This window comes from Maribacter thermophilus (assembly GCF_001020565.1).
Taxonomy (GTDB): Bacteria; Bacteroidota; Bacteroidia; order Flavobacteriales; family Flavobacteriaceae; genus Maribacter; species Maribacter thermophilus.
In genome coordinates this window covers 2,531,892-2,589,562 of sequence record NZ_LDAS01000001.1, presented here as the reverse complement: position 1 = coordinate 2,589,562, position 57,671 = coordinate 2,531,892, and the positions used below count along the sequence as shown (strand labels likewise).

Annotated in this window: 45 protein-coding genes and 1 tRNA gene (2 of these 46 cut by a window edge); 13 read left to right on the top strand and 33 right to left on the bottom strand. The window is 40.6% G+C overall.

What is annotated here, in order from left to right:
* Positions 1 to 1,371, bottom strand: the start of a protein-coding gene (mfd, locus tag AB657_RS11180; RefSeq protein ID WP_047246559.1) for a transcription-repair coupling factor. The gene continues 1,998 nt to the left of window position 1, outside the view; only the first 1,371 of its 3,369 coding nucleotides appear in the window; it begins with the start codon at positions 1,369 to 1,371; its stop codon lies off the left edge, out of view.
* Positions 1,372 to 1,742: 371 nt separating this feature from the next.
* Between mfd and AB657_RS11175 the strand changes: the two genes are divergently transcribed.
* The gene (locus tag AB657_RS11175) at positions 1,743 to 2,165 is read left to right on the top strand and encodes a tellurite resistance TerB family protein (protein WP_047246558.1); all 423 of its coding nucleotides are present in this window, start codon (positions 1,743 to 1,745) and stop codon (positions 2,163 to 2,165) included.
* Between the two features lie 50 nt (positions 2,166 to 2,215).
* On the opposite strand, the gene fbp is transcribed toward AB657_RS11175, so the two are convergent.
* Positions 2,216 to 3,226: a class 1 fructose-bisphosphatase gene (fbp, locus tag AB657_RS11170; protein WP_047246557.1), complete on the bottom strand. Its 1,011-nt coding sequence runs from the start codon at positions 3,224 to 3,226 to the stop codon at positions 2,216 to 2,218.
* A gap of 109 nt (positions 3,227 to 3,335) precedes the next feature.
* On the opposite strand from fbp, the gene AB657_RS11165 reads away from it, so the two are divergent.
* From AB657_RS11165 to AB657_RS11155, 3 genes are all read left to right on the top strand, one after another.
* A complete protein-coding gene (locus AB657_RS11165) occupies positions 3,336 to 3,815 on the top strand; it encodes a GNAT family N-acetyltransferase (RefSeq protein WP_047246556.1) in 480 nt (159 codons plus the stop codon).
* 29 nt (positions 3,816 to 3,844) lie between these two features.
* Positions 3,845 to 5,092 carry an aspartate kinase gene (locus AB657_RS11160; RefSeq protein WP_047246555.1) on the top strand — a complete coding sequence of 416 codons (1,248 nt, stop codon included), beginning with the start codon at positions 3,845 to 3,847 and terminating at the stop codon, positions 5,090 to 5,092.
* 86 nt (positions 5,093 to 5,178) lie between these two features.
* On the top strand, positions 5,179 to 6,996 hold the full coding sequence (locus AB657_RS11155) for a GNAT family N-acyltransferase (RefSeq protein ID WP_047246554.1): 1,818 nt from the start codon (positions 5,179 to 5,181) through the stop codon (positions 6,994 to 6,996).
* Position 6,997: 1 nt separating this feature from the next.
* On the opposite strand, the gene AB657_RS11150 is transcribed toward AB657_RS11155, so the two are convergent.
* The 10 genes from AB657_RS11150 to AB657_RS11105 form a co-directional block, all read right to left on the bottom strand.
* On the bottom strand, positions 6,998 to 7,492 hold the full coding sequence (locus AB657_RS11150; RefSeq protein WP_047246553.1) for a GNAT family N-acetyltransferase: 495 nt from the start codon (positions 7,490 to 7,492) through the stop codon (positions 6,998 to 7,000).
* Between the two features lie 122 nt (positions 7,493 to 7,614).
* On the bottom strand, positions 7,615 to 8,055 hold the full coding sequence (locus AB657_RS17705) for a CvpA family protein (protein WP_052958687.1): 441 nt from the start codon (positions 8,053 to 8,055) through the stop codon (positions 7,615 to 7,617).
* A 54-nt stretch (positions 8,056 to 8,109) separates the two neighbouring features.
* Entirely contained in the window at positions 8,110 to 8,496 is a 387-nt protein-coding gene (locus tag AB657_RS11140; protein ID WP_047247949.1) for a VOC family protein, read from the bottom strand.
* On the bottom strand, positions 8,493 to 8,951 hold the full coding sequence (locus AB657_RS11135; RefSeq protein WP_047246552.1) for a DUF1801 domain-containing protein: 459 nt from the start codon (positions 8,949 to 8,951) through the stop codon (positions 8,493 to 8,495). Before AB657_RS11135 ends, AB657_RS11140 begins: the two co-directional genes overlap by 4 nt.
* Positions 8,952 to 9,042: 91 nt before the next feature.
* Positions 9,043 to 9,987 (bottom strand): 2-hydroxyacid dehydrogenase, encoded by a 945-nt coding sequence (locus AB657_RS11130; protein ID WP_047247948.1) that lies wholly within the window; start codon positions 9,985 to 9,987, stop codon positions 9,043 to 9,045.
* On the bottom strand, positions 9,984 to 10,730 hold the full coding sequence (locus AB657_RS11125; RefSeq protein WP_157491689.1) for a prolyl oligopeptidase family serine peptidase: 747 nt from the start codon (positions 10,728 to 10,730) through the stop codon (positions 9,984 to 9,986). The genes AB657_RS11130 and AB657_RS11125 overlap by 4 nt, the downstream gene beginning before the upstream one ends.
* Positions 10,731 to 10,928: 198 nt before the next feature.
* Entirely contained in the window at positions 10,929 to 12,281 is a 1,353-nt protein-coding gene (mgtE, locus tag AB657_RS11120) for a magnesium transporter (RefSeq protein WP_047246550.1), read from the bottom strand.
* Positions 12,268 to 13,137 (bottom strand): 16S rRNA (adenine(1518)-N(6)/adenine(1519)-N(6))-dimethyltransferase RsmA, encoded by an 870-nt coding sequence (rsmA, locus tag AB657_RS11115; RefSeq protein ID WP_047247947.1) that lies wholly within the window; start codon positions 13,135 to 13,137, stop codon positions 12,268 to 12,270. Before rsmA ends, mgtE begins: the two co-directional genes overlap by 14 nt.
* A gap of 17 nt (positions 13,138 to 13,154) precedes the next feature.
* The gene (locus tag AB657_RS18240; protein ID WP_198146902.1) at positions 13,155 to 13,787 is read right to left on the bottom strand and encodes a DUF4286 family protein; all 633 of its coding nucleotides are present in this window, start codon (positions 13,785 to 13,787) and stop codon (positions 13,155 to 13,157) included.
* 70 nt (positions 13,788 to 13,857) lie between these two features.
* On the bottom strand, positions 13,858 to 15,642 hold the full coding sequence (locus AB657_RS11105) for a tetratricopeptide repeat protein (RefSeq protein WP_047246549.1): 1,785 nt from the start codon (positions 15,640 to 15,642) through the stop codon (positions 13,858 to 13,860).
* A 215-nt stretch (positions 15,643 to 15,857) separates the two neighbouring features.
* On the opposite strand from AB657_RS11105, the gene AB657_RS11100 reads away from it, so the two are divergent.
* The gene (locus tag AB657_RS11100; RefSeq protein WP_047246548.1) at positions 15,858 to 17,165 is read left to right on the top strand and encodes a ComEC/Rec2 family competence protein; all 1,308 of its coding nucleotides are present in this window, start codon (positions 15,858 to 15,860) and stop codon (positions 17,163 to 17,165) included.
* 6 nt (positions 17,166 to 17,171) lie between these two features.
* Here the strand turns inward: AB657_RS11100 and serS are convergent, their stop codons facing one another.
* The 3 genes from serS to AB657_RS11085 form a co-directional block, all read right to left on the bottom strand.
* The gene (gene serS, locus AB657_RS11095) at positions 17,172 to 18,443 is read right to left on the bottom strand and encodes a serine--tRNA ligase (protein WP_047246547.1); all 1,272 of its coding nucleotides are present in this window, start codon (positions 18,441 to 18,443) and stop codon (positions 17,172 to 17,174) included.
* Between the two features lie 150 nt (positions 18,444 to 18,593).
* Positions 18,594 to 19,913, bottom strand: a complete 1,320-nt coding sequence (locus tag AB657_RS11090; RefSeq protein ID WP_047246546.1) for an HTTM domain-containing protein — start codon at positions 19,911 to 19,913, stop codon at positions 18,594 to 18,596.
* Positions 19,907 to 20,842, bottom strand: coding sequence for a bifunctional riboflavin kinase/FAD synthetase (locus AB657_RS11085; protein ID WP_047246545.1), 936 nt, complete (start codon positions 20,840 to 20,842; stop codon positions 19,907 to 19,909). Before AB657_RS11085 ends, AB657_RS11090 begins: the two co-directional genes overlap by 7 nt.
* Positions 20,843 to 20,896: 54 nt before the next feature.
* Here AB657_RS11085 and AB657_RS11080 point away from each other — a divergent pair, with 54 nt between their 5' ends.
* On the top strand, positions 20,897 to 24,679 hold the full coding sequence (locus AB657_RS11080; protein ID WP_047246544.1) for a reprolysin-like metallopeptidase: 3,783 nt from the start codon (positions 20,897 to 20,899) through the stop codon (positions 24,677 to 24,679).
* Entirely contained in the window at positions 24,676 to 25,359 is a 684-nt protein-coding gene (locus AB657_RS11075; protein ID WP_047246543.1) for a hypothetical protein, read from the top strand. The genes AB657_RS11080 and AB657_RS11075 overlap by 4 nt, the downstream gene beginning before the upstream one ends.
* Before the next feature lie 7 nt (positions 25,360 to 25,366).
* Here AB657_RS11075 and pth read toward each other — a convergent pair whose 3' ends face one another.
* The 3 genes from pth to AB657_RS11060 form a co-directional block, all read right to left on the bottom strand.
* Positions 25,367 to 25,996 carry an aminoacyl-tRNA hydrolase gene (gene pth, locus AB657_RS11070; protein ID WP_047246542.1) on the bottom strand — a complete coding sequence of 210 codons (630 nt, stop codon included), beginning with the start codon at positions 25,994 to 25,996 and terminating at the stop codon, positions 25,367 to 25,369.
* An 85-nt stretch (positions 25,997 to 26,081) separates the two neighbouring features.
* Complete coding sequence (locus tag AB657_RS11065; RefSeq protein ID WP_047246541.1) at positions 26,082 to 26,708, bottom strand: 50S ribosomal protein L25/general stress protein Ctc; 627 nt, start codon at positions 26,706 to 26,708, stop codon at positions 26,082 to 26,084.
* Between the two features lie 45 nt (positions 26,709 to 26,753).
* On the bottom strand, positions 26,754 to 27,695 hold the full coding sequence (locus AB657_RS11060) for a ribose-phosphate pyrophosphokinase (protein ID WP_047246540.1): 942 nt from the start codon (positions 27,693 to 27,695) through the stop codon (positions 26,754 to 26,756).
* Positions 27,696 to 27,860: 165 nt separating this feature from the next.
* Here AB657_RS11060 and AB657_RS11055 point away from each other — a divergent pair.
* A tRNA-Leu gene (locus AB657_RS11055) sits at positions 27,861 to 27,941 on the top strand.
* Between the two features lie 122 nt (positions 27,942 to 28,063).
* On the opposite strand, the gene AB657_RS11050 is transcribed toward AB657_RS11055, so the two are convergent.
* The 10 genes from AB657_RS11050 to AB657_RS11000 all read right to left on the bottom strand — a co-directional run bounded on the left by AB657_RS11050 (position 28,064) and on the right by AB657_RS11000 (position 37,972).
* Entirely contained in the window at positions 28,064 to 29,143 is a 1,080-nt protein-coding gene (locus tag AB657_RS11050; RefSeq protein WP_084696420.1) for an ABC transporter permease, read from the bottom strand.
* Positions 29,140 to 30,102: an ABC transporter ATP-binding protein gene (locus AB657_RS11045; RefSeq protein WP_047246539.1), complete on the bottom strand. Its 963-nt coding sequence runs from the start codon at positions 30,100 to 30,102 to the stop codon at positions 29,140 to 29,142. Before AB657_RS11045 ends, AB657_RS11050 begins: the two co-directional genes overlap by 4 nt.
* The gene (locus tag AB657_RS11040) at positions 30,102 to 31,250 is read right to left on the bottom strand and encodes a COG1470 family protein (protein ID WP_047246538.1); all 1,149 of its coding nucleotides are present in this window, start codon (positions 31,248 to 31,250) and stop codon (positions 30,102 to 30,104) included. Before AB657_RS11040 ends, AB657_RS11045 begins: the two co-directional genes overlap by 1 nt.
* Positions 31,251 to 31,326: 76 nt before the next feature.
* The gene (locus tag AB657_RS11035) at positions 31,327 to 32,289 is read right to left on the bottom strand and encodes a DUF4340 domain-containing protein (RefSeq protein ID WP_047246537.1); all 963 of its coding nucleotides are present in this window, start codon (positions 32,287 to 32,289) and stop codon (positions 31,327 to 31,329) included.
* A 23-nt stretch (positions 32,290 to 32,312) separates the two neighbouring features.
* Positions 32,313 to 33,815: a GldG family protein gene (locus AB657_RS11030; RefSeq protein WP_047246536.1), complete on the bottom strand. Its 1,503-nt coding sequence runs from the start codon at positions 33,813 to 33,815 to the stop codon at positions 32,313 to 32,315.
* Between the two features lie 15 nt (positions 33,816 to 33,830).
* Positions 33,831 to 34,553, bottom strand: a complete 723-nt coding sequence (locus AB657_RS11025) for an ABC transporter permease subunit (RefSeq protein WP_047246535.1) — start codon at positions 34,551 to 34,553, stop codon at positions 33,831 to 33,833.
* A gap of 2 nt (positions 34,554 to 34,555) precedes the next feature.
* Positions 34,556 to 35,485, bottom strand: coding sequence for an ATP-binding cassette domain-containing protein (locus AB657_RS11020; RefSeq protein ID WP_047246534.1), 930 nt, complete (start codon positions 35,483 to 35,485; stop codon positions 34,556 to 34,558).
* Between the two features lie 56 nt (positions 35,486 to 35,541).
* A complete protein-coding gene (locus AB657_RS11015; protein ID WP_047246533.1) occupies positions 35,542 to 35,958 on the bottom strand; it encodes a hypothetical protein in 417 nt (138 codons plus the stop codon).
* A gap of 488 nt (positions 35,959 to 36,446) precedes the next feature.
* Entirely contained in the window at positions 36,447 to 37,037 is a 591-nt protein-coding gene (locus AB657_RS11005) for a porin family protein (protein ID WP_084696419.1), read from the bottom strand.
* 47 nt (positions 37,038 to 37,084) lie between these two features.
* The gene (locus AB657_RS11000; protein WP_047246531.1) at positions 37,085 to 37,972 is read right to left on the bottom strand and encodes a hypothetical protein; all 888 of its coding nucleotides are present in this window, start codon (positions 37,970 to 37,972) and stop codon (positions 37,085 to 37,087) included.
* Between the two features lie 190 nt (positions 37,973 to 38,162).
* Here AB657_RS11000 and dinB point away from each other — a divergent pair, with 190 nt between their 5' ends.
* Both dinB and AB657_RS10990 read left to right on the top strand, forming a co-directional pair.
* A complete protein-coding gene (dinB, locus tag AB657_RS10995; protein ID WP_047246530.1) occupies positions 38,163 to 39,377 on the top strand; it encodes a DNA polymerase IV in 1,215 nt (404 codons plus the stop codon).
* Positions 39,378 to 39,448: 71 nt separating this feature from the next.
* Positions 39,449 to 42,505 carry a DNA polymerase III subunit alpha gene (locus tag AB657_RS10990; RefSeq protein ID WP_047246529.1) on the top strand — a complete coding sequence of 1,019 codons (3,057 nt, stop codon included), beginning with the start codon at positions 39,449 to 39,451 and terminating at the stop codon, positions 42,503 to 42,505.
* A gap of 380 nt (positions 42,506 to 42,885) precedes the next feature.
* On the opposite strand, the gene AB657_RS10985 is transcribed toward AB657_RS10990, so the two are convergent.
* The 4 genes from AB657_RS10985 to AB657_RS10970 all read right to left on the bottom strand — a co-directional run bounded on the left by AB657_RS10985 (position 42,886) and on the right by AB657_RS10970 (position 49,234).
* Entirely contained in the window at positions 42,886 to 44,337 is a 1,452-nt protein-coding gene (locus AB657_RS10985; RefSeq protein ID WP_047246528.1) for a TolC family protein, read from the bottom strand.
* Entirely contained in the window at positions 44,330 to 47,572 is a 3,243-nt protein-coding gene (locus AB657_RS10980) for an efflux RND transporter permease subunit (RefSeq protein WP_047246527.1), read from the bottom strand. Before AB657_RS10980 ends, AB657_RS10985 begins: the two co-directional genes overlap by 8 nt.
* Before the next feature lie 22 nt (positions 47,573 to 47,594).
* Positions 47,595 to 48,677 (bottom strand): efflux RND transporter periplasmic adaptor subunit, encoded by a 1,083-nt coding sequence (locus AB657_RS10975; protein ID WP_047246526.1) that lies wholly within the window; start codon positions 48,675 to 48,677, stop codon positions 47,595 to 47,597.
* Positions 48,678 to 48,817: 140 nt separating this feature from the next.
* On the bottom strand, positions 48,818 to 49,234 hold the full coding sequence (locus AB657_RS10970; RefSeq protein ID WP_047246525.1) for a hypothetical protein: 417 nt from the start codon (positions 49,232 to 49,234) through the stop codon (positions 48,818 to 48,820).
* 487 nt (positions 49,235 to 49,721) lie between these two features.
* Here AB657_RS10970 and AB657_RS10965 point away from each other — a divergent pair, with 487 nt between their 5' ends.
* On the top strand, positions 49,722 to 52,718 hold the full coding sequence (locus tag AB657_RS10965; RefSeq protein ID WP_052958685.1) for a SusC/RagA family TonB-linked outer membrane protein: 2,997 nt from the start codon (positions 49,722 to 49,724) through the stop codon (positions 52,716 to 52,718).
* Positions 52,719 to 52,729: 11 nt separating this feature from the next.
* Entirely contained in the window at positions 52,730 to 54,328 is a 1,599-nt protein-coding gene (locus AB657_RS10960; RefSeq protein WP_047246524.1) for a RagB/SusD family nutrient uptake outer membrane protein, read from the top strand.
* Between the two features lie 176 nt (positions 54,329 to 54,504).
* Here the strand turns inward: AB657_RS10960 and AB657_RS10955 are convergent, their stop codons facing one another.
* On the bottom strand, positions 54,505 to 55,347 hold the full coding sequence (locus AB657_RS10955) for an AraC family transcriptional regulator (RefSeq protein WP_047246523.1): 843 nt from the start codon (positions 55,345 to 55,347) through the stop codon (positions 54,505 to 54,507).
* A gap of 235 nt (positions 55,348 to 55,582) precedes the next feature.
* On the opposite strand from AB657_RS10955, the gene AB657_RS10950 reads away from it, so the two are divergent.
* Positions 55,583 to 57,671 carry the 5' portion of a S9 family peptidase gene (locus tag AB657_RS10950; RefSeq protein WP_047246522.1) on the top strand. 164 nt of this gene lie beyond the right edge of the window, so the window shows 2,089 of its 2,253 coding nt (coding positions 1-2,089); the start codon lies at positions 55,583 to 55,585; its stop codon lies off the right edge, out of view.

Below are 57,671 nucleotides of genomic sequence, written 5' to 3'. Positions count from 1 at the left end.
TACATCTATTTTCTTTAATCCGCCAAACTTGCCGATACCATGGTCTATATGGGTAACATAATCCCCAATTTCAAGTTTATTGAGCTCTTTTAGGGTAATGGCCTGTTTTTTTGCATAGCCATTTTTAAGGTGGAATTTGTGGTAACGTTCAAATATTTGATGATCGGTATAGCACACCAGCTTGTTGTCGTCGTCCACAAAGCCCTGAAACAAGGGAAAAACTATAATCTGATAATGAACCTGTTTGTTTACCTCTTCGAAAATTGCGTGAAAACGATTTGCTTGTTGCTCGCTGGCGCAAAAAATATAATTGGTATAACCTTGTTCTCTGTGACCGTTTAGGTTATCGATCAATAGATCAAACTTTTTGTTGAAAGAGGGTTGGGGTTTGGTATGGAATTCCACTACTTCCGATGCCTCACGCTGCGAATCCATGGTGAGCAACGTAAAATCGGATAAATGGTTTTTGAATGCAGTACCGCCCATAAACAGTTCCTCGGGTTCGGCGTGCTTTATATCTTTTGATAACTTTAAAAAAGCTTCTTTTGCCTTTTCGAAAAAATCGTCCAAACGACCATATAAAAGGTCTGTGTTTTTGGCAAAAACCAAGGTTTTAGATGCTACATAGCTTAAAAAACTCTGTCTTTTTTCTATTAAGAACTTATCGGCCATATTGGGCACAATAGTGATCGATTTTACCTTTTCTTTAGAAAGCTGTGTTTCTACGTCAAAGGTTCTGATACTATCTATCTCATCTCCAAAAAACTCTATACGGTAGGGCTCGTCATGTGAAAAGGAGTATACGTCCACAATACCCCCGCGAACAGAAAATTCGCCCGGTTCCGTAACAAAATCGACTCTTTTAAACTGGTATTCGAAAAGTACTTCGTTTAAAAAATCTAAAGAGAGGGTGTCTCCCAACTTTATTTTTAAAGTGTTCTTGTCCAGTTCTTTTCTGGTAATTACCTTTTCGAAAAGCGCATCCGGATAGGTAACTATGAGCGCCGGTTTTTTTCTGGAGTTTATCCGGTTTAAAACTTCGGCCCGCAATAGCACATTGGCATTATCGGTTTCCTCTATCTGGTAGGGTCTTCTGTAACTGCCTGGGTAAAAGAGAACATCATCTTCGTTTATTAACCGCTCTAAGTCGTTCAGGTAATAGGCGGCCTCTTCCTTATCGTTAAAAATGGCAAGAAGGGGGCGTTCGGCATTTGTAAAAACATTGGACAGTGTAAAAGATACCGATGACCCTGTAAGGCCTTTTATTTGAATGTTCTTATTTGAAGTATTTTCAGAATGGGCAATAGCATCCAATAGTTTCCCTGTTTGGGGAGACTGTAGGTACTGTTGTTGGATAGAAAAATGGCTCAACAATTAAAAATTTGTGCAAATATAAGCATCCATGATCTATAGATGATATCTCTTTTGTAGAATATGAAATACAGTTTAAACAAAAAAATGGGTTCGATTTTTATGTGGGATGGAGTAATTATTGTGTCGGTATTTTAATTGAAAATTTTCGAGGCACTGTTTTTTAAAGGAATAAAGACTTTCTATATCTGTCGTCTTACTACTAAAATAGGATCGATTCTTATTTGATAGATTCTGTTGTCTATAAACTTTTGAAATAGAGAGTTACGGGAGTTTTTGGGTCTTGAATTTTGCATTTCAACAAAGTTTGAAACAAAATAAATAATGAACTTTAAAAAATTTATATTTGCCGAATAACTAAAAATTAAGATATGTCTTTTGCAGATTTATATACTAGTGGAGAACACAGAAAGAATCTAGCTCATTTTGCGGCCTTGGCTACTTTGGCATCCGTAGATGGGGAGATTAGTGCCGAGGAAAAAGAATTGTTGGATCGTTTTGCTGTAAAGCTGGATATCACAAAGTCAGAATACGAAGAGGTGTTAAAAAAGGAAAACAAATATCCTATCGATGCGACCAACGATTCTGAAAAGCGTTTAGAGCGGTTGTTCGATCTGTTGCGAATTGTGTATTCCGATCACAAAATAGATGACGAAGAAATGGTCATGTTAAAGAGATATGCCATTGGCATGGGCTTTACCAACGAAACAGCCGATAAGGTAATTAAAAGGTCTGTTGCTATTTTTGGTGGTAAAATAGACTTTGAAGATTATTTATACTTGGTTAAAAAGTAATAAGTACAGTCAACCATAAAATAAAAAAAGGGAGCTAAATGCTCCCTTTTTTATTGATATTTTTCTAGAAATTCTTTCAGTTTTTCTACCATTTTTCTGCTTCCACAGAAAAAGGGTACACGTTGGTGCAGCTCGGTCGGTTGAATGTCCAGAATACGTGTTTTGCCTCCTATCGCCATACCGTTCGCTTGTTCCGCAATAAAGGCCATAGGGTTGCATTCGTACAAGAGCCTTAGTTTTCCACTTTGTGTTACACTGCTTTTAGGATACATGTAAATGCCTCCCTTGATCATGTTTCTATGAAAATCTGAAACCAACGAGCCAATATATCTGGAGGTGTAAGGCCTGTCGCCTTCTTCCATTTGGCAATATTTGATATAATCTTTAACCCCTTGATGAAAGTGAACGTAATTGCCTTCGTTTACAGAGTAAATTTTCCCAGTTTCCGGAAATTGCATGTTAGGGTGCGATAAATAAAAAGTACCTAGGGCAGGGTTAAGGGTAAACCCGTTAACTCCGTGTCCGGTGGTATAAACGATCATGGTAGATGTGCCGTATACAACATAGCCGGCGGCTACTTGTTGGTTTCCGGGTTGAAGAAAATCCTCCAGGGTAACGGGTGTCCCTACAGGTGTGATTCTTCTGTAGATAGAAAAGATAGTACCTACCGATACGTTCACGTCTATATTGGAAGAACCATCCAAAGGATCGATCAAAACCACATATTTATTCTGGTGGTTTTCGTCACTACTGTTTATAGATATAAAGCTGTCTTCTTCTTCAGAGGCAATACCACAGACTATTTCGCGGTTTGTTAATGTCTGAATAAACTTTTCGTTGGCAAAGACATCGAGTTTTTGTTGATTTTCACCTTGAATGTTCGTTTCGCCCGCAGCACCTATGATATCTACAAGTCCTGCTTTGTTTACTTCGTGGTTCACTACTTTTGCCGCAAGCCTTATTGCATTTATAAGTTTTGATAATTCGCCCGAAGAATATTGAAACGAGTTTTGGTTCTCGATAATAAACTCCCCTAAGGTCTGTTTTCTTGTTGCTGCCATATTTTATTGGTTATTCTATATACAAATATCGGGTATTTTGTGAAACTCTCTTATTTTGGGTGTATATGTTTTTTTAAATTTATAACTTTGTGTTTTATTTGTAACAAATATGGACTATATAATAAGAGAGGCTAAAAGAAAGGATATGGCTCAGGTCCTGAAGCTTATAACCGAGCTCGCCGTTTTTGAAAAAGAGGATGATGCGGTGGAGGTAACCGTTGCCGATTTAGAGGAAAGTGGGTTTGGTGACCAAAAGCTATTTCATTGTTTTGTAGCCGATAAAGAAGGCCAAATTGTGGGCATGGCATTGGTATATCCCAGGTATTCTACATGGAAGGGCCCTGTTATTCATTTGGAAGATCTTATTGTTACAGAACGCATGAGGGGTAGTGGATTAGGTACCGCTCTATTGAACGAGGTGGTCAAATATGGAAATAGTCTAGGAGTAAAAAGGATAAGCTGGGAGGTTTTGGACTGGAACAAACCTGCTATTGACTTTTATGAAAGTAAGGGTGCGGATGTAAAAAGAGATTGGGATGTTGTACACCTAGATGAAAAAGGTATTTCGAACTACCTGTCAAAAATATAAATAGAAAAATAGATTGTAGTAGTATAGATATGAGAGTATTTAAATTCGGGGGAGCATCCGTTAAAGATGCAGATGCGGTAAGGAATGTGGTAAATGTATTGCAGCAAGTAGGCTACGATAATACTTTATTGGTGGTTTCCGCAATGGGGAAGACCACTAATGCCATGGAAGAAATAGTAAACGCTTACTTTAAGAACAAAGAAGAGATACCTTCCAAAATTTCTGATATCGTAGAGTATCATAATGATATATTGTCTGATCTTTTTGAGAATAAACAACATAGCATATATAAAGATTTTAAAATATTGATTGATGAGATCAATGGTTTTTTGGTATGGAACAAATCGCCGAACTATAATTTCGTCTATGACCAAGTTGTGGGTTATGGAGAGTTGATATCCACGACCATAATCAGTGCCTATCTGAAAGAGGTCGGTATTCCTAATAATTGGTTGGATGTTCGCCATTATATAAAAACCAATAATGCTTACCGCGACACAACCGTTAATTGGGATGCCACCCAGAAAAATATGGCGAACATCAATACAGAGGTGCTGAATATAACACAAGGGTTTTTAGGGAGCGACGATAATAACTTTACCACGACATTGGGTAGGGAAGGGTCTGATTATACGGCGGCCATTTTCGCATATTGCCTCAATGCCGAGTCTGTAACTATCTGGAAAGATGTACCAGGGGTATTGAACGCCGATCCTAGATATTTCAAAGAAACACAGTTATTGAACAATATCTCGTACCGAGAAGCTATTGAGCTGGCTTTTTATGGAGCTTCGGTAATACACCCGAAAACATTGCAGCCATTACAGCGCAAAGAAATACCGCTACATGTAAAATCGTTCTTAAACCCAAAAGGAAAAGGAACTACAGTGGGCAAAGGAATGGGGATAGAACCAAAAGTGCCATGTTTTATCGTTAAAAAGGACCAAGTGTTGATGAAACTTTCTTCGTTGGATTTTTCCTTTATGCTAGAAGATAATATTAGCGAGATCTTTAAGCTTTTTCATGAGTTTAAAATAAAGGTAGACCTTATCCAGAATTCGGCGATCAGTTTTTCGGTATGTGTAGATAACAAATTTGGAGGATTGGACGATTTGTTAAAACAATTAAAAAGCAAGTTTAAGGTGGTGCATCAAGAAAATGTATCGCTGTACACCGTAAGGCATTTTAACAGTAAAGCCTTGGAAACCTTACAGAACGGTTATGAAATACTATTGGAGCAACGAGGTAAGGAAACGGTGCAGTTAGTAGTAAAATAGAAAAGGTATTTCTTCAGAAATGTTAAAAAAATGCGCTTCAAAAGCGCATTTTCCTATATTTATGAATTCTTTAAGAGATATTGAATATGGGTTTAGTGACCGCAAAGGAAGTAGCCAAGGCTATCAATTTATCTAGATATGGCTTCGTAGGTACTTTTATTGGTTGGGTGTTGATGAAGGTCACCAGAATTTCGGATATCAATAAATATTACGATAGTATTTCCCATTTAGAAGGAGAAAACTTTACGAAAGCTATTTTAGAACATTTTGAAATTGACTTTGAAATTCCAGAGGAAGATTTTAAAAGATTACCTAAAGAAGGGGCGTTTATAACCGTAAGCAATCATCCATTGGGGGCAATAGATGGTGTGTTGTTGATGGATCTGATGTTGAAGAAGAAAAGCGACTATAAAATTATGGCCAATTTTCTTTTACAGCGAATGCTGCCCTTAAAACCATATATTCTTCCCGTAAACCCTTTTGAAGAACATAAAGATGCTAAAAGTAGTATTGCGGGCTTTAAAATGGCATTACAACATTTAAAGGATGGTCATCCCCTTGGTATTTTTCCGGCGGGGGAAGTATCTACTTCCAAGGAAGGAAAATTAATCGTGGACAAACCATGGGAAGAGGCTGCCTTAAAATTGATACAAAAGGCACAGGTGCCAGTGGTACCCATATATTTTCATGCTAGAAACAGCAAACTTTTTTATAGACTCTCTAGGCTTAACGATATTTTTAGAACAGCCATGATACCCTCTCAGGTCTTTTCGCAAAGAAATAGACCTATAAAGGTTCGTATTGGGCAGCCTATTTCTGTTCAGGCCCAAAAAGAACAAGAGAACTTGGAAGATTTTGCTGAGCTGTTAAGGAAAAAGACCTACATACTTTCAAACGCTTATGAGAAAGAACGCTTAATAGATCAGATCCCGACCTCTTTGAAAATACCCAAGGCGCCAAAAAAAATAGCCTCGGCCATGCGCAAAGAGGTAATGTTGGGAGAAATAGAAAAACTAAGGGAAAAAGACTGTCGTCTTTTACAAAGTAAGAATTATGAGGTATTCTTGGCCAAGGAAAAAGACATGCCTTTTATTCTTAAAGAGATAGGTAGACAGCGCGAAGTAACTTTTAGAGCTATTGGAGAAGGTACCAATAACGCTATAGATCTTGATAAGTTCGACTCATATTATTACCATCTTTTTCTTTGGGACGATGCCGAACAATGCGTTGTAGGTGCGTATAGAATGGGAATGGGATCCGAAATTTTCCCCAAGTATGGTATTGATGGCTTTTACTTGCAAGACCTGTTCAGGGTAGAACCTGAGTTGTATGGGATGATGAGAAACTCCATAGAAATGGGGCGCGCCTATATCACCAAAGAATATCAACAAAAACCAATGCCTCTCTTTTTATTGTGGAAAGGAATTGTACATACCACTTTAAGACATCCAGAGCATAAATACCTTATTGGCGGTGTTAGTATCAGTAACCAGTTTTCTAACTTCTCTAAATCGCTGATGATAGAGTTTATGAAATCACATTATTGGGATCCTTACGTAGCACAGTATATAAGGCCTAAAAAAGAGTTTAAGGTAAAACTAAAAGATGCCGATAAAGAGTTCGTCTTTGATGAGACACAGGCGGATCTAAACAAGTTCGACCGTATGATAGACGAGGTGGAACCCGGCAGTTTGCGCCTGCCTGTTCTTATCAAAAAGTATATTAAGCAAAATGCGAAGGTCGTGGCATTTAACGTTGATCCCCTGTTCAATAACTCAGTAGACGGATTAATGTATATTAAGATTGCAGATTTGCCGGAAAGCACGGTAAAGCCCGTTATGGAAGAGTTTCAGGCAGAACTGGAGCGTAAAATGAACGAAGCGGCCCATCAACACCAAGAATAGATCAATCTGTTCCTACTATTTTGCTTCTTCTTTCGTACAATAGGTTGTCTACCCATACCCCGTGTAGTTTACCTACCTTTTCTCGTTTACCGATATACCTGAATCCAGAGACCTCATGGAGTTTTATACTACCTGTATTGGTCGGGAAGATTCCCGATTGTAATGTCCATATATTTTCTTTTTCGCTTTCCAATATCAGATGGTTCATTAAGGTCTTTCCAATACCCAGCCCTCGGTATTTTTCTCCTATATAAACACTTACTTCTGCCACACCACCGTACACACATCTGCTAGAGACGGGCGATAGGGCGGCCCATCCGGCGATGTCACCTTTGTACAACGCTGTAAACCGACAGTTTTTTAGATGGGCTTTGTCCCAATCTTCATAATGCGGAACATTGGTTTCAAAAGTGGCAAATCCGGTTGCTATTCCTTCTTTATATATTTTTGCGATTTGTTCCCAGTCTTCTGGTAGCATCTTTCTTATTATGATCATTGGGTATCGTTTTTATTTTGGTGTTATTTTGATTCTTTCGTTTGTTGCATACCGTATTATCGTAATATTGCGATAATGAAAGGTGTAAAAAAAAGGTTGAATCGAAGATTCAACCTTTTTTATTATAAGCTTTTAAACCAATCTTGGAATTGTTGACCGAGACCTACTATCGGTACCATTTTACCGTTAGCAGCATTTACCAAGCTTATGATGATAAGTACCACACAGATGATAAACGCAAAACAACCAATAATGGGTATGATCCCCAATAAGAACCCAAGTATCCAAATACCCAATGTTTGCCTTATGTAATAACTGCCGAACTCGGTTTTGTTTTGGCTGTTCATTATTAAAGCAATAATCCAACCGATGACGGTAATATGGGCTATAATGGCCACTGTTTTCCCGCTCCCGGGATTGTTGGGGTCAAAGGTGCTTTTTACATCCTCTTTAAAGTCTTTGGCGGCTTCTTCTGCTTTTTTTCCAAATTCTTTTGCTTCTTCTTTGACTTTGTCAAAGGCGTCTTCGGCTTTATCTTCGAAATCTTTTTTTTCGTCCGACATTTCTATTGTTTTTTGGTGGTTAAATATGGATTAAAATTAAAGAATTAAACATCATTACAGAAATGCTTTATCAATAGGTTCCCATAATTCTATTTTGTTGCCGTCGGCGTCTAGGATCCACCCAAATTTACCGTAATCATATTCTTCTATTTCCCCTACGACTGTAACTCCTTCTTTTTTTAATGTTTGGAGCAATTCAACTAAATTCTCTACCCTAAAGTTCATCATAAAAGATGATTTGCTCGGGTTAAAATAAGGGGTGTCCTCTTTCATGGGGCTCCATTGTGTAGAACAATCATTGCCCTCTTTGTCTTTCCACCAAAAAGTACATCCATACTGGTCCGTGTCCAGACCTAAATGCTTTTGGTACCACTCTTTTGTTTTGTCCGGGTCTTTTGTTTTAAAAAAGAATCCTCCTAGTCCAGTTACCCTTTTTTTCATATTTTGTTTATTTGTTTTTGATATATATGGATCCATTCCTCTACCGATATTTTTTTACATAGTTCGCCGATCAGTTCGTAAGGTATGTCGTTCAGCTTCTTAAATCGCACGCAGCTCTTGCCCATATCCAACTTGTATTTGCAGTTTTTAGGGTATTCGGCAACAAACCAATCCATTAGTTTCTTATCGGCATAAAGACCGGAATGGTATAGGGCTATATAGTTTTTTTGCGATGCTAGATTAATGAAGGGTAAAGGTAGTTCGGGGTTTACGTGATAACCGGACGGGTATATGGTATGGGGTACAACATATCCTATCATACCATAGCTAATTTGTTCTTCAAAACCTTGTGGTAGATTGTTTAGTATGGTGGTCCTTAATCTTGAAATGGCTTTTTGCCTTTCTAACGGAAGTTGTTCAATATACTGTTTTGGTGAATCGGCTTTGTATTGCATATTGAATGTTTTGTTTCCCTTAAAGGCAGCGCCTATATGAGCTGTTATGATGTTTTTTTAGGCTATTGGCCCATTTTTTAAAGAGTTTGTTTTAAGCTACAAAATTATTTTTGATTTTGTCCACTACGGTCTGTGCCAATTTTATTTTGCTCTCCACTGTCCAACCGGCAACATGCGGGGAAAGAATTACGTTATCGGCATTGATCAAGTATTTAAAGGCATCCGGAAGCTCATTTCCAGTGAACATGTTTTCAAAAGATGATTTTTCATATTCCAATACGTCCAATGCGGCACCCAGTACCTTTTGCTCTTGCAGCGCCTTTACGAGGTCGGCGGTTTTAATACACTTGCCACGAGCGGTATTTACGATCCAGATCGGTTTTTGGAACTTGTTGAGAAAATCGGAATCTATCATACCTATCGTTGTCTCTGTCTGAGGTACGTGCAAGCTTAATATATCTGTTTTCTGCTGTAGCTCCATAATGCCCACTTGGCGAGCATTTTCGTCTTCGACACCTCCTAGTATGTCATAACAGATAACTTCGTTTACATCGAACCCTTTTAGTTTTTTTGCAAACGCTTTGCCCATATTTCCGTAGCCGATGATGCCTACCGTTTTTCCTTCGAGTTCAATGCCCCTGTTGCCTTCTCGGTCCCAAATTCCGGACCTAACTTCGCGATCTGCTTTGTTCAGGTTGTTAAATAAGGAGAGAAGCATGCCCAATGCATGTTCTCCTACGGCATTTCTGTTGCCTTCTGGGGCAGATGCCAAGAAGATACCTAATGACTTCGCATGTTCGGTGTCTATATTTTCTAGTCCGGCACCCAATCGGCCAATGAACTTTAGGTTTTTTGCCTTGTTCAAAAAAGAGGCATCTATAGTGAATCTACTTCTTATGATAAGGCCGTCGTATTGCCCAATTTTATTTTCGATTTCTTGTTTGGACGAGGTGTAGTCCTCATCGTTCTGAAACCCCAGTTCGTTAAATTGTTCTATGATTAAAGGGTGGTTTTTATCTACGTGAAGTACTTTCATTTTATATTCCATATATTTTGGAGCCACTTTGTTGATTTTTTTAATTCTTTCGAATAGGCACAAGCCTCGAAATGTGAAAGTCGCTCGTTTTTTATAAAAGTAATATTACTACCTTTTTTTATACTATTGTTGATGTGTTTTTCTGTTTTGGAAACCAAAAATAATTCATCTTTAGCTCCATGTATGGCATAAACTGGAATTATAATTTTTGATTTAAGCGGGTATGAGCTTGCCATAGGTATGGCCGCGGAAAATAGTTCGGGGTAATGTTCCGCGAAAAACCAACTTCCATTTCCACCATTGCTATACCCCATAATAACTACTTTGTTCTGGTCTATGTTCCAGTATTTGGAGGCCATGTGAACAATTGATCGTACCTTTTCTATATTGTTTTCGGTAGTCCATAACTGTTCTTCTCCTTCGGGAGATATAATAATGGCATTGAGCGTCTTAAACCCGGGAGCCACAAGGCAATCATGAAAATCCTTATAAGTGCCATAGTTTCCAGCATAGTGAAGTGCTACGATCAATGGGGGTTTATCGTGTAAGTTTTCGGGGAAACTTACCCTTGCCTTGTACCTTTTTCCATAATCGTTCGTAAGGGTAATGTCCTGCACTTTGTTCGGCCTGTACTTTATTTTGGAAAAAACCTTTTCGGCCTTATTTCCGATTTCTTGGCATTGTATATTGTGTATGCCCATTGATCCGATCATAAATAATAAGATGATACTGGCCGATCGCATGTTTTATAATGGTTTGTTCAATAGAAGACAGACTTTTTTGTGGTGCCGTGGATTATTCTTAAAAGAATGGTTTCCTTTTTCGAGAATGGTCTTAGCATCCTAAAAATAAGGTTTCTTTTATAAAAATACCTGCCGGGTACCAACAATGATGAGATGATGATGGGCGTAGCTTAAGGGTGGGGCGGAATTTTATATGGCCTATATGCCCAGTATAACCTTAGCTATCCAAAAATAAATAAGAATTCCAAAGATGTCATTACTGGTGGTTATAAACGGACCGGTAGCAATAGCTGGATCTATACCTCTTTTGTGTAAGAAAAGAGGGGTAAACGTTCCTATAAAACCGGCAACGAGTATAACAGTGACCAACGATATGGATATGGCCAAAGAAGTTAAAAACTCTCCTTTCCAAGACCATGTGAACATTAATAGGATGACCGCCAATATAAAACCGTTTAGCAAGGCCAAAAGCATTTCTTTAATAAGGCGATTGCTTACACTGCCCTTTAGGTCGTCATTGGCAAGACCTTGAACAATAATGGCGCTGGATTGTACCCCTACGTTACCGGCCATGGCCGCAATAAGGGGAGTAAAGAAAAAAAGTACGGCATGTTTACTTATCAACTCTTCGAACCCACCCATGATAGCAGCGGCGCTGACACCACCAATGAGTCCTAAAAATAGCCAAGGCAGACGCGCCCGGGTTAGTACCCAAATACTGTCATCGGCCTCAACATCTTGCGATATACCTGCCGCCATTTGATAATCTTTATCGGCTTCTTCCCTGATTACATCAACAATGTCGTCAATAGTAATACGACCTACCAGGCGACCTATTTCATCTACTACGGGTATGGCCTCCAAATCGTATTTGGACATGATCTTGGCAACTTCTTCGGGCTTTTCATTCACGTTTACCGAATCTACTTTCGGAATGTAAACATCGCTGATCTGTGTTCTGGTAGATGTGGTCAGCAAATCTTTTAATGAGAGACGGCCCTTTAGCTTGTCTTCATCGTCCACTACGTATATAGAATGTACCCTGGTAACATTTTCTGCCTGTGCACGCATCTCCTTGACACATTTGAGTACATCCCAATTCTCCCGCACCTTGACCAATTCTTTCGCCATAAGACCCCCGGCGGAGTTCTCGTCATAGCGTAAAAGGTCTACAATGTCCTTGGCATGCTCACGGTCCTCTATTTCAGAAATAACTTCCTGGACAATTTCTTGAGGAAGTTCTGCAATAATATCGGCGGCATCATCGGTATCGAGCTCTCCTAGCTCATCCGCAATTTCTTTGGAGGAAAGATTTCTAAGAATGGCTTCACGAACATCTTCGTCCAGTTCGGTCAGAACATCCGAGGTTTTGTCGGTATCCAGTAACTTGATCAGATAGGTGGCGTCCTCCTTGCTTAGTTCGTTGATTATTTCTGCAACATCGGCATAGTGCACCTCTTCCAATAAGGAGGTAAGCTTTGAGTCCCTTTGGTTTTCTATTAGCTCTTCTATCTGAGCAATTAGTTCGTCTGTTAATTTAAACGGTGTCATCTGCAATTTTCTTCGTCAACGCGATAAATTCTTGAACGGAAAGTTGTTCTGGGCGCTGGTCAAATATAGTATCTTCTTTGAGAATATCTGATAGGGCGAATGTTTTTAAACTGTTACGAATGGTCTTTCGTCTTTGGTTAAAAGCTGTTTTTACCACATTGAAAAGCAATTTTTCGTCGCAATCCAATTTAAAGTTCTTTTTTCTCGTAAGGCGAAGTACGCCCGATTGTACTTTTGGGGGAGGGTTAAATACCTGCGGACTCACCGTAAACAGATATTCGGCGTCATAAAATGCCTGTGTTAAGACCGATAGAATGCCGTAAGTTTTGTTGCCTTCCTGGGCACAGATTCGTTGGGCGACCTCTTTTTGGAACATTCCGGAAAACTCTGGTACCTGATCGCGCATTTCCAACATCTTAAAAACAATTTGTGTTGAAATGTTGTAGGGGAAATTGCCTGTGATGGCGAACTGCTCATTGCCGAACAAAGAAGACAGATCGTAATTAAGAAAATCTGCCTCTACGACCTTGAACGAACCTTTGCCGCCCATTACCTCTGGGTGTTCTAAAGAAAAACTGTGGTTTAGGTATACGATAGAATCCTCGTCAAGGTCCATCGCAACCAAATCGATATCTTGAAGCAAGAGATATTTGGTCAAAACACCCGTTCCCGGACCGATCTCCAATACGTTTCTATAATTTTTTAGAGACAGTGTTTCCCCTATTTTTTGGGCAATGCCTTCATCTTTTAAAAAATGTTGGCCAAGATGTTTTTTGGCCTTTACGGGGCTTTCGTTATTATTTTCGGCTTTTTGCGAGTAGCGCTCTTTTTTTTGTTTCTTTCTCTTCTGTCCCATGTCATTATATATTGCGATTATCTGGCCAGATATACCCACGCCTTTTTTCCGGAGCTTAAAACTACCACCTCACGTTTATAAGCTTCTCCTTCATAAAAATCCGCCTTTTTTAATTCTTCTTCGGTTATTGTGTATACCTTCCCTTTGATGTGGTCTTTAGAATCGCCCGTTGGCTCAATGGTGGGGTATAAACCTGCTACTTTGTCGTTAGATATTCTATGATGGTGCAAAGTGTCGTCACTTCCTCCTAAAACCCGTGAAAAAACACCCATTTGTACTTCTTTTTCTTGTAGAGTGCCATAGGTGAACAATTGATGGGTAGCAGTATTTCGATGCACAAAAAACTCGTCCACTACCTCTAATTCCGTTCTAAAGGAAACTAGTTTTCCTGCAAAAAGTTTCATGGCATCTTCTCTAAGCCTAGAGGCATCTTCTTCGTAATAGCGATCCAAAGTTTCTTTATCCGGCACGGTATATTGCACAGAATAGGTATGGCCCCCGCTTTCTTCCTCTACCAGGACTTTGGTCATTTTTGCACTCAAAAATTTACCTGTTGATAGTACTTGTGGAATATGAACGGTCTTCATCCAATGTAACCACTCGCCGTGTGCAGTATCTTCAATGTTGGTCGTAACGTTATAAATATACATGTTGTAATAATCTGTTTAGTGTATTTGTGTGAGAATCGGATATTGGTGTGCTGTTTAAATGGAAACAGGGTTAATTAATGGCGTCTCCCCGTAATATTCTAAAATTCTTTCTGGCCTGGGGGAAATAATAGCTATCTTGATAATTATAAATTATTTTCTCGTAATGTTGTTTTGCGTTTTCCGGTTCGTTAAAAATAGTTCTGTATAGTTCTGCCAATGCAAAATGGGCGTCGTCGGCAAGAATGCCATTGCCATAGAACTCTATTATTTTTTGGTAGTTGTATTGGGCCTTTTCATATTTTTTTTGCAATTCATATAGTTGTGCTTGTTTTAAAAGTGCCTCGTCTTCTATTTTTTCACCTTTGTGGTTTTCCAATATGTCGTCTAAAGCATTAATGGCCTCATCGGTTTTGTTCTGGTATGCCAAAAAATCTGCACGTGCATATTTTTTTAATGCCGTTTGTGTGGAGTCTTCTAGGGAGTTGTCAGATATTAAAAGGCTCAATTGCATGGCGTCGTTGGCAATTAGTTGTGAGGTAGAGCCCCTTAAAACCTTTAATTGCGTTAAGGCCCAATCAAAATCACCTTTGTAAAAACTCGTCTCTGCAACTTTGTACCTGGCATTTTGCCCCAATACGTCGTTCTTAAGTTTTTCTTGTATCTGAGAGAAATAAATCAAGGCTTCGTTAAATCTTTTGTCATATACCAAGATATCGCCAAGAGCTAATTTTATATAGGCTTTTCCTCTTTGGTTCAAAGGCAGTTCCAGGCTGTTTTTTAATAACTCTATGGCAGGGGCTGGGTTATCTTGTTTAAATGTCAGAAAATTGGAGTACGCTATTTGTAATTGTAGTGTTTGAGGTCGATACCCATATTCGTCGATGAGGTTTTGATATCTTTTTTTTATGGCTTCCAGTCGGTTCTTGTCGGCATCCAATAAGTCTATTTTTATCAGGTTCAGCTCTGCATCCAATATGGTGATATCGTCGGTTGTTTGGTCCTTTATATATTCAAAAATATCTTTGGCGATAGCTGTTTCTCCCTCTTCAAAAGCCATGGCTCCCAAATTTTCCAATCTTTGAACAGAACTGTTTTCCATTCTTTTGTAGATAGCCTTTTCTTGTCTAAAGGCACTGTTGTATTGCTTCTGCTTTACAAATAACCAACTAAGAAATTCGTTCCAGATGACATCGGGCGTTTTTTGGGCACGTTCCAATAAAATCTTTTTAAGAATAAGATTGTTGGTGTTTTCGGGGTCCGCGCTCACAAAGTCATCAATACTTCTTAGAATGTTAGACTTTGAGGTTTTGCCATTTTGAAGCAAATCTAGGTAAGAACCATACATTTTTTCTATATCTCCCTGTTCGCCATAAATGCGTGCCAATTGGTAATTATAGTCCAGTTCTGGGTTTAGTTCCATGGCCTTTTTATATGCTGTTAAGGCCCGGTCCAATAAGGTGTATTTCTGAAATTGATAGCCCAATGCGTAACCGTAATTCGGGTTTTTGTCAATTACGGCCAAAGCTTTGTCATAGTAAATATTGGCTTTTTCCGTTAAATTCTGAAGGGTGTAATTGTAACCCATTTCAATAAGTAGGGTGGGGTGGGGGTTTCGTGCCTTTAATTGTTTGGATAAATAGTTCTCTGCATCTTTGTAACGTTCCAATTGCTGGTAACAAGAAATCAACCCTTGTAGGTAATCTGTTCTTCTTGGGCTCTTCTCCGTCAGTTTTTCGTAAAAAACGACCGCTTTCTCAAAATCACCATCAGCATAGTATTGCTTGGCCAAAAAATCTTCTTGGGCAATTACCGTACATGTGAATAGTAAGAATGTTAAAAAGTGGAAAAACTTCATATAGGAAATTTATCAAATTTACGTAAGCTATAGAAAAGAATTTGTTAAGTGTGCGCAAATTACATCAGATGTTTTGTTTGACCCGCAAAAATTGGGCCGCTTACTGTAAGATATACAGTTTTTTCTTCCGATTACAAACCTTATGGTTCAACTACCAGATTTATGGTATAGTTTTAATACTAGTCTGTTTACTTGTAATCGATAATAAGGTTTAAATGGAAAAGAGATTTTTAGGTGTTAAGACCAAGCGTTTTTATTTTAATAATGGTATAGAAGACGTGAGCTATGTTGCCATATATGGGGACGAATTGGAAGTAGACCCGGCCGAGGACGGTACCGCACAAGATTATAGGGTGGCCGTTTATAGGGGCAGAACAGGTAAGATTGCATCTAATACTTTGTTGCTGAACAAAAGAAGTTTAGAACTGTACTTTTTAGATATTGGTCAGGGCGATGCCTCTTTCGTTGTTACCCCCGACAATGTAAAAATATTGGTCGATGGAGGTTTAAAGGACAGAGCCCTGGGTTTTTTGATATGGAAGTATAGATTGGACCAGCCTAATAATAAAGTGGTGATCGATCATCTTTTCCTGAGTCATGCCGACAAAGATCACGTAGTTGGGTTGATTCCTCTTCTGAACCACCCTAAGATTCAGGTAAAGAATATCTATCACAATGGGATCGGTTTGTACGAAGAAGGTCATAATACCGCATTGGGAACTATGGAAAACAATCGGTTAAAGACATTGCACGATACCCTTCAAGACCTTTCCGGTGAGGTTTTAAAAGATGATTTTAAAGAATGGACAGAAGCGGTATCGGCCTCTGGTGCCAATTATAAAAGGGTAGATGCGTCCCATGGTTTTTTACCTCTTGGCGATGCTAGTGTAAAATTGGAAATTTTGGGGCCTATTTTAGAAACGGACCATACGTTGAAATGGTTTGGGGGAAAATCGCATACCATTAACGGACATTCTTTGATCTTTAGGCTCGATTACGACCACGTTAGAACATTTTTCTCGGGCGACCTAAATGTTGAGGGCAGTGAGCAATTGTTGTCGGTTCCGGGAAACACATTAAAGGTGAATGCCCAGATATTTAAGGCTCCTCACCATGGTAGTCATGAATTTTCGCAAGAGCTGTTAAATTATGTAAATCCTATGGTCTCTGTGGTTTCGTCCGGAGAGACTCCCGATCATGGTCATCCGAGAGCTGTATTTCTCGGAGGTCTTGGCTTGGCAGGTAGGGGCCGCATGCCCCTGATATTTTCTACAGAACTTTCGGCATTGTTCATAGATGCAGGCGATGTGGAGGCCCAAATACATGCCGGGTCCAATGTTACCACCTTGAGCGATCTAGATTTTTCTAGCTCGTTGTCTAACTCAGAGGCACGTCAACGATTCAAAAAAGTGTTGCCGGGAATCATAAATGTTCGTACCGACGGGGAAAAAATATTTGCTTTCAGACGGGTCCAAATGGGATACCAATGGGAGTCATATGAATTTAAATACAACGATGTTTAAAATCCATTAGTCGATCACCTCAAACCCGCAATAAGGTACCAAAACCTTTGGTATCCTGATACCGTTTTCTGTTTGATAGTTCTCTAAGATACCTGCCAAAACACGTGGTAGGGCCAAAGAACTACCGTTTAGGGTGTGCGCAAGCTGATTTTTGCCGTTTTCGTCTTTGTAACGAAGTTTTAATCTGTTTGCCTGGTAGGTTTCAAAATTGGATACAGAACTTATTTCCAACCAACGGTCCTGTGCCGTAGAGAACACTTCAAAATCGTATGTAAGGGCAGATGTAAAGCCCAGGTCACCGCCACACAATCGCAAAACTCGGTAGGGGAGTTCCAGTTCACGTAATATTGTTTTTACGTGTTCTACCATATCGTCCAGGGCCTTATAGGAATTAGAAGGGTGTTCTACACGTACAATTTCAACTTTATCAAATTGGTGTAACCTGTTCAATCCTCGAACATGGGCACCGTAACTACCGGCTTCACGTCTAAAACAAGGAGTGTATCCCGTATATTTTATGGGAAAATCATTTTCTTGCAAGATGACATCCCTAAAAATATTGGTAACAGGAACTTCTGCCGTAGGAATCAGATAGAGATCGTCTGCGGTTACATGATACATTTGACCTTCTTTGTCGGGTAACTGGCCCGTACCATAGCCCGAAGCCTCATTGACCAAGTGTGGTACTTGCATTTCTGTGTAACCCGCTGCCGTATTCTTATCCAAGAAATAAGAAATCAAAGCTCGTTGCAAGCGTGCGCCTTTACCCTTGTAAACAGGAAATCCGGCGCCTGCGATCTTAACGCCCAGCTCAAAATCAATAATGTCATATTTTTTGGCAAGTTCCCAATGCGGTAATGCTCCATCTACCAATTTTGGTATATCACCTTCTTTATAAACCTCTTCATTGTCATCTTCCGAGTTTCCTGCCACAACTAGGTCGTTAGGAACGTTTGGTATTTGGTACAACAAAGATTGAAGCTCTTCGGCCGCCTTGTTCAACTCTTCTCCAAGTTGTTTCGACTCTTCTTTTAGTGTAGCTGTTTTTTCTTTCAATAGGTTGGCTTCTTGGGCTTTGCCAGACTTGTATAGCATACCTATTTCTTTGGACAGTTTGTTGGATTCCGCTAAAACGGCATCCAATCGTGTTTGGGAAGCACGGCGTTTTTCATCCAATAGCAACACGTTGTTTAACATGCCTTCCGCATCGATATTACGCTTTTTAAGTGCTTCTACTAAACGATCCTTAGATTCTCTTATTACCTGTAACTGCAGCATTACTACTTGTTTGATTTGGCTGCAAATTTAAGCTAAACTTATGACTTAAATAAGATACTTTGGCTGTCTAAAACACTGAAATAGGTTTTTTTTAGAATTGTGTGAAAAAGGTTTGTGTTCTTATGCACGATAATTTGCTCTTTGAAGGTTCTAGTCTTCCAATTTCGAGGGTAGGATCCATTCACTATGTTCCAAAGGTTTCCAAGGGGTATCGGCCAAATTTACTTTTGGGTCTATAAAAGGGGCGTATGGACGGCCGTTGATACTTACTTTTGAGTTGATCAAGTATACGGCTACCGTATCATTGGCGGTAGAAAACTCCTTTTTTAGATATTGGGCAAATTGCCAAGCAAAATCTGGATGTGAGAATACTTTTCTTTTTTGGCTTTTGGTTAGATAATGGTCGATACTTACATAAATCTCTTTGCCATTATTTTGAATAACTTTAAACTGACCCGAACCTTTTCTGCTGCGTAGCATCATACGCCAGCTCATTCTATGGCCTTCCTCTGTCCAAAGTACATCGTCTTTTATAAAATGATGCCTGATGGGCAACAATAGCTGGACAATAAAATAGCAGCAAAAACCGATTAAAAAAACGTTTTTGTGCCTGGGAAAAACTGTTTCTGCGTTCGTAAAAGGTTTTTTGTGTTTGAAAAATATTTTTCTGATAGTTTCCGGTTCAAAGAAAAAGACCGAAAATGCCAATGATAGATAGGGAAATATTCCTATTTGAAAAATAACCGAATTGAAAAGGTGAAAGAATATAGAGGCAAAAAAAGCAATTTTCCTTGTGGGTTTCCATAATAGGGCGGGCACGACCAATAAATCAAAAAGTATGCCGACGGAACCTATAATTTTGTGTATCCAGGGTTGTTGTAGCAATCCTCCCACTAAAAAGTAATCGCTCTTCGATTTCATTAAGATTTTTATCATGCCAAAATCGAGCCAATCACCATACATCTTTGCAACGGAGGCATACACGTAAACAATGAACAGTTGTAAAACAATGGCCCATTTTACATAGCCGTACATAGAATTTTCCTTAGGTCTGTTGCCATATTTGACATCCATTGAATAATCTGCATTGGCAGGAAAGAAGCACATAAGAAAAGAAATCAGTATTAAAAGATAATAGTGATTGTTATAGGCTCCTTTTTGCATTAAATAACTGCCTGCCCAGAGAAGGGTGAAGGCGATGCAGCTGGCCCTGTATCTATAACCTAGGGCAATACAAATGCCTAAGGATCCCATGGCAAAAAAGTAAAAGTACATACCTGGCCCGGCAAGTGTTTCGAGCCATTCAAAGTCTATGAACGGAAACGTATATTGGGGTTCCACAAGGTTTCTTCGTACCCATCCGGTGGCAATGGCCCCAAAACATTCCAACGAAACGAGTGTTCCGAAAAATATACGAAAGATGATCAGTGGACTGTTGTCAACTTTTTTAAATAACAACCTGTTCAACATTGCATTTTTGCTATGAGCCTAAGTGAATTTTCTTTGTCTTTTTCCAACTGTTCTTTAAGGGCCTCTACGGATTCGAATTTATGCTCGTCTCTGAGTCGGACCAAAATATCTACCCTAAGCGTGGTGTCGTATAAGTTGCCGTCAAAATCAAAAAAATGTATCTCAATGGTTTTAGAAGTACCGTTGACCGTGGGGTTGTAGCCTATGTTCATCATCCCAAAAACGACTTTTTCCGCAATATTGCTTTTTACAACATAGGATCCGTTTTTTGGAATCATTTTATAAGATTCGGCAATAACCAAATTGGCTGTCGGAAAACCTAATTTTCTACCTAAACCCTTTCCTTTTTTAATAGTACCTGTAAGCATGTATTCATAGCCCAGATAAGAATTGGCGGTTTCGATATCACCTTCTTTTAAGGCTTTTCTTATTTTGGTGGAACTGACCGAAACTTCATCTATTTCTTGTGCCGGTATCTCTTCTACGGTAAAGTCCAATGCGTTGCCAAAAGCGATGAGGTCGGTAATGTTCGCATTTCGGTTTCTTCCGAACCTATGGTCGTATCCAATGATTATTTTTTTTGATTTTAGTTTATTGACCAAAAGATCTCTCACGAATTCAGTGGCCGATAATCTTGAGAATTCTCTTGTGAAAGGGTGTATTACCAAAATATCCAAGCCCATTTTTTCCAAAATGGCCTTCTTTTCCTCTATGGTATTTAGCAATTTTATGTCCGCATCTTTTTGAAGGACCATTCTTGGGTGGGGAAAAAACGTCAGTACGGCCGACTTAAGATTGGAGTTTTTGGCATGGTTTATGATTTTTTCAAGTATTTTACGATGACCAATATGAACACCGTCAAAGGTGCCAATGGTTATGACTATCGGATGTTTTTCATCGTATTTGGAAATGCTTTCGACTGTAATCACCTATGCTTGAAAATAAAAAAGACCTATATTTGATTCTGAGATAAAAGCCCCTCAATGACTGCTAAATTACGCCTTGTTTTCTCAATTACCATAGCATTTCTTTCCTTTTATGGGGTAGCACAGACCAAATACTGGAAAAGTACCGAGTTGGGTAATACCGATAAACATGTCACTCTTAAGAAATTAGATGTTGCCAAAGCCAAGGCTTTTGTACTAAACGAAGCTGATTTTAAGCAAAGGTTAAATACTGTTTCTACATCAAAATATAGTTCTAATGTTGTTTATTTTCCTGATGAAAATGGAGATCAAAAGGCTTATAACGTTATAGAGGCCAATGTTTTTTCTCCAGAATTGGCCAAAAAATATCCAAATATAAAATCATACAAAGGGTCGGGGGTTGATGACATATCTAGAAGTATAGTTTTTAGTGTTTCTCCCAAAGGGATACAAAGTATGGTCATAGACCCTAAGAAAGAGGGGACCGTATATATGGAAAAAGGGGAAAGTGGAGCCTATATTGTTTATAATGCAAAGGATCGTTTGTCCGGTAAAATAGATTTTATATGTAAGACCAACCCACAGGTTTTGGAGGTGGGGCATACTTCTACGGCAAAATTGGTCGATGATCAGAGTTTAAGAAAGTTCAGGGTTGCAATCGCTGCCTCAGGAGAGTATACCGAATTTCATGGTGGTACCAAAGCTGATGCCTTGGCTGCCATAAATGCAACCTTGACCAGGGTAAATGCCGTTTTTGAAAGAGATCTCGGGGTTACTTTGGAGTTGATAGGTAGTACTGATCAAGTTATTTATACAGACCCCGATACCGATCCGTTTACGGGAGGGTTAAGTTCTCAGACACAAAGCACCTTGACCAGTGTTATTGGGGAAGAAAATTATGATATAGGGCATTTGTTCAATCAGCAAGACAATGCGTTGGATGGCAATTCGGGCTTTATAGGGTCGGTATGTGTAGACAATAGAAAGGGAAGTGCCTACACAACTTTTTCCACACCCGAGGGAGATGAGTTCGATATAGATTTGGTAGCCCATGAAATGGGGCATCAATTTGGCGCTAACCATACATTTTCCCATATAAGTGAAAGTACGACCGTTCAGGTAGAGCCCGGTAGTGGTACAACTATCATGGGCTATGCGGGCATCACTGGAGCGAATAACGTGGCCTATCATTCCGATGATTATTTTCACTATGTAAGTATTGTTCAAATACGTGATTATTTAGAGACTATTTCTTGTGGAGAGGTAATTCCCCTAACGAACAATCCTCCTAGCTTAGATCCAGTCGAAGATTATGTGATTCCGGTCGGTACACCCTTCGTGCTTACTGGAACTGCTACCGACCCCGATGTAGGTGACGTACTCAGTTATACATGGGAACAAATAGACAATGGAATCGTTACACAGGCTACTTTTGGACCTAATAGTCCTACCGGAGCTCTTTTTAGGTCTTTACCCCCAAAGGACGTACCCGAACGTTATTTTCCAGATATTAGTAGGGTTGTAGAGGGGAGTCTTACACAGACCAGTCCTAGTGTTGGTGATGCCTGGGAAACACTTTCAAATGTTGAGCGTAATCTTAATTTTTCTTTGACCGTACGTGATAATGCCCTCGGGGGAGGGCAGTTGGTGTCTGAGGAACTGGAGATTTTTGTGACCGATGATGCCGGTCCGTTCGTTGTTACTAGTCAAGATGTTGCAAGTTCATTTGTGGCGGGAGAGGTAGCAACAATTAATTGGGATGTGGCCAATACCGATATGGCACCGATATCGGCTGAAACGGTCGACATCTATCTCTCTACCGATGGTGGCCTCACCTATCCAACGCTGATCGTAGAGAATGTTGTGAACGATGGTAGTTATGATATTGTAGTGCCTGGGGGAATAGAAACAACTACAGGTAGGTTCATGGTGAAGGCCTCCGGTAATATTTTCTTTGCGATCAATGCGGCCGATTTTTCAATTACGGAATCTGAAGTGGTATTGGACTTCGATGATTTAAGCTATGATGTTTGTAAACCCGACGATCTGGTAGTAGATTTTGATTATAAGACCTATCTCGGATTTTCAGAAGAAAGTACACTAAGCGTAACTTCTTTGCCCACGGGGCTAACGGCGGTCTTTTCGCAAGATACGGTTTCCGACTCCGATACCAATATAACTATCACTTTTTCCGGCACCACTAATTTGGCAATAGGTAATTACCCGATCAATGTAGTTGCTACCTCCGCTAGTTTAACAAAAACGGTGCCTTTGCAGCTTAATATCTATGATACTAGTTTTTCGGAGGTTGTTCTAACGGCTCCTGCAGATGGTATGATAGATGTTTCTAAAGATGTCTTGTTGGAGTGGGATCCCGATATTTCCAGTACGGAATATGAGGTAGAAATAGCAACGGATGTCTCCTTTGCCTCGATTATTGAAACCGCTACGGTTTCGGTCAATACATATGCGCCATCGTCTTTACTGAACGATACCCAATATTTTTGGAGGGTGAAACCTAAAAACGATTGTGGGGAAGGGGTGTTTGGTTCGCCTTTTACCTTTACCACCATTCAGTTTAACTGTAAAACTAAGAGTGCCGATAATCTACCTATAGAAATATCCTCTATAGGCACACCTACTATTACATCGAAGGTAGTTTTTTATCAAGATTTGGCATTGGCGGATATAAACGTCAACCTTGAGGTAGATCATACTTATTTGGCAGATATAGTAATTAGTCTTACTTCTCCGGAAGGTACAACGGTTGTATTGGTCTCCAGTTCATGTGGAGATAGTAGAAACATTAATGCGGTTTTTGATGATGATGCCTCTGCGGATTTTGAATGTTCGGGTACCCCTGCAATAAGTGGAACCGTACGGCCGCTCGGGTTATTGAGTTCTTTTAACGGAGAATCTATATTGGGAGAATGGACCCTTGAAATTCAGGATAATGCTGCTTCTGATGGTGGAAGCTTAAAATCTTTTTCATTAGAGGTTTGTGTAGAGGGGGATTTTAGGCCCGATGAAGATGAAGATGGAGTTTTTGACGACGGGGAAGACTTGTGTTTGGGGACGCCATTAGGGCAAGAGGTGGATGCATCCGGTTGTCCGGTATATAGGTTTTCGCAAGAAAATTTTACAGTAACCTTAGAGAGTGAAACCTGTAGTTCCAACGATGATGGTATTATCAAGATTTCTCCAAAGGTATTTCTGGATTATGAGGTTACCGTTAGTGGTAATGGGGTGGATTTGGTAGATAATTTTACAAACGATTTTGTCTTAACAGGATTAAGTGCCGGTACCTATGATGTTTGTATTACAGGTTCTGATGGTACCATTGTTTATGAACCTTTTTGTTTGGAAGCTGTAATTACCGAGCCAGAACCACTAAGTGTCAGTTCAAAGGTTTCATTGCAGGGGACTCAGTTAATTGTTGATATGGCAGGGTCCGATTATTATTATGTGGAATTGAATAATGACATAATTTATACACAATCTTCAAAAGTGACCTTAGAGTTAAAGAAAGGATTGAATTTTTTAAAGGTATATACCGATATTCCCTGCCAAGGCGTATATAATGAAGAATTTGTTGTGTCAGATAGCCCGGTAGTGTTTCCAAACCCGTTCACAGATATTGTTGATGTATATTTTGGAGAACAAAAAGACCAAGTCACCATTGCAATTTATAGTTCTGACGGTAGATTGGTAAAAACGGAGTTATTGCAGGTAGATGGGACCAATATAACCATAGATTTGAGCCAATTGGCAACCGGTCTTTATTATGTTAGGTTCAATAGTAATGGAGTAATAGAAACAACTAAGATTATAAAAAGATGACCCGTACCATTATAATTTTTATTTGTGTTTTAGGGCTATTTGGTTGTAAAAAGAAAGACGACGCTCAGCCACCAGGCCAGGCATTATTGGTATTCCCTGAAAAAAATTCTGAATGTACTACAGGTGTAGACCAAGGAGAAAATACCAGTCGGGTGGAATTTAGGTGGCAACTTGCCGACAACACAAAAACATATGAACTTAGGGTAACGAATATTAATACAGGTGTTGTACAAACGGTCAGTACCTCGAGTACCAGTGCCAGTCTGCCTTTGGTCAAAGGGCAACCGTATTCATGGTTGGTCAGGTCTAGAAATAACCAAACATCCGAAACCGTTTCAAGTGAGACATGGAGTTTTTATAATTCGGGTTCGCAAACGACATTTGCCCCTTTTCCTGCTGAAATTTTATCTCCTAAAATGTCGGAAAAGGTATTTAAGGACATTAACAATGATGTAACCTTATCATGGTCCGGTTCGGATTTGGATGATGATATCGCAGCCTTTGAGATATATTTTTCTAAGGTAAATCCCCCAACAAATTTGATCAATACCCTATCTAGTGAAACCTATACATTAAAGGTCGGTGTGGATTCTGGCGAGGTTTATTACTGGAGTGTGGTCACCGAAGACGCAGAGGGGAACGCCACGAGTTCCGGGGTATATAGTTTCGTGGTGTTATAGCATTATTTTAATTCCCGTTGAATTGGTTCATGGTTCGGGCAATACCGGCCAATACAAAAGAATCTAAAGCCTCTATGCTCTTTTGTAGGCGTTCTTCCATTTGAGAGTTCTCCTCATCGTTCCATTGTCCTAAAACATATTCTATTTGTCTTCCCTTTCCGAAATTGGCGCCTACTCCAAACCTAAACCTATTGTATTTGGTGGTTTGTAGGGTATTTTGAATATCTTTTAGTCCGTTATGGCCACCATCGCTTCCTTTGGTTTTTATTCTGATCGTTCCAAAAGGAAGGTTAATGTCGTCCGTTATAACGAGAAGGTTTTCTAAAGGAATCTTTTCTTTTTCCAACCAGTATCTCACCGCTTTGCCGCTTAGGTTCATGTATGTGGATGGTTTTAGGCAAAGAATACTTCTTCCCTTTAATTTATAAGTGGTAATGTCTCCCAGTTTTGCCGTTTCGAATGTTAATTCTTTTTGTGTCGCTAAAAAATCTAAAATCTTAAAACCGATGTTGTGTCTGGTCTCTGTGTATTCATTGCCTATGTTGCCCAAACCGACCACTAAAAATTTCTTCATAGAATCTCTCTCTTTTAAAACGCTTTTTTGGAAACCGAACAATGATTTAAGTAGTGTCGCCATACATCAAATCTTTTGTTGGTCAAAAATACAAAAGCACCCCGATACTTGGTACTGGGATGCTTTTGGTTTTGTGTAAAATCTTGGATTATTCTTGAGCAGCTTCTTCAGCTGGAGCTTCTGCTCCTCCTTCTGCTTCTTCGTCTTCATCGTCATCCGTAATAATTGCCGTACGGGCTGTCTTAACTTGTACCACGGTAGTGGTGTCTGGATGCATGATAGTGAAATCGTCGCTCAATAGACTTGAAACCGCTATATTCTGACCTATTTTTAGTTTGGATATATCCACGTCAAAGAAATCAGGTAATTTGTCCGGTAAGGCTTTGATGGTCAATTTTCTTTTTCTGAACAATAATCTACCACCGTTTCTTACACCTGGCGAGTTACCTTGCAATCTCACAGGAATGTTCATGGTTACAGGTTTATCGTCGAATAATTGATAAAAATCAATGTGTAGAATTTTATCTGTAACAGGGTGAAACTGAATGTCTTGCATAACAGCTTTAACTTTGACCCCGTTCTCCAACTCAATTGCAACTGTGTGTGCATTTGGAGTGTAAACCAAGTCTCTGAACGCTAGTTCATCTGCTGAAAAGTGTAATGGTTTATCCCCTCCGTATACCACGCAAGGAACCTTTCCAGCATTACGTAGGGCTTTTGTTGACTTTTTGCCCACGCTTTCTCTTTCTGATCCTTTAATTGTAATTGACTTCATTATTTATATTAAAAATTAATAATTCTAAATTGTATTTCCTTTTATCTACATTAAAAATTTTGAGGAAATAGAGTTGTTGTTATGTACTTTGTGCATCACGTCGGCAAATAGGTCTGCGCAACTTAATACCCTTACTTTATCACTTTTTATCTCTATCGGAATGGAATCGGTAATGATCAACTCCGTCAGTTTTGATTTTTCGATCTTTTCATAGGCATTGCCCGATAATAACCCATGAGTGGTAATGGCCCTTACACTTGCGGCACCTCTTTCCATCATTAGATCGGCAGCTTTGGTAAGTGTTCCGGCGGTGTCTACCATGTCATCTACCAATACTACGTTCTTCCCCTGTACATCGCCAATAAGTTCCATATGTGAAATAACATTGGCTTTGGCCCTTTGTTTATAACACACCACTACATCACAATCCAACGCCTTGGAATAGGCATAAGCCCTTTTTGATCCGCCCATATCGGGTGAGGCAATGGTCAGGTTCGGTAATTCAAGACTTTTAAGGTAGGGTAAAAACAACGTGGACGCGAACAAATGGTCTACCGGTTTTTCAAAGAATCCTTGAATTTGATCTGCATGCAGATCCATGGTTATAATTCTTGTGGCACCTGCCGTTTCCAGCATCTTGGCCACTAGTTTTGCTGCAATGGGTACTCTGGGTTTATCTTTTCTATCTTGCCTGGCCCATCCAAAGTAGGGCATTACCGCTGTAATATGTCTGGCAGATGCTCTTTTGGCAGCATCGATCATCAACAACATCTCCATTAAATTCTCTGGACCAGGGTGGGTAGAACCAATAATAAATATCCTGGTTCCTCGAATAGATTCTTCAAAAGAAGGTTGAAACTCGCCATCGCTGTAGCGAGAAAAGATTACATTTCCCAGTTCCGTGCCATATGCCTTTGCTATTTTTTCTCCTAAAGATGTACTCTGTGTACAGGTGAAAATTTTAGGTTCTGGGACTTGATATGACATGGCTCTTTCTATATTATAATTTAGGCCGCCAAGCTTAGGCTTGAAAGGCGCTGTTTTCTAGAGAGGTGCAAATTTAGAAATTAATTTGGCTCCTTGAAGATAATTATTAAATTTTTTGGTGTGGTAAACAAAATATTTTATAATTTTGCATTCCGAATTTGAAATGCTCGAGTGGCGGAACTGGTAGACGCGCTGGATTCAAAATCCAGTTCCTTTGGAGTGTGGGTTCGATTCCCACCTCGAGTACAAGAAAAAACCAAGACGAAAGTCTTGGTTTTTTTGTTTGGCGCTGTTGGGTCGAATGTCTTTATTCGTCCCTTATGTGAATAGGCTATTAAAGTGTATTGAAGGTTTGATTTAAATTATGTCTACCCCCTCGAACGTATTTCGCGTTTCATAAACAATATATACGATAACAAGAAACACAACAAGGTCAAAGCGATGAGGCCTGTAAACTGTGGCCAAACCAATAGAATACTCTGTCCTAAGGGAAGACTTCCAGGAATGGCCCCTTGCATCTGCTCCATGGTCAAGGGTCCCAGGCTACGTACCGATGGCACTAAAATAGCCGAGGTAATCTCATCGAACAGCTCGTTGGGCATTATTTGTACCAAATAGAACTTTAGTTTTTGATAGAAATAAATGGCCCTGGGCGTGGCGTATTGAGAGGGTTCGTATCCTTTAATGATCAGATTGGCGATCATAGGGTAGAATATGGTAAAGAACAACCATACCGCAATACCTAATAATGCCGAGGTGGCGGGTTGCCGAAACCGCACCGAAAAGAGGATGGATAGGTTCAACCAAAAAGATACATATACAATGCTCAGTATCGTATACACGATAATACGCATAAATTCTTCTGCCGTTGGGGGAATGCCTATGGCTATTAATCCGGCACCCATGACCAAGAAACTGAGGGTGAACAACATGAGGCTGATTACTATGATGCCTGCCAAAAACTTGGCATTCAGAATACTGTCTCTTGGAACTGGTTGTGCCAGTACACGGCTTAAGGTTCCCCTGTTCTGCTCAGAACTTATGGCATCGAAGCCGAGGCTTATCCCGAACAGCGGGCCCAGAAACCCTACGAACACAAAATAAGGAGGCAGGGTGCCGTCAGATTTTGTGAACAGGTTCAAGAAAAAGAAATTGTTTTCCGAATTATCGTTTATAAGAACCTTCATTCCATCGGACAAGGTAGAAAAAAGGGTCCCCAAACAGGCCAAGGCTATAATGGCGAAAAGAATGATAAAACGCCAGTTGGTAATATGGTCGGTTATTTCTTTCTGAACCATGGCCTTAAAGGGACTTAAAACCAACGAACGATCGTTTTCAACGGTTCCTTTCCTAAGGGAACGAAAGCGATTCGTTGGAAAATTGAACGAAGGAATCTTTATGATAGTGGTGAGCCTATCTATTCCCGATTTTAACAATGTACTTTTCATATCTGTTTTTCTTCCTGAAAATATTGATGATAAATGTCGTCCAGACCATATTCCTTTTTACTAAGGGAATGAAGGCCATAACCAGAATTAACGACTAAACGGGATATGGGTACCGAAATATCCTTTTTAGACGTTATTACAAATCGTTTATCGCGCATCTCTACTTGGGCAACCCCTTCCATCTGTTCCATTTTCTGCGTCAGTTCTTTCAGTGATAGGGAAGGTTTTTCCGTTTCGGCGACAATTCCCTCAAGGGTGTGGGCGTTTTTAGAGAACAATTGCTCGGCCAAGGAACTGATTTTTCCTTCGGCCAATAATTTTCCTTTTACAAAAATGCCGACCCGGTCACAGAGCTGTTGTACCTGGTGCAGGTGGTGCGATGAGAACAGAACGGTAATCCCCTTTTTTCTGCTAAGATCTACGATTAGTTGAAGAAATTTCTTTACGCCCTCGGGGTCCAGTCCCAAAGTGGGTTCATCCAGTATAATTACTTCCGGCTTTTTTATGAGTACGTCCGCAAGGCCCAAACGTTGGCGCATTCCTCGAGAATAACTGGCTACCTTCTTGTCCTTCGCCTTTTCTAGGCCTACTTCGGCCAAAGTTTCCAAGGCGGTCTTTCGGGCTTCTTCTATTGGAATATTGTTAAGGCGTGCCACGTACATCAGATTTTGCAAACCGGTGTAATCGGTATAAAAACCTACATCCTCGGGTAGGTAGCCGACCTTTCTTTTTACCTCTAGGGGATACCTGCTACTGTCTATACCACATACTTTTACACTGCCCGAGTCTATTTCGGTAAGTCCTAAAACCATAAGGATGGTGGTCGATTTACCGGCGCCGTTCGGCCCCAATAGGCCAAAAATTTCGCCTTTTTCCACAGAGAGCGTTAAATTGTCTACCGCCACATGCTCCCCGTATTTTTTGGTCAATCCAACAATGTCTATACTCTTGTCCGCCATTATCGTCTTCCGTATTTTTTAAACAGGTAATAAATGGCTCCTAATGTTCCTAGTATAATTAAGATGCCTACCCAGCCCCATAATAAAGGGGTCTTTACTAAAAATCGGATAGATGCGGTAGAGGATACTTCAGGAGTCTTGGCCGTAATTTTTGGTAGGTAGTCTCCAGGAACGGCCTTGTCTGCAGCTTTTATGGTAGCCGTTATTTTTTCTTGTGAACCAGCTTTTATAAAGGGTATGGTGTCGGGTTTAATGGAAACTTCCCAGTCTTTAGGTTTGTTAGAGCTAAACGTAACATTTTTTAATTCGCTGGATCCGGTATTCCGTACCAAAAGTTCCATTTTCTTTTCTCTTCCAGAAGTAATGCTGGAACTTAAAAGTCCTGTAGGGGTGGTCAGCTCCATATCATAAGAGCCTTTGATCACTACTTCTAATTCCAGTTCGGCAGTGGTATACTTGTTGGTCGCCTTTATGGGTATTTTATAGGAGCCTGCTTTTACTATTGCAGAAGGGGTTACTTCGACTTTAATATTAGTTGTTTTCCCCGGTGCTATCTCTACTGCGGTTGCTTGTCTGGCATTGGGTTTAAAAGCTACGTTCCAGCCTCGTGGTGGTGCTGCCAATAGCGAGTATACCTGCTTTTCGCCTGTGTGGTTCTTTAATTTTGTAGAGAAATTGAAGTTAGATTTTGAATGCCCTTCCATATTGATCTGATCGGAAGTAAACTCGGTCTTAAAGGTTCCTTCTTCCGATACATTAATGGTGATGGGAAGTACGTCGTAATTTTTGCCGACCAGCTTTATGTTGTACGTGCCTTTTTCGACCTTCAAGGGCACGTTTACCGTTAGGGTAAGGTCTTTTTTTTCACCGGGCAACACAGCTATTCGCTTAATGGTGTAGCCCCCGGCCTTTAGGGTAGAGCTCCAATCATCGGGCAGGCCCGTAAGGCTAATTTCAACATCCCTTAGTTGGCTTCCGTAGTTTTTTACCTGAACGGTATAGTCGATAGACTCTCCCGGAGGTACCGAAATATTAGTGTACGGCGTATATAAGGTGATACCGTTGCCGGCCAAGGCCATAGGGCTGTATAAAAATATAAGCGTGATAAAAAACAATAATGTTTTAAGATTGAATTTAATGGATTTCATAGTGCGTAATTTATATGTCATTAAAAAGCTAAAAGTTTGGGCCGAGGTGCCGGCTGGTTTATAGTTTGTGATTTGATTATTCTTTTTCTTTTATGAAATATTCCTTGTCAACGAACAATCGTTTGTACAGTCCTGTAGAATCGCTCTTAACATAGGTTTTGGGGTGTTGCGACGAGTGAAGTAGAAAATTGTTTTCCACGCTGTCAACATAGGCTTTAACAATAATATTATCCATAGATTTTCCTCGAACGGTCAAGGTTCTAAAAGCTTCTTTTTTCGGAGCAAACCTATCTACGAAAAGAGAGCTGCTCTGGTTACGTAGAATATTGAGATAACGGGCTACTTTTGTAGAATCTGATCGTATGCCCATAATGGTCCAAGTAGCGTCTTTTTTTTGAAGGGTAAAATCTTCTTGGCCATCCCGTTCAAATTTTACTTCTGTAATGTCTTCCTTGTTCAATTTTATAAATTCAGAATTCCTCCATGTATTGAACTTACGGTCAAAGGCACTCGAAATCTGATTTTTTAGGGTGTAGGTCTCGGGCCTGTCATTTATTCGAAAGTAAGTGTACCCTTTCATGGATGCTCCTCCGTACTGCGATGACGCGCCCTGTTCATAAGATGTTTTTCCGAAGTAGACAGTATTTATTTTGCCTCCATCTTTTTCTTGGATCTCCAGTTTTCTGGCCAAGGAATCTGTGAGTTCATAAGTAGCCCATTTGTCCGCTGTTTTTGCGACCAGTCGTTGGGCCTTTATATCTTGTAATTGCCCAAGGGCACTTTTTACCAATGTTTGGCTCGCTTTAGATCTGATGGTGCCTTGTGAAACCTCCCATCTATTTTGCGACCTCGAAATATAAATAGGCTCTTCCGACATTTTGGCCGGTGGGTATATGGTGAGTTTTTCTATCGCAGAGGTATCCAGTTGTATGACCTCTGGGTTAAAAGTGGTGCTATTGTTCTTTTTAAAGTAATTGGTAGAAACATAGAGCAGTACCAATACCACCAATACCGAGATCAATATGTTGTTTTTCTTCATGGATTATGGTTTAGTTGTAGTGATCATTCGTAGTTTTCTTCCAGTCTTTTGCTGCGTTTGTTTTTGTTTATCTGCATACGTATAATTCCGTAGACAATTACCAGAACAAGGGGCAACAGGAAATTGGCATATTTTAATGTGGTTTTGGTGCTTTCCTCTAATTTGTCCAAGGGTCTGTACCGAACTCCTTTTGTTCTAAGGTCTATTAATCCGGTGTCGTCGCTCAACCAATCTATGGCATTGACCATAAGGTTTATATTGTCGGCCTGTAGTGTTCGTTGGCCGTCGCTAACTGGAAAATCCCCATCGGAAACCACAAAAATGCGGGATCGCTTGCCATTGGGATGGGTTTGCTCCAAGACGCCTGCGACCACTTGGTTGGGGGCATTGAAATCATTATTTGTCCATTCTTTTTGGATATTAAAATACTGAGGTGCCGGCAATACTCCCGAGTTATCCGATGAAAAGGCGAGCGGGGTAAAGGTGGTCAGCGAATCCTTGGCGGTAAACTTTAATGAACTGGCAAACTGCATTACCACGGCATCTAAGCCCTTGGTACTGGGGTGGTCTGCAAATTTGCTGATAATGGGGGCATAGGGGAAGGCAACGTTCGTCGTAAAATTAAAGAAACCTTGTCGCTGTTGAACCGATATGTTGGCACATTGGGCATCGATGACAAAATCTGAACCTATTGCAAGTCCTTTTTCGTTCAGCCATTTTTCTATTCCGGTACCGATAGCACTGCCAAATGTGTTGTTTAGGTTTCCGTTTACCCGGTTCAGGGCGATGAACAAATTTCCGCCGTTTTCTAAAAATGTATCCAATTGTTTTAAGGTGCCCGCGCTGATGGTGTCCGTGGGGCGTACCAAGGCCAATGTCCTTATATTCTCAGGTGGGGCAACGCTGTCGTTTACGGTGACCGACTTAAAATTGTACAGTACGTCCAAGGCTGTTTTTACCTGTGCAAGTTCACCAATGGTGGCCTGTCCGTAGTCCTGTAAAAGTCCCACTTCGGGTTTATCGGTAACCGCTATCTTTTTTATGGAAGACGAGAGGAGGTACTCTAAGGGTGCTCCGGGTTGTACAAAGGGGATGACCTCCTTGCGGTCCTCCAGTTGTAAAACGGCGCCCAAAAAGGCCTTTTGTTGTTTCATCTGGTCCTTTTCGCGAACGTTGATCATGACGGGGTTAATGCCCGCTTCCATGGCCTCTAGCTCTAAAGATTCCTTCTCGTTGGGGTTGATAAAGGTGTAGATGAGGTTGTCGTCCGAATGCCGTGCATACTCGATCAAGTATTCCTCGAAATCGTTTTTGGTCTTGGCGATATCGGGGGGCAGGTTCTCAGAAAAATAGGCCTTTACGGTAATAGGGTTTTCTAAGGATGCCATAATGTTCTCCGTAGCATCACTTAAAGTATATTGCTTGTCTTCGGTGAGGTCCAACCTGAAAAAATATTGCTTTGATACCAAATTGGCGAACACCAAGATTGCGATGGTCAAGACAATGGTTATGTTCGTTTTTTTCATTGGATGTACTATCGTTTAAGAAATATGTCTTTTAGAAAGGGACCATTCCCCGAGGTAAAGCCCCAACACGGTTATAGAAAGAAAATAGACCAGGTCCTTGGAGTCCAAGACCCCTCTTGAAACGGACTCAAAATGCGATTGAAGGTCCAAGGTATCGAAGAATTGTCCCAGGCTACCGGTAAAGTTGTGGGCCAATACCCCAAAAATGATATGGAAAAAGAGACCGATGAACAGGGCGGTCATAAAGGCCACGATCTGGTTGGTGGTAATGCTGCTCGCAAAAATACCTATGGCTGTATAGGCGGTACTGAGCAACAATAGGCCCAAGTAACCGCAGATGGTTCCGCCGTTATCCAGATTGCCGATGTTGGAAACCGTAATCACATAGGGTAGGGTGGCGGCCAGGGCTATACAGACCAATAGTATGGATCCCAGAAACTTGCCAAGGATCACTTGCCTGTCCGATACTGATTTGGTCAAGAGCAGTTCCAAGGTGCCCGTCTTGCGCTCTTCGGCCAACATTTTCATGGTAATGGCGGGAATAAAGAAGAAGAGGCTCCAAGAGGCAATATTGAAAAAGAGCCGAAGGTTGGCCTGTCCCACCAAAAAAATATCGTTTCCGTAAAGCCAGGTAAAAAAACCGCTGAAGCCTAAGAAAAGAACCAAAATAATATAGGCGATGAGCGAGTCGAAAAAGGTCGCCAGTTCACGTTTGGCGATAGTCCATATGGTATGCATGTCTAATTTACCGTTAAGTTTCTAAATATGTCTTCGAGTTTGGTTTCCAAGGGGGTCAGTTCGGTCAGTGCCCATTTTTTGTCCACACAAAGGTTAAAGATGTTCCGTTTAGACGATTGCTGGGCGACGCTCTGTACCTCGAACAGGTTTTCTTCCTGTTGAACAAGGTCTACGTCCTGTACCGTATCCAGGGCGCTTAAGGCTTTTGCAATGGTTTGGGCCTCGGCGTCCTCTATGCGAACCTTCAATACCTCGTTGCCCTGTGCTTGTTTTCTAAGGGTTTCGGGGGTTCCGTTGGCGACAATGGTACCCCTGTTGATAATGAGGATGCGGTCGCAGGTGGCCTCCACTTCGGGCAAGATGTGCGTACTGAGGATAACGGTCTTTTCCTTGCCCAGATCGCGGATCAATTTTCGGATCTCGATAATCTGGTTGGGATCCAGCCCCGTGGTGGGCTCGTCCAGGATCAATATTTCAGGGTCGTGGATCATGGCTTGGGCGAGTCCCACGCGCTGACGATACCCTTTCGATAGTTCCCCTATTTTTTTGTGTTTCTCGCGATTGAGTCCGCACAGGCCTATCATTTCCCGTATCCTATCCTTGATCTTTGCCTTTTCTACCCCTTGCAGGGCGGCGCAGAATTCCAAGTAATCGATGATGGGCATATCTAGGTACAAGGGATTGTTTTCCGGCAGGTACCCAATGTGTCGCTTAAAATTGCTCTCGGGGTCGGTTACGCTTTTGCCACCGATTCGTATATCTCCTTTTTCGATACCGATATAACCGGTGATCATTTTCATGGTGGTGGATTTTCCCGCTCCGTTGGGACCAAGAAATCCGAGTACCTCTCCCGTTTTAACATCAAAGCTGATGTCGTTTACGGCCTTCTGAGGGCCGTAGGTTTTGGTTAGTTTTTCGATTTGTATGTCCATGCTCGGTGTGTGGCGTTTAATTCATTTTAATATGGGATATGGATTGTATTCTAGATTTAATTGACGGTTGACCTATTGGACGTAAAGGATGGTTTGGGTAATCGTACGGTACTATTTGTTTTGTGCTCTTTTGACAGGTGTATTTTTAATACTCCATGGTAAAACCGAACTGTATGTATATGGCAATGCTGTTTGTCGGGAAGTCGTATCTGAAAATCAATATCTTTTTCATATCCTTCGTACGACATAGACCCGCCGTAATAATCATAGTTGTTTTTAGGTTTTTTTATTTTTAGATGTAAGACTCCGTTTTGTACCCTTACGGCATGGTTGTATTTAGAAAGAAAATTGGCCGAGATAAGGATATGTATACCCGTATTCTCCAATTTCATTTGAAATTTATTGAATCTCAGCGGTGGAAAAGAATGAAGTCTTTGATGTTTTTCTTTCTTTATTTTGTTCAATGATTCCATAACTATTTTTTTAAATTATACTTTACGTTAAAAAAGTATTCGTCTAAAGAAACAGAATGATGAAATGTTTTTTCGAGGGTTGAAGAGCGCTATTATACCCCTAGGTCGGGTGTTCTTATCTTAAGAAAAGGCGATGCCTTCATCTATAGAATTTGAACTCAAAATTGTGGTTCTCCGAATAGGATATAAAGGGCAGGTGATGTGATAACACCGTTTTAAAAAAAGGTTCAGAAGATAGCCCACCTTTTGTGTTATTTGATAATAGATTGCCTAATTTTTTTTGAAAAGGCAGAACAGAAAACGCGGGCTTAAAACCGTCTTCATGTCTACTAAATGGCATAGTATCGCTATTTCAAATTCTCAATAAAAATAAAAATTTAGAAAATACACTAAAAGTTAAAAAATGTAAAAAAGACATCTTTTTAGTAGTTTCCGTTACAAGGTAAACCTGTTTAGAACAGATGTCTGCGGTAAAAGTAAAAGGGGATTTAAAAGTTTAATTTATACAAAGCCCCGATTTGTATGACCCGGTTTAATTGGTTGTTTTCATTATTGTTGCCATATTCTCCGTCATCGTTAAAATCAAGGTCTATAAGCCCTTGTTTATATCGTAGTTCAAGGGCAAGTCCAAAATCGAATTCGATACCTATTCCCCCAAATGCGGCAAGGTCTATTGGCGTAACTTCAAAATTGTCACCATCACTATTGATTAAGTTGATAAAATTATCATTGAAATTAAAATCTATGCTAGGGCCTAAGATGAAATGAAAATGACCCCCTTCGGTAAATATTTTATTGGCAACACTTACAGACAGGTAGTTGATGTCAATGTCGTCAAGCTCGGGAATTTCAGATTTCCCTCCTTGTTTAGAATAAGTAATCTCTGGTTGCAAGGTATATGTTTCATTAAATGCGATAGCCAAAGCTACACCGGCGTATGGGGCATATTTGGTATGTAGGTTAGAGTTGAGAACTTTACTACTGTTAAGTCCCATGCGTAGTGCCATTTTTGTTTTTTCTTGAGAAAATAAGGTTGTAGAAGAAACAATTAAAAAAATAATGAGCAGCTTTGTTTTCATATCAGTGCTTTTTTTGTGGTTGCATGGTCTATATGGTAAATAGGTGTCTATTTAACCACGTTGATCATTACGGCCTCGCAACTTTTTAAGTCTGAATTTAAGACAATGTTTTCAGATTTTTTTCCGTCCGTTATTTCTATCGCTACGGTGTTTGGAGGAGAATCACCTAAATTATGGGCGTAAAGGAACAGGTCATTAGATTTGTTAGGGTCTAATTTAATCTGAAACTCTTTTTTCCAGTAGGTCAGATAATATTTGGACACTACCGGGGAGCCGTTTAAATAGATAGAAACGATATCGCCATCCTGTCTACCGTGATCCCATATTTTAACACTTATGGTTTCACTGTCGAAAGTAAATTCTTTGGTATATGATATTTTTCTTCCATCGAATTCTTCACGTATGGTAGAGGTAGGTGCATTGGTGTCTATGGTCGATGCCACAGCGGTTTTAGCCGATGCCGCTTTGCTTTTGTTTTTGGCCCTTCTTCTTTTTTCTCTTTTACTAAGTCCTCGTTTTTCTAGTTGGGCAAGGTCATGTTTCTTTTTTAGCTCGTCCGATGCTTTGTTTGTTATGGAGAAAAAGGGGGTTACGAATTTTGCAATTTGATATTTGTCTTCCGGAAACAATTCGATGCCCACTACTTGGTAACGATCTCCCGAGCCTATGTTTTTGGCAAGTTCTATTTCTTCCGAGATGCCATTGTTCTCAAAAGAGCCCAGTTCTTGAACCACCATTTCGTTTCTGACCAGAAAAAACCGAATAGACTTGTTCGGAGCTATATTTTCGGTATTCCACTGAAGGGTTATTTTTTCGGGTATATTCCAAACCGTCCCCTGTGCGGGGTCTGTTATCAATATGGCCGATTTTTCTTGTTGGCAAAAGACGGCCGTTGAAAATATGCTAAAGAGTAGGGGAACTAATAGAGATTTCATATGACGAAAATAAAGCAAAATATACGAATAGCTTTTTGACTTTAATAAATAAAGAAAGAGTTTGGTCGAATCTATAACGTCATTTATAGGGAAATGTTGAATGTGATTTAGATTATTAGAATTTAAAATGGAATAAATCCAATATTTTGGAAATATTCCATAAATTAGCTATCCGATTTTAAGGATAGTTATGCAAAAGACCATTTTACATCTGGATCTTGATACGTTTTTCGTATCCGTAGAACGCCTTATCAATAGCGAGTTAAAGAACAAACCGCTATTGGTGGGCGGGTTGAGCGATAGGGGTGTGGTCGCGGCCTGTAGTTATGAAACCCGTGGTTACGGGGTGCATTCCGGTATGCCCATGAAAATGGCCAAGGAACTGTGTCCCGAGGCGGTTGCCATAAAGGGCAATGCGGGTACCTATAGCAACTATTCCGATATGGTTACCGAGATCATCAAGGAGCAGGTGCCCCTTTTCGAAAAATCGAGTATCGATGAGTTTTACGCCGACCTAACCGGAATGGATCGCTTTTTTGGCTGCTACAGGTATGCTTCCGAGTTGCGCCAACGGATCTTTAAAGAAACGGGACTGCCTATTTCTTTTGGGCTTTCGGTCAACAAGGTGGTGTCTAAAGTGGCCACTAACGAGGCCAAGCCCAACAATCAACTGAAGATAGACTACGGCTTGGAGAAACCCTTTCTTGCTCCCCTATCCATCAAAAAAATACCCATGGTGGGCGATAAGACCTACCAAATGCTCAGCAATCTGGGGCTACGCCAAGTGCGTACCATTCAAGAAATGCCCATAGATGTTATGCAACGGGTCTTGGGCAAAAATGGAAGGATCATATGGAAAAGGGCCAATGGTATCGACCATACCCCCGTGGTTCCGTTCTGCGAACGAAAATCGATATCTACCGAGCGCACCTTTGACAAAGACACGATAGATGTGGTAAAATTAAGGGGCATTCTCATTGCAATGACCGAGAACCTGGCCTACCAATTGCGACGGGGGGAAAAGTTGACGGCCTGCATCGCGGTCAAGATCAGGTACTCCGATTTCAATACCTATTCGAAACAAATGCGTATTCCATATACCAGCGCCGATCATATTTTGATTCCCAAGATCTTGGAGCTGTTCAAGACCCTGTACAACCGCAGGTTGTTGGTGCGCTTGGTGGGCATCCGCTTTAGTCACCTGGTATCGGGCAATTATCAGATCAACCTTTTTGACGATACCGAGGAGATACTGAACCTGTATCACGCCATGGACCATATTCGAAAGCGCTATGGCGATAAGAGCGTAATCCGTGCCTCGGCCATGGGTGCACGTACCATCGGAAGAATGCAGAACCCCTTCGATGGCCGACCGCCAATCGTGTTGGCCCATCGAAAACAGTAATGCTGGTAAAACCACTGGAATACAGTGGGGTCGTTTGCGATCGCCCACAACCAAAATAAACATCGACGAAATTGTACCTAAACTGCCATACATATTACAGCCTTCGTTACGGAACCTTTTCCGAAAAGGAGCTCTTGCAGCTGGCCAAAGAAAATGAGGTGACACAGTTGGCATTGACCGATATAAACAATACCTCGGCCTGCCTTAATTTTGTGCGTTTGGCCCCGGGTTATGGGGTCAGGCCCATTCTGGGCATCGATTTTCGAAACGGTGCCGAACCCTGTTTTATCGGTATCGCCAAAAACAATGAAGGCTATATGGAGCTGAACAATTTTCTGTCGGAATACTTGTACGGTGGAAAAAAGTTCCCCGCAACGGCGCCTAAGTTCAAGCAAGCCTATGTAATATATCCCTTTGAGAGTGTATTGCTCAACGAGATCGAGGTCTTTAACGAGAACGAGTACATCGGTGTATCGATCGCCGACCTGCGAAAACTGCCCTTTTCAAGACTGTCCGGGTTAAAGGATAGGTTGGTGGTGCAACAGCCCGTTACCTTTCGCAACAAAAGCGATTTTAACGCACACCGCCTGCTGCGGGCCATCGACAATAATGTGCTGCTTAGCAAGCTGGACAAAAGCGAGGAGGCCAATGAAGGCGAAAGGATGTTCCCCATAGGTAATTTGGCCGCGGCCTTTTCGGAGTATGCCCATATCTTGGAGAATACCGAACGCTTGATGAATTCGTGCAGCATCTATTTTGATTTTTCTTCGGATAGGAAACCCCAAAACTTGAAAACCTATCTAAATACAAGGGAAGAGGATGAGGCCTTGCTGGAAAAACTTTGCCAAGAGGGCTTGTCTTACCGGTATCCCGAAGGCGGGCCGGGTATCATGGAGCGTTTGCACAAGGAGTTGGAGCTGATCAAGACCATGGGCTTTGTTTCGTATTTCCTCATTAATTGGGATATCGTTTCCGAAGCCCGAAGAAGAGGGTTTTTCTACGTGGGTCGCGGTAGCGGGGCCAATAGCATCGTGGCCTACCTATTGCGAATTACCGATGTGGATCCCATAGAACTGGATCTGTATTTTGAGCGCTTTATCAATTTGTATCGGGTGAATCCCCCTGATTTTGATATCGATTTTTCGCATCGCGACCGTCCCGAAATGACGAAATATATCTTTGAACGTTTTGATCATGTGGCCCTATTGGGTACCTATGTTACTTTTAAGGAGAAAGGGGTAGTCCGCGAATTGGGCAAGGTGTTCGGGTTGCCAAAAAGCGAGATCGACCTGCTTTCGGAAGGGAGGTACGATCCCCAAAAGCTCGATGAGATCTCTCAGTTGGTGTTGAAATACGGTCGTTTGATCAACGGTATGCCCAACTATCTGAGCATTCATGCGGGGGGTATTCTGATCAGTGAAAAACCGCTTCATTGGTTTGCCGCTACCCACCTTCCGCCCAAAGGGTTTCCGACCGTTCAGTTCGATATGGTGATCGCAGAGGATGCGGGACTCTATAAATTTGACATCCTTGGACAGCGCGGACTCGCTAAAATACGGGAGGCAGTAGATATTATCGGTTACAATCGACCCGATGAAATAAACTCGTTCGATATTCACGATGTACGTAGGTTTAAGAACGATCGGTCGGTTAACGCATTGATCAAAAGCGCACAGTGCATGGGCTGTTTTTATGTGGAATCGCCCGCCATGCGGATGCTTTTAAAGAAATTGGAGGTCGATAACTACCTAGGTTTGGTAGCGGCGAGCTCCATTATTAGGCCTGGTGTCGCCAAAAGCGGTATGATGCGCGAGTATATTTTAAGGCACCGCAACAAGGATAGGGCGAAGGAAAGGGCGCACCCCGTGATGCTCAATATTATGCCCGAGACCTATGGGGTCATGGTCTACCAAGAGGACGTGATCAAAGTGGCCCACCATTTTGCGGATCTTAGCTTGGGAGAGGCCGATGTGCTACGACGTGGTATGAGCGGTAAGTTCCGCTCCCGCGAAGAGTTTGAAAAAGTACGGTTGAAATTTATAGACAACTGCCGAAAAAAGGGAGAGCCCGATAGTATTATCTTCGAGGTATGGGAACAGATCGCCAGCTTTGCCGGCTATGCCTTTGCCAAGGGGCATTCCGCCTCCTATGCGGTCGAGAGCTACCAAACCTTGTTCTTACGGGCCCATTTTCCGTTAGAGTATATGGTGGCCGTGCTCAATAACGGAGGCGGATTTTACCGTTCCGAGTTTTATGTGCACGAAGCCCGGATGTTGGGGGGTATTATACATTCGCCCTGTATTAACAGAAGCTTTAATGCCAATGTAATTTATGGGAAAGATATTTTTTTGGGCTTTGGCTACCTGCGCGATTTGGAGCATAGGGTGTCTGAAAGGATCATAAGGGAAAGGAATACGGGAGGCCATTTCTCTTCCCTCGAGGATTTTCTGGATAGGGTAACGATTTCCATTGAGCAGGTCAGTATCCTGATACGTATAAATGCCTTTCGGTTTACGGGAACCAACAAGCACCAATTGTTGTGGAAGGCGCATTTATTTCTGAACAAAAACATGAAAATCGACCATCCGAAGTTATTTCCGCCCAAGCAGCAAAACTTTAAGATTCCCCAAATGCACACTACCGACCTGGAGGAGGCTTTTACCCAGTTAGAACTTTTGGGCTTTTGCCTGTGCAGTCCCTTTGAACTGTTGGCCGAACCGCCCAAGAACAAACGTTGTGCCCATGACCTAGAGCGGTTTTTGAACCGCCATATCGATATCTACGGGTATTTGGTCACCGTGAAGAATACACGAACCCATAATGGCAAACGTATGCATTTTGTCACGTTGATAGACCAGCAGGGCAAGGTGTTCGATGTAGTGCTGTTTCCTCCCGTGGCCGCTAAATATCACTTTAGGGGGAAGGGGATTTACAGGTTTTACGGTAAGGTAGTGAGCGAATTCGGGTTTTTGAGTATCGAGGCCATCAAGATGAAAAAACAAGACTATGTCCAGGATCCCCGTTATGCCGATATGAAAACGAGTACCAAGGTGTTTGCCGATAAGAAAATTGGTGTTTCTCCACTAAGTTCCGATCCGGAATCGGAAAATATCAATATAGAACCTTAAATAGTTTGTCTTTCTTAAATTAAAGACCGGTTCTTGATATAATAGATTTGTAGAAATGAATATAAAGAAGGGGGGTAGTTTTAAAATAGGAATAGTGATTTTCTTCTTTAAAAAATTTGGGCTTGTATTCGTTAATACAAAAACAATAGTAAAGAATATATAGCAAACAATAATAAACACTTTCTCATAATCAACTTTAGTTAGTATTGGTATATTCTGAGGGTGAATTTATACTGTTCTTCCAGTTTTGTTGAATTTTTTCGGAAATCCGGATATATATTCGATAAAGTGCTATTTGCCATAACTTATTATAACAGAAGTGGAAAATAAAAAGCCTTCGATTTCTCGAAGGCTCTTGTGGGGTAAAAAATGAGATATGGCTAATTCCAGCCCCCACCTAAAGCTTTATAGATGTTAACTCTTGCCATTAATTGATCTCGTTTAGTTTCTATGAGCTCCATTTTTGATTCTAGGGCCTCTCTTTGTGTTAGCAGTACTTCTATATATTCTATTCTTGCCGATTTAAACAATTGAGTGGATAGATCTATAGATGCCGTAAGTGCTTCCACTTGGTCGGCCTTTAGGTCATAGGTTTTTTTAAGGTTATCTAAATTGGATAGTTGGTTGGCCACTTCTATATAACCTTTTAAGATTGCCTTTTCATATTCATAAACCGCTTGTATTTGCTTTGCGTTGGCACTGTTATAGGCGGCCTTAATGGCATTTCTGTTGATTAAGGGTCCTACGATGTCTCCTACTGCGGAATATAACAGCGATTCGGGCGTACTGGTCAGGTATTTAGGTTTAAAAGCTTGTAACCCTACGCCTGCCTTGATACCGACCGAGGGGTAAAAATTGGCCCTGGCCACTTTAATATCCAACTTGGCAGCGGCCAACTCATACTCTGCCTGTCTTATATCTGGCCGGTTTTGCAACAGTTGAGAGGGTATACCCGCATATATGGGGTCAATGGTATTCTCGATAAAATTATCGGAGTTACGTTCTATATGCTTTGGGGTGCTGCCTATTAGAAAGTTGAGCCTGTTCTCGGTTTCGACTATTTCTTGTTGTACTTCAAATTTATGGCTCTGGTTTTTTAATACCTCGGCCTCAAATCTTCTAACGGCAAGTTCTGTAGCCCTTGCCGCTTGTTTTTGAAGTTTTACCATTTTGAGCGCGTTGGACTGAATTTCCAAGTTTTGCTCAATAATGTTCAATTGGTTGTCCAACGCTAAAAGCTCGTAATAAGAATCGGCTATTTCTGCGATTAAACTGGTCACCATAAAGTTTTTGCCCTCTATGGTAGACAAGTATTCAAGAACTGCCGCCTTTTTAGAGTTTCTTAGTTTCTTCCAAATATCTAGCTCCCAAGAAGCGGAAAGCCCTACGGAATAATCTGTTAACGGCTCAGGGAATTCTTCACCATCCTTTATGTTCAAGTTTTTCTCTACAGCACCGTTACGGGTGTATTCACCAACTTTTTCGACTTCTGCACCGGCCCCATAATTAATAAAGGGCAGGTATTCTCCCGTTCTGGTTTTTACCTCGCTTTGTGCAATATCAATTTGTTGCAACATAATGTTCAACTCTTGGTTGTTTACCAAGGCAGTATCTATCAAGGCGATCAGATAGGGGTCAGAGAAAAAATCGCGCCATTTTACGGTTGCCGTATTCGTGGTATCCGTTGATTGTGTCTGGTACGTATCGGGTAGGTCTACGTTCTCTTCTTTTAGTGTTTTTGTCGGTACACAAGAATAGAATATCCCGATTACCAGTATACAGACGACAATTGATTTTCGGTTTTTTACGATATTTTTTAGTTTCTTATTCATCGTCTTTTCTTTTGGTTAATTTTTGCAAAAGCTTTTTCATTTCAAGAAGTGCTTTAGCGGTTTTGCTTTCTCCTTCACTGTTTCGAATAAACTCTTCGGAGATAGGTTCTTGGTGCTCGTCTTTGATCAGACTTCGTCCTTCTGCCATTTTGCCGAATATGTAATATAGTCCTGGTATGACCAATACCCCGAAAATAGTACCGATCAGCATGCCTCCAAGGGCAGAACCACCTATGGTCCTGTTTCCTATAGCTCCGGCACCAGTGGCGATCACTAACGGAACCAGACCCGCGATAAAGGCGAAAGAGGTCATAAGAATGGGTCGGAACCTTGCTTTTGAACCTTCGATGGCAGCTTCCAATATGGTGGCTCCCTTTCGGTGTTTTTGAACGGCAAATTCTACAATCAGTACGGCGTTCTTACCTAATAGACCTACCAGCATAATGATACCTATTTGGGCATATACATCGTTGGATAATCCCATCATTTTTAATAAGGCGAAGGAGCCAAAAACCCCAACAGGTAAAGAGAGTATTACCGCAAAAGGCAATAAAAAGCTTTCGTATTGGGCCGCAAGAACAAAGTACACGAAGATCAATACGACCGCAAAGATGTAGATAGACTCGTTACCTCTACTGGCTTCATCATAAGATAAACCCTCCCATGCAATATCGTATCCTCTTGGAAGCGTTTGTTCGGCAACTTCCTGAATGGCCTTAATGGCATCACCACTGGTGTAACCAGAAGCGGGAAGCCCACGAATAGCGGCTGAATTATATAGGTTGTATCGCGTTACCTCGTTAGGTCCGAGTTGTTTCTCCATTGTCATAAATGCTGAATAGGGCACCATTTCCCCTTCCTCGTTTTTAACAAAGAGCTTTTCAAGATCTGTAGGCAATGCCCTGTATTCAGGAGCAGATTGTGTATATACTTTAAAGAACCTACCAAACCTGATGAAACCTTGTTCGTAGGTACTACCGATCAATATATTCAGGTTTTCCATGGCCTTGCCAATGGAAACTCCTTTTTGCATGGCAATCTTATTGTTGATCTTTAATTTGTATTGAGGATAGTTGGCAGAGAAGAAGGTAAATAAACCTGTTAATTCTTTTCTTTTTGATAAGTTTTCCATGAACTCATTGTTAATTCTTTCAAATTCATGGTAATCGGTGCCATTGGTCTTGTCCAATAATCGCATAGAGAAACCACCGGAAGAACCAAAACCTGGAACAGCGGGGGGTTCAAAGTATTCTATTACCGCACCTAGATCTTTGGTCTCTTCTTCCAGTTCCTCCATGATTTCATGAACAGAGTGTTGCCTTTCTGACCATGGTTTTAAGTTGATCAAACAAGTACCGGCATTAGAACCACGACCCTCGGTCATAATTTCGTAACCCGCCAATGAAGAAACGGATTCAACACCCTCTGTTTCCTCACATATTTTTTGCAATTTTCTTGCAACATCATTGGTACGTTCCAATGTAGCGCCCGGAGGGGTTTGTATGATGGCATAGATCATTCCTTGGTCTTCGTTGGGTATAAAACCTGCCGGTAACACTTGATTGGTAAAGAAAATACCGGCGCAGAATGCGATTAGAATTCCGAAGGTGACTATTCTACGGGCCGCAATTTTATTAAGTATGCCCACATACCCTCCGGTAAGTCTTTCGAATCCTTTATTGAACCAATCTATAAATCGGTCGATAGGTGTTTTCTTTTTAGGTTTACCGTGATTGTTCCTCAACATCATGGCGCAGAGAACAGGGGTAAGGGTCAAGGCAACAATGGCAGATATGACAATGGACCCTGCCATTGTTATAGAAAACTGTCTGTAGAAAACACCCACAGGACCGGTCATGAAAGAAACAGGGATAAATACCGATACCATAACCAGGGTAATGGCTATAATGGCACCACCTATCTCTTGTAGTACTGCTGCGGAGGCCTTGTAGGGCGTTAAATTTTCCTCTTCCATTTTTACGTGTACCGCCTCTACCACCACAATAGCGTTATCCACCACGATACCAATGGCCAGAACCAGGGCAAATAACGTAATCAGGTTTATGGAGAGTCCAAAAATCTGCATCACAAAAAATGCACCTATCAATGAAACCGGTACGGCTATAATGGGTATGAGCGTTGAACGCCAATCGCCTAAGAAAAGGAATACCACTATGGCTACCAAAATAAAGGCGTCTCTAAGTGTGTGCAATACCTGTTCTATAGAGGCATCCAAGAAATTGGATACATCATAGCTAATTTGAAAATCTAGGCCGGGTGGCAGGTCTTTTTCCAATTCTGCCAATTTATCTTTTACGGCGGCGATTACATCACTACCATTACTGCCAAAGGTTTGTTTTAATACAATGGAAGCGGAAGGGTGACCATCTAGATTTGAATAGATATCAAAGAATTCACTACCAAGTTCTACATCGGCAACATCGGCCAGTTTCAGAATTTCTCCTTCTTCATTGGCGCGTATAATTATATTCTCATACTCCTCGGGTTCATCATAACGGTCTTGGTAGGTAAGCACATATTCCAGGGCCTGTGATTTTTTACCCGAGCTTCTACCGATTCTTCCGGGTCTTGCCAAGATGCTCTGGTCTTCCATGGCCTCCAACACTTCTTCGGCAGATACGTTGTAGGCGCGCATACGATCTGGTTTTAACCATACCCGCATGGCATATTTACGGCTACCGAGTATTTGGGCGCTTGCAATACCGTTTATTCGTTGTATCTCTGGGACTATTTTAGTGTACGCATAGTTGTACAGAAACTTTTCATCATTGTGGTTTTCTTTACTGTATAGGTTTACGTACATCAACATACTGGGCTGTACAGGCGTAATAATAACCCCTTCTCGTTGTACCAGTTCGGGCAATAAAGGCATTACTTGGTCTACCCTTGTCTTTACACGTACCACGGCTTGGTTAGGGTCGGTACCGGGCTCAAAGATGACACGCAAGGTTCCTTCACCTGCACTAGTGGCATCAGAAGCGATATATCGCATTCCTTGAACACCATTAATGGCGGTTTCTAAGGGTATAAGTGTCGATTTTACCAAAACATCGGCACTGGACCCAGGGTAGGCAATAAAAATATTTACTGTTGTTGGGGCAATTTGAGGAAACTGGGAAATTGGTAATTGATTTATAGCCAGTAAACCTGTAAAAACGATTATGACCGAAATGACGATTGCCAGTACCGGTCTATGTATAAATTTTTTGAACATATCTTTTTAAGATTTATGTTGACTACTCAGTGTATAGGGCCAGCTGTGAAATAACGGTATTGGGATCCATATACGTGGTATGGATCTTTTCGTTGTCTTTAACCATCCGTATGCCTTCTAGTAATATTTGATCGTTTTCGGACAATCCTTTGTCAACCACAAAAAGGTGTGGTAATTCGGCCGCTACGGTAATTTCGCGCTGTCTAACGGAGTTATCTTTATCTATTACAAAAACATACTTTTTGCTCAAGACTTCAAACGTTGCTTTTTGGGGTATAAGCAGTGCATTGCTATAGGGGACTTTCATAAGAATACTACCCGTTTCACCATGTCTTAATATTCTATCTGGATTGGGAAAAGTGGCCCTAAAGGCGATATTGCCTGTTTCGTGGTTAAACTCGGCTTCAATGGTCTCTACAATCCCTTTTTGGTTAAACTCTTTATTGTTTGCCAAAAGAAGACCTACCTCTTTTTTCTCGTCTTTACCGGTACTGGTGATATAATCGAGGTATTCTGCTTCGGGTACATTAAAATACACCCACATCTTACTATTGTCGGATAGGGTGGTTAAAAGTTCTCCTTCGTCCAAAAGACTTCCTTCCCTAACATGTAAATGGTCCATAATACCATCAAAAGGGGCCCGAATATCTGTAAACCCTAAATGGGTCTTGGCCAGTGCTACTTCTGCCTTTGCTTTTTCTAGAGTGGCTTTCGACATAGAAAGTTCGTTTTCCGATACGACATTGCCATCTGCCAATAATTGGGTGTTTTGGAATTCTATTTCGGCCACTTTCGCTTCTGCCTCTGCTTTTTGAAGATCGGCTTGGTAAACATTGGGCATTATGTAGAACATTTTTTGCCCCTTTTTAACATACTGGCCCTCATCTACATATATTTCGTTCAAATAGCCTTTTTCCAGGGCCCTTACCTCTATATGTCTTATGGCATGTATTTGACATACATAATCTTTGGTGATCGAAGTGTCTTTTTTTATAGGTTTTGTTATTAAGAACTTTGTTTCGTCTTCGTGGTGTTCTTTTGTTTGGTTACAACTGGTTAGGCCTACCAATACGGACAAGCCTATAATCATGGGAAGTTTCCTCATAATAGTATATTTAGATAATTGGTTAAATTGAAAAATGTTTAGGTAATACTTAGAAAGAATAGAAGGCACTACGAAATAGGCCTGTTTCTAAGGTTTAGCGATTGTCATAGGATGCTATGACATAAAAAAAGGAGTAAGGTCTATATTCTGAATATCTGAAACCTGATATGTCTTCTATACGGAATCTTAAATCCCAGCGCCTTTATACAGACGGATGACTTTTCAGTTAAAAGAGGAAACAGCCCTAGAATTTGGGCATAAAAAAAAGCAGGGGAAATACTGCTTAAATTCTGATTTTTGTGTGTAGGCGATATAATATGCTCTTCCTCTTTCTCTTCTTTTTCAGCAGTCTCTACCGCGTGATGCTTATCATTTGTGGAAAGAGCATAGTCTATATGGGCCTTTATGCCGGTCTGGTTTAGAACGGTGTTGAGAACGGTAGAAGAAATTTCGCGAGAGGTTTCTTTTTGGTTCTCCGAACTAAAATGAACAAAGAATAGCCCGCATAGGAATGCGAGTACAATTGGTATTATCCGCTTGTTTGTTATTTGTTTCATTTAGCAAGCGAAAATATGGCAAGAAAACAGTGCGTACAAACCACTCTTGTTAAAAAACTGTAAAAAATCTGGAAAGAAGATCAAAAAAATGATAATCGAAAATTAAGGGGGTGTTTTTTAAAAAATGGTAATTGATTTCTGATATATTTTGTTTGTGAGGAGGTTATGTGGTTGGTGGTTGGCTGTAAGTATTTCTGATTTACGAATAAAAGACCCGGCAAAATATCGGACATATAAAATTTTGATGTTTGGTAAAGTCGGTATCGGTTACAATCTATAGAAAAGCATGTTTTAACTGTTTTTGGAGGGTAGTGCTATGTAATTGGATAATATAGTATAAGAAGAGGATAATTATTCAAAAATAATCGGCTGATATAATTTCTAAGTTTACAAGTGTAAAATCTGCACTTAATAACCTTTTGTATTAAAATAGGGGTTTTCGGTGATGGTTTTATAGAAAAAAGCAATCAAACTAAACTTTAGAATTATGAATTTGGCCAAATTATTACCAAGAATGTTTTTGGGATCAAGTCGTCTCAAAAAGCGAAAATTGTTTTCTGTTCTTTGTCTGTTGTGTGTGCAAGTTGCGTTATCGCAACAACAGATATCTGGAACAATTACGGATGATCAAGGAATTCCGGTGGCCGGAGCGTCGGTAGCCGAGAAAAACACTACTAATGGAACAGTCTCCGATTTTGATGGAAATTTTGAAATTACCACAAACAGTTCAAATGCAGTTTTGGTATTTTCTTATTTAGGTTTTAAAACTCAAGAGATACCTGTAGGGTCGTCGTCGACAATAAATGTGGTCATGCAAGAAGATTTGGAGCAACTTTCGGAAGTTGTGGTCATAGGGTATGGAACACAAAAACGGGCCGATGTTACAAGTTCGGTGGCAACCGTAAAATCTGAAGATTTTGTACAGGGTAATGTAAAGGATGCCGCACAACTAATTCAGGGTAAAGTGGCAGGTTTGTCGGTTTCTGCCCCATCCGGTGATCCTACAGAAGGTACACAGATTAGTTTAAGGGGTACATCTTCTATTTTAGGGGGTACAAATCCTTTGGTGTTGGTTGACGGTGTTCCAGGAAGCTTAAATACCGTTGCTCCAGAGGATATAGCCTCTATAGATGTGTTAAAGGATGGTTCTGCGACGGCAATTTATGGAACCAGGGGTACCAATGGGGTTATTATCATTACGACCAAAAAAGGTAGTAATGATATGAAATCTACCATAGAGTATAACGGGTATATGTCATTGTCCACTATTGCCAATAAGTTAGATTTTTTAGATGCGAACGAACTAAGGGAGAAGTTTAATGAAGGGTACGAATTTAATGGGGCCAATTTAGAGGATTATGGAGCCAATACTGATTGGGTGGATGAAATTACACGAAATGCCTATAGCCAAGTTCATAACCTTATTTTTAGAGGGGGCAATGCTACTTCAAATTTGACGGCCTCTATAAACTATAGGGATATCGAAGGAACGTTTTTAAAGTCGAATAGTGAAAAATATACGGCGAGGGTCAGTGCAAACCATGCCATGTTCGATAATCGTTTAAAAGCCAATATAGGTGTTATATTAAGTGAGCAAACCTATAATGCCTTAGGGGACGGAAGCAGTTTTAATCCATATATCTACAGGCAGGCCCTTATAAGAAATCCTACAGAACCAGTAAAGGATGAAGAGGGTAACTGGTACGAAAGAGACGTATATTTTTATGACAACCCTGTCGCGTATATACAAGAAACGATAGGCGAGAACAAATTTAGAAATTCTAGGTTCGATTTTTCCTTAAGTTATGATTTTGGCGACCATGTAACCATGAAAGGACTTTACACACGTAAAGGAGAGACAAATATTAGAGGTTTTTATCAGACCAAGAACCATGTGTCTACCACAAAGAATGGCCAAGATGGCTATGCTTCAAGAGGTACTGACGATTATGTAGGTAATTATGGTCAGCTTACCTTAGACTATGATAATTCTTTCGGTAAGCACAAGGTAACCGGTTTGGTGGGTTATAATTATGAAGATAATACGAACCAAGGTTTTTGGGCTACCAACCGTCGTTTTCCTACAGACGGGTTTACCTACAACAATCTAGGTAGTGGACAAGGCTTACAATTGGGTGAAGCGAATATGGGCAGTTATAAAGATTCTGATAAGCTGATCGCGTTCTTTGCAAGGTTTACCTACAATTATGACAACCGTTACCTTTTAATGGCCAGTTTGCGTAGAGAAGGGTCTTCCCGTTTTGGTGAAGATAACAAATGGGGTAACTTTCCAGGGGTTTCATTGGGTTGGCGTATAGATCAAGAGTCCTTTGCCGATAATTGGGATTGGTTGTCAAACCTTAAATTAAGAACAGGTTTCGGTGTAACGGGTATTAATGCAGGTTCTAATTATCAGGCCTTGAGTGGTCTAACCTATGGGTCGTATTTTTTAAACAACGGGCAATGGGTAAGAGAATTGGTGCCCTCGAGAAATGCGAATCCCGATTTAAGATGGGAGAAGAAAGAAGAGTTCAATGTTGGGCTTGACTTCGGTATTCTTGACGGGCGTATCAATGGATCGGTAGATTATTATAATAGAACCACCAAAGATGCATTGTTTAACTATAGTGTACCGACGCCTCCTTATTTCTTCGGAACCATTGCGGCCAATGTTGCTGAAATCAATAACAAGGGATTCGAGTTCTTGTTAAATGTGACACCTGTAAAAACAGAAAATTTTGATTGGACGGCTAACCTCACCTATTCGACCAATACCAATAAAATTGTATCGCTTTCCAATGATGAGTTTCAATTGACCAACGATTTCTTTGATGAGGGTTATACTGGAGAACCCATTCAAATTAGTACACATAGGGTACAAGAAGGACAGCCCATTGGTAATTTTTATGGCTTAAAGAGCGTAGATATCAATGATGATGGTATTTGGATTATAGAAAGACCTGACGGTAGTCTGGTTCCTGCAACGGAAGCTACTACGGACGACCGACAAATTTTGGGCAACGGTTTGCCTAAATCCTATTATAGTTGGAACAATACGGTCAGGTACAAGAATTGGGACCTGATGGTCAACTTAAGGGGCGCCTTGGATTACGAGATATTGAATTTCTCGCGTATGTTCTATGAGAATCCCACAATTACCTATAATACATTGGACTCCGCTTACGATCTTGTATATGGGAAAACAGAACTGCAAGACGTTCAACGTTTTGTTAGCTACTATGTAGAAGATGGCGATTTCTTGAAAATAGATAACATTACCTTAGGATATACCTTGCCCAAAGACGCTATAAAGTTTGCCCAAACTTTTAGGATTTATGCATCGGGGCTAAACTTGGCGACTTTTACAAGTTATAAGGGTATAGATCCTGAAGTCAATAGAAGTGGATTATCGCCTGGTAATGATGAAAGAGACAAATATCCTTCTACAAGGACATTCACCCTAGGTATCAATTTTACATTCTAAACTAAACGACTATGAAAAATATAAATAATAAAGTGTTTTCACTTAAAACAAGAATATCGATCCTAGCCGCCTGCGCCTTTTTGGTACAACTAGGATGTACAGATTTGGAGGAAGAGGTGTTTTCAGAAGTTACCGAAGCATCTTTTACACCATCACAATCCGATATTGTATCGGTAATGGCTTCTGCGTATACTCCCATGCGCTACGTAATGGGGTGGCAAGGCTGGTTTGATCTACAGGAAGAACCGGCCGATATGTTTGTAACGCCTACTAGACCAAATGGTTGGGATGATGGGGGTACCTATAAAAGAATGCATTTTCATGAATGGACCTCTACCCAATGGCAGCCAAGAAATACATGGATCAATTGCTTTAACGGTATCAATAGTGCCAATAGGGTAATATTGCAGATAGAATCTGGACAATTACCGGTAAGCGATGAACAGGCCACTGCTATTGTTGCAGAAATGAGGGCGCTAAGGGCCTTGTATTATTCTATGTTGGTAGATTCGCATGGTAATGTTCCGATCATTGCCAGTTATAGTGATGAGTTGCCGGTTCAAAGTACACGAACCGAAGTTTATAATTTTATAGTTTCTGAATTAACAGAAGTAATACCAAGCCTTACCGAAACGGTAGATGTTTCTACCTATGGCCGTATGACCAAGTGGGCGGCCTATCATGTATTGGCCAGGGTTTATTTAAATTCTGAAGTATATGCCGGTACCTCTAACTGGGACAAGGTTATCGATGCTTGTGATAAGATCATTGCCAGTGGAGCTTTTGAACTGTCGGATAGTTACTCTGATATTTTTAGTACTAATAATGAGGGCAACAGTGAATTGGTGTTTGCGATACCCTACGATCAAATTTTTGCAGGGCAGTGGAATGCCCATATGAAAATGTTGCTTCCTGATCATAGATTGGTCTTCGGAATGCAGGCCCAACCATGGGGCGGGTCTAGTTGTAACCCCCAGTTTATAGATAGTTATGAGCCAAATGATAAGCGTTTGTCGGATACTTGGTTAATGGGCGATCAACTAAATGCTTCTGATGGGAGTGTGGTTATGACCTTGGTCAAAGAGATGCCAAGTATTTATGACTGTGATTTTACCGATGGCTTTAGATGCGGAAAATATGAAATAGAACCGGGTGCTACAGGTGGACTTAGTGTAGATTTTCCATTTTTAAGATATACGGATGTGCTGATGATGAAGGCCGAGGCGCTTCTTAGGACCAATAAAAGTGATGAGGCTGCGACTATCGTAACCCAAGTACGTACACGTTCTTTTGATAACCTGGCGGATGCAACGGTTACTGGAGCAGAACTTGAAGGTGACACTACCGTGCAATACGGCACCTTGGCCGAAGATGGTACTATTGCCGATGCAGGAGACCAAACGGCTGTACCATACGGACGTTTCTTGGATGAATTGGGTTGGGAGTTTGCCGGTGAGGCCAGAAGAAGAACCGATATGATCAGATTTGGGGTCTATCAAACTAAAAGTTGGTACAACCATACGCCAAAAGGTGATTACACCACACTTTTTCCGATTGGTTTAGAAGAGTTGAATACGAATACCAATTTAGGCCAGAATCCCGGGTACTAACGAATTTTTGTGTAAGGCAAAAGTTCTAGAAAATAATTGTTTGAGTTAGTTTTTTATATAAGTGATGAAAGCGAATGGATTTCCATTCGCTTTCTGTTTTTATGGTATATGAACAGGGTATGGTCGGTTTGATAATTTGTAAGTGGTTTCTAATCGACTGTTTAAGGGCTAAGCAATTAAAACTGTGATCGATATTGTGTAGGCGGACATCCCTTTAATTCTTTGAATTTTCTGTTAAAGTTGGCAATGTTGTTGAATCCACATTGTTCTGAAATCAATGAAATGGAAAGCTCTGGCTTGTTCACGATCAATTTACAGGCATTTTCGATTCGAATTTCAATTAAAAATTGAAAAAATGTCTTGTTCGTCCGTTTTTTAAAGTAACGGCAAAATGCATTACGACTCATATTGGCAATACTGGCGACCTCCTCTAGGCTAATGGGTTCGTTAAATTTTTCCATGGCATATTTGTAGACATTGTTCATACGTTTTCCTTCATCATCTGAAAATGATTTTCTATAAACAAATGAGGATAACGGTGCTGTTTTTGCCTTTGAAACATGGCTAATGATCATTAAAAGAGTAGCTATCTGTTCTACTTTGTTTTGCGATGATAACTTAAGGAACTCGTCAATGATCGTCTTCTTATTTGAAAGTACTCTCATGCCCAGTTCTGATTTATTAAAAAAATCTTGCGTAAGCGAAAGGTCGGCGATATCAAAGAAATCTTTTCCGAAAGAATGTAGGTCAAAAAAAAGTGTGTGCATCTCAGATACAGGAGAGGCCGTAACATCACTTTTAAATACATGGGGTACAAATCCGCCGATTATCAAAAGATCATTGGCCTTGTATTCATTTATAGAATCACCTACAATTAAAGACCCCTCTCCTTTGGATATATAACTGATTTGAATTTCACCGTGCTGGTGAAGTTGATCGTAGAAAGCTTCTACTCGATCTAATTGATAAACGAGTGCTTCATTTCTCGGTTTCGGAATTTTAAAAGGAAGGACTTTCAATTTTTTTGTATTAAGTTAATTATAATTTATCCTGAAATCGGTTATTATGGTAATAAAGTACAAATAAAGGGGTGTCTGCCATAAATTACTACTTTAAAAACAATTTGATATTTCTGTATAAATTAACTTCTTATTTCTGAGTTATACATGTTAAGGGTAATATAGTATCATTATCTGTTAATATGGACTACTGCAAGACGATGGATAATCAATAGTTTTAGTGATAATTTTAAGTATGGGATTTTTTGTTCGAAAATTAAGTGTATTTTTTATACTTATAATTACCGGAGTATCTTTTTCACAAGGTACATTAAAGGATTATAAGAAGGCTATGGCCGTGGATTCTTTGTTTCGTAACAAGGTATTTAACGTGCCGTCTGCTTTTCGTTGGAGTGGAGATACCACGTTATGGTATGTGAACAACACAAAGGAAGGTAAGGAGTATATGTTGGTAGATCCGTGGCAGAAAAAACAGAAAAAATGTTTTGATCATGATGTTTTGGCAAAGCTATTGTCCGTAAAGTTTAATAAGCAGGTAGATCCAAAGAATATCGATATCAAAGAACTGGACTTTAATGACCATCGGACGGAAGTAGAATTTGTTTTTGAGGATGCTAGAATATCCTATAATATAGAGAAGGGGACATTAACGCTCTTGGAAGAGGTAGAAAGTAAAAGAAAGAAAAAAAACGAATACTGGGGAAATAGATTTGACGAAACCTCTAATCTTCCCGTATTTTCTCCTGATTCTACCAGGGTTGCTTTTGTCAAGAACAATAATCTCTATATAAAGGATATCGGTACAGAGATAGAAACTCGATTGAGCTATGATGGGGCTCCTGGATTTTTTTATTCTTCGTATATAAAATGGTCGCCGGACGGTGAAAAAATTATGGCATATAAAGTTCGTCCGGGAGACGACCGTAAAATTTACTTTGTAGAGTCTAGCCCTATAGACCGGTTGCAACCAAAATTACATTCAATAGACTATTTAAAACCTGGGGATGAACTGCCCTTTAAAAGTCCGCAGTTGTTCTTGGTTAATAGTCGACAGCATATTCAAATACCAACGTCCGGGTTCGATCATCAATTCGGTTTGTACAATATTGAGTGGAGAGCGGATAGTAGGGCTTTTACTTTTGAATACAATCAACGCGGACATCAGGCGTACAAGGTGATAGAGGTCGACGCAAAAACAGGTCAGGTTAGTACTTTGGTCAATGAGACCAGTAAGACCTTTATAGATTATAGTAGTAAAAAGTATAGATATGATGTTGCCGATGGTGAGGAAATAATTTGGACATCTGAAAGGGACGGATGGAACCATATTTATCTGTATGATGGAGAAACAGGAAAGGTTAAAACACAACTGACCAAGGGAGAATGGGTAGTGCGCAATGTTTTGTACGTAGATGAAGAGAATAGGGAAGTTTATTTTACTGCCAGTGGATTATATAAGAACCAGGATCCATATTTTCTGCATTATTGTAAAGTAGATTTTGATGGTAAGAATTTTACGCGCTTTACTAAAGAGAACGGCAATCATAAAGTTGCTTTTTCTAATGATTATAAATACTATGTAGATCAATATTCACGAGTAGATATGCCGCCCGTTACGGTCTTAAAATCATCTAAAGATGCTAAGACCGTGATGCAACTACAGCAAGCGGACCATACCGCTTTATTAAAAGAAGGCTGGATCGCCCCCGAAGTGTTCACGGCAAAAGGACGAGATGGAAAAACCGATATTTGGGGTATTATCATGCGCCCTACCAGTTTTGATCCAACTAAAAAATATCCTATTATAGAATACATTTATGCTGGTCCACATGGTTCTTTTGTGCCCAAAGATTTTAGAGCCTATAATTGGGCTATGTCGTCATTGGCAGAGTTGGGCTTTATAGTAGTACAGATAGATGGTATGGGAACTTCCAATAGGTCAAAGGCCTTTCACGATGTGTGCTGGAAAAACCTGAAGGATGGAGGATTCCCCGATAGAAAACTATGGATAACGGCGGCCGCAAAAAAATATCAGTACATGAATGCTGATAAAGTAGGTATTTATGGTACTTCGGCCGGGGGACAAAATGCCGCCGCCGCTTTGGTCTTCAATTCCGATTTTTATGATGTAGCCGTTTCTTCTTGTGGCTGTCATGATAATAGGATGGATAAAATTTGGTGGAACGAGCAGTTTATGGGCTACCCTGTTGGGCCTCACTATGCGGCATGTTCCAACGTGGAAAATGCATCCAATATGAATGGGCGCCTAATGCTCATTTTAGGGGAGATAGATGACAATGTAGACCCGGCATCAACAATGCAAT

Bases quoted from the DNA above. Each gene is read 5' to 3' on its own strand.
- mgtE (WP_047246550.1), bottom strand. From the start codon at position 12,281: ATGACACCGTTTAAATTAACAGACGAACTAATTGCTCAGATAGAAGAG.
- AB657_RS10975 (WP_047246526.1), bottom strand. From the start codon at position 48,677: ATGAGGAAACTTCCCATGATTATAGGCTTGTCCGTATTGGTAGGCCTA.
- AB657_RS10970 (WP_047246525.1), bottom strand. From the start codon at position 49,234: ATGAAACAAATAACAAACAAGCGGATAATACCAATTGTACTCGCATTC.
- serS (WP_047246547.1), bottom strand. From the start codon at position 18,443: ATGCTGCAGTTACAGGTAATAAGAGAATCTAAGGATCGTTTAGTAGAA.
- AB657_RS10985 (WP_047246528.1), bottom strand. From the start codon at position 44,337: ATGAATAAGAAACTAAAAAATATCGTAAAAAACCGAAAATCAATTGTC.
- AB657_RS11165 (WP_047246556.1), top strand. From the start codon at position 3,336: ATGGACTATATAATAAGAGAGGCTAAAAGAAAGGATATGGCTCAGGTC.
- AB657_RS11160 (WP_047246555.1), top strand. From the start codon at position 3,845: ATGAGAGTATTTAAATTCGGGGGAGCATCCGTTAAAGATGCAGATGCG.
- AB657_RS11050 (WP_084696420.1), bottom strand. From the start codon at position 29,143: ATGAAAAGTACATTGTTAAAATCGGGAATAGATAGGCTCACCACTATC.
- AB657_RS17705 (WP_052958687.1), bottom strand. From the start codon at position 8,055: ATGTCGGACGAAAAAAAAGATTTCGAAGATAAAGCCGAAGACGCCTTT.
- AB657_RS11030 (WP_047246536.1), bottom strand. From the start codon at position 33,815: ATGAAAAAAACGAACATAACCATTGTCTTGACCATCGCAATCTTGGTG.
- AB657_RS18240 (WP_198146902.1), bottom strand. From the start codon at position 13,787: ATGTATATTTATAACGTTACGACCAACATTGAAGATACTGCACACGGC.
- AB657_RS10960 (WP_047246524.1), top strand. From the start codon at position 52,730: ATGAAAAATATAAATAATAAAGTGTTTTCACTTAAAACAAGAATATCG.
- fbp (WP_047246557.1), bottom strand. From the start codon at position 3,226: ATGGCAGCAACAAGAAAACAGACCTTAGGGGAGTTTATTATCGAGAAC.
- AB657_RS11040 (WP_047246538.1), bottom strand. From the start codon at position 31,250: ATGAAATCCATTAAATTCAATCTTAAAACATTATTGTTTTTTATCACG.
- pth (WP_047246542.1), bottom strand. From the start codon at position 25,996: ATGGCGACACTACTTAAATCATTGTTCGGTTTCCAAAAAAGCGTTTTA.
- AB657_RS11035 (WP_047246537.1), bottom strand. From the start codon at position 32,289: ATGAAGAAAAACAACATATTGATCTCGGTATTGGTGGTATTGGTACTG.
- rsmA (WP_047247947.1), bottom strand. From the start codon at position 13,137: ATGGGACAGAAGAGAAAGAAACAAAAAAAAGAGCGCTACTCGCAAAAA.
- AB657_RS11060 (WP_047246540.1), bottom strand. From the start codon at position 27,695: ATGTCATATCAAGTCCCAGAACCTAAAATTTTCACCTGTACACAGAGT.
- AB657_RS11135 (WP_047246552.1), bottom strand. From the start codon at position 8,951: ATGCAATACAAAGCCGATTCACCAAAACAGTATATTGAACAACTTCCG.
- AB657_RS11155 (WP_047246554.1), top strand. From the start codon at position 5,179: ATGGGTTTAGTGACCGCAAAGGAAGTAGCCAAGGCTATCAATTTATCT.
- AB657_RS10980 (WP_047246527.1), bottom strand. From the start codon at position 47,572: ATGTTCAAAAAATTTATACATAGACCGGTACTGGCAATCGTCATTTCG.
- AB657_RS11015 (WP_047246533.1), bottom strand. From the start codon at position 35,958: ATGGAATCATTGAACAAAATAAAGAAAGAAAAACATCAAAGACTTCAT.
- AB657_RS10965 (WP_052958685.1), top strand. From the start codon at position 49,722: ATGAATTTGGCCAAATTATTACCAAGAATGTTTTTGGGATCAAGTCGT.
- AB657_RS11065 (WP_047246541.1), bottom strand. From the start codon at position 26,708: ATGAAGTCAATTACAATTAAAGGATCAGAAAGAGAAAGCGTGGGCAAA.
- AB657_RS11080 (WP_047246544.1), top strand. From the start codon at position 20,897: ATGACTGCTAAATTACGCCTTGTTTTCTCAATTACCATAGCATTTCTT.
- AB657_RS11140 (WP_047247949.1), bottom strand. From the start codon at position 8,496: ATGAAAAAAAGGGTAACTGGACTAGGAGGATTCTTTTTTAAAACAAAA.
- AB657_RS11075 (WP_047246543.1), top strand. From the start codon at position 24,676: ATGACCCGTACCATTATAATTTTTATTTGTGTTTTAGGGCTATTTGGT.
- AB657_RS11000 (WP_047246531.1), bottom strand. From the start codon at position 37,972: ATGAAATCTCTATTAGTTCCCCTACTCTTTAGCATATTTTCAACGGCC.
- AB657_RS11020 (WP_047246534.1), bottom strand. From the start codon at position 35,485: ATGGACATACAAATCGAAAAACTAACCAAAACCTACGGCCCTCAGAAG.
- AB657_RS11100 (WP_047246548.1), top strand. From the start codon at position 15,858: ATGGAAAAGAGATTTTTAGGTGTTAAGACCAAGCGTTTTTATTTTAAT.
- AB657_RS11025 (WP_047246535.1), bottom strand. From the start codon at position 34,553: ATGCATACCATATGGACTATCGCCAAACGTGAACTGGCGACCTTTTTC.
- AB657_RS11005 (WP_084696419.1), bottom strand. From the start codon at position 37,037: ATGAAAACAAAGCTGCTCATTATTTTTTTAATTGTTTCTTCTACAACC.
- AB657_RS11130 (WP_047247948.1), bottom strand. From the start codon at position 9,987: ATGAAAGTACTTCACGTAGATAAAAACCACCCTTTAATCATAGAACAA.
- AB657_RS11150 (WP_047246553.1), bottom strand. From the start codon at position 7,492: ATGATCATAATAAGAAAGATGCTACCAGAAGACTGGGAACAAATCGCA.
- AB657_RS11175 (WP_047246558.1), top strand. From the start codon at position 1,743: ATGTCTTTTGCAGATTTATATACTAGTGGAGAACACAGAAAGAATCTA.
- dinB (WP_047246530.1), top strand. From the start codon at position 38,163: ATGCAAAAGACCATTTTACATCTGGATCTTGATACGTTTTTCGTATCC.
- AB657_RS11045 (WP_047246539.1), bottom strand. From the start codon at position 30,102: ATGGCGGACAAGAGTATAGACATTGTTGGATTGACCAAAAAATACGGG.
- AB657_RS11125 (WP_157491689.1), bottom strand. From the start codon at position 10,730: ATGCGATCGGCCAGTATCATCTTATTATTTATGATCGGATCAATGGGC.
- AB657_RS11090 (WP_047246546.1), bottom strand. From the start codon at position 19,913: ATGTTGAACAGGTTGTTATTTAAAAAAGTTGACAACAGTCCACTGATC.
- AB657_RS11105 (WP_047246549.1), bottom strand. From the start codon at position 15,642: ATGAAGTTTTTCCACTTTTTAACATTCTTACTATTCACATGTACGGTA.